This window comes from Rhizobium sp. BK289 (assembly GCF_014193575.1).
GTDB lineage: Bacteria > Pseudomonadota > Alphaproteobacteria > Rhizobiales > Rhizobiaceae > Rhizobium > Rhizobium tropici_C.
The window spans coordinates 1-41,974 of the sequence record NZ_JACHZO010000027.1; the positions used below are offsets into that span (position 1 = coordinate 1).

39 protein-coding genes are annotated in these 41,974 nt (G+C 59.5%); 23 read left to right on the plus strand and 16 right to left on the minus strand.

From position 1 onward, the window contains the following. Positions 1–192: 192 nt before the first annotated feature. Entirely contained in the window at positions 193–2,577 is a 2,385-nt protein-coding gene (locus tag FHT84_RS30215) for an EAL domain-containing protein (protein ID WP_112344423.1), read from the minus strand. 127 nt (positions 2,578–2,704) lie between these two features. Between FHT84_RS30215 and FHT84_RS30220 the strand changes: the two genes are divergently transcribed. Then, positions 2,705–3,511 (plus strand): transporter substrate-binding domain-containing protein, encoded by an 807-nt coding sequence (locus FHT84_RS30220; protein WP_112344424.1) that lies wholly within the window; start codon positions 2,705–2,707, stop codon positions 3,509–3,511. A 354-nt stretch (positions 3,512–3,865) separates the two neighbouring features. Further along, positions 3,866–4,900, plus strand: coding sequence for a LacI family DNA-binding transcriptional regulator (locus FHT84_RS30225; protein WP_112344425.1), 1,035 nt, complete (start codon positions 3,866–3,868; stop codon positions 4,898–4,900). A 21-nt stretch (positions 4,901–4,921) separates the two neighbouring features. Here FHT84_RS30225 and FHT84_RS30230 read toward each other — a convergent pair whose 3' ends face one another. Beyond that, positions 4,922–5,872 carry an alpha/beta hydrolase gene (locus FHT84_RS30230; RefSeq protein WP_145646664.1) on the minus strand — a complete coding sequence of 317 codons (951 nt, stop codon included), beginning with the start codon at positions 5,870–5,872 and terminating at the stop codon, positions 4,922–4,924. 23 nt (positions 5,873–5,895) lie between these two features. Further along, positions 5,896–7,044 carry a Gfo/Idh/MocA family oxidoreductase gene (locus FHT84_RS30235; protein WP_112344427.1) on the minus strand — a complete coding sequence of 383 codons (1,149 nt, stop codon included), beginning with the start codon at positions 7,042–7,044 and terminating at the stop codon, positions 5,896–5,898. A gap of 176 nt (positions 7,045–7,220) precedes the next feature. Here FHT84_RS30235 and FHT84_RS30240 point away from each other — a divergent pair, with 176 nt between their 5' ends. The 11 genes from FHT84_RS30240 to FHT84_RS30290 all read left to right on the plus strand — a co-directional run bounded on the left by FHT84_RS30240 (position 7,221) and on the right by FHT84_RS30290 (position 18,026). Further along, positions 7,221–8,567, plus strand: a complete 1,347-nt coding sequence (locus FHT84_RS30240) for an ABC transporter substrate-binding protein (protein WP_112344428.1) — start codon at positions 7,221–7,223, stop codon at positions 8,565–8,567. A gap of 13 nt (positions 8,568–8,580) precedes the next feature. Continuing rightward, the gene (locus FHT84_RS30245) at positions 8,581–9,501 is read left to right on the plus strand and encodes a sugar ABC transporter permease (protein WP_245430453.1); all 921 of its coding nucleotides are present in this window, start codon (positions 8,581–8,583) and stop codon (positions 9,499–9,501) included. After that, positions 9,498–10,334: a carbohydrate ABC transporter permease gene (locus tag FHT84_RS30250; RefSeq protein ID WP_112344430.1), complete on the plus strand. Its 837-nt coding sequence runs from the start codon at positions 9,498–9,500 to the stop codon at positions 10,332–10,334. The genes FHT84_RS30245 and FHT84_RS30250 overlap by 4 nt, the downstream gene beginning before the upstream one ends. Positions 10,335–10,339: 5 nt before the next feature. Beyond that, positions 10,340–11,158 (plus strand): sugar phosphate isomerase/epimerase, encoded by an 819-nt coding sequence (locus FHT84_RS30255; RefSeq protein WP_112344431.1) that lies wholly within the window; start codon positions 10,340–10,342, stop codon positions 11,156–11,158. 11 nt (positions 11,159–11,169) lie between these two features. Then, positions 11,170–12,246, plus strand: a complete 1,077-nt coding sequence (locus tag FHT84_RS30260; RefSeq protein WP_112344432.1) for a Gfo/Idh/MocA family oxidoreductase — start codon at positions 11,170–11,172, stop codon at positions 12,244–12,246. Beyond that, positions 12,246–13,064 carry a sugar phosphate isomerase/epimerase family protein gene (locus tag FHT84_RS30265; protein ID WP_112344433.1) on the plus strand — a complete coding sequence of 273 codons (819 nt, stop codon included), beginning with the start codon at positions 12,246–12,248 and terminating at the stop codon, positions 13,062–13,064. The genes FHT84_RS30260 and FHT84_RS30265 overlap by 1 nt, the downstream gene beginning before the upstream one ends. Next, positions 13,064–13,888 carry an alpha/beta hydrolase gene (locus FHT84_RS30270; protein ID WP_112344460.1) on the plus strand — a complete coding sequence of 275 codons (825 nt, stop codon included), beginning with the start codon at positions 13,064–13,066 and terminating at the stop codon, positions 13,886–13,888. The genes FHT84_RS30265 and FHT84_RS30270 overlap by 1 nt, the downstream gene beginning before the upstream one ends. Then, positions 13,885–14,610 (plus strand): ribulose-phosphate 3-epimerase, encoded by a 726-nt coding sequence (locus tag FHT84_RS30275; protein ID WP_112344434.1) that lies wholly within the window; start codon positions 13,885–13,887, stop codon positions 14,608–14,610. The genes FHT84_RS30270 and FHT84_RS30275 overlap by 4 nt, the downstream gene beginning before the upstream one ends. Continuing rightward, on the plus strand, positions 14,607–15,599 hold the full coding sequence (locus tag FHT84_RS30280; RefSeq protein WP_183765726.1) for an ROK family protein: 993 nt from the start codon (positions 14,607–14,609) through the stop codon (positions 15,597–15,599). The genes FHT84_RS30275 and FHT84_RS30280 overlap by 4 nt, the downstream gene beginning before the upstream one ends. 39 nt (positions 15,600–15,638) lie before the next feature. Then, positions 15,639–16,616, plus strand: coding sequence for a L,D-transpeptidase (locus tag FHT84_RS30285; RefSeq protein WP_112344436.1), 978 nt, complete (start codon positions 15,639–15,641; stop codon positions 16,614–16,616). Between the two features lie 402 nt (positions 16,617–17,018). After that, complete coding sequence (locus FHT84_RS30290) at positions 17,019–18,026, plus strand: hypothetical protein (RefSeq protein ID WP_112344437.1); 1,008 nt, start codon at positions 17,019–17,021, stop codon at positions 18,024–18,026. A gap of 481 nt (positions 18,027–18,507) precedes the next feature. Here the strand turns inward: FHT84_RS30290 and repC are convergent, their stop codons facing one another. The 5 genes from repC to FHT84_RS30315 all read right to left on the minus strand — a co-directional run bounded on the left by repC (position 18,508) and on the right by FHT84_RS30315 (position 24,579). Continuing rightward, positions 18,508–19,809, minus strand: a complete 1,302-nt coding sequence (repC, locus tag FHT84_RS30295) for a plasmid replication protein RepC (protein WP_112344438.1) — start codon at positions 19,807–19,809, stop codon at positions 18,508–18,510. A gap of 155 nt (positions 19,810–19,964) precedes the next feature. Then, positions 19,965–20,966, minus strand: a complete 1,002-nt coding sequence (gene repB, locus FHT84_RS30300) for a plasmid partitioning protein RepB (RefSeq protein WP_112344439.1) — start codon at positions 20,964–20,966, stop codon at positions 19,965–19,967. Positions 20,967–20,970: 4 nt separating this feature from the next. After that, complete coding sequence (repA, locus tag FHT84_RS30305; protein ID WP_112344440.1) at positions 20,971–22,164, minus strand: plasmid partitioning protein RepA; 1,194 nt, start codon at positions 22,162–22,164, stop codon at positions 20,971–20,973. A 468-nt stretch (positions 22,165–22,632) separates the two neighbouring features. Next, the gene (locus FHT84_RS30310; protein WP_112344441.1) at positions 22,633–23,112 is read right to left on the minus strand and encodes a ProQ/FINO family protein; all 480 of its coding nucleotides are present in this window, start codon (positions 23,110–23,112) and stop codon (positions 22,633–22,635) included. A 969-nt stretch (positions 23,113–24,081) separates the two neighbouring features. Further along, positions 24,082–24,579 carry a GNAT family N-acetyltransferase gene (locus FHT84_RS30315; protein ID WP_210278993.1) on the minus strand — a complete coding sequence of 166 codons (498 nt, stop codon included), beginning with the start codon at positions 24,577–24,579 and terminating at the stop codon, positions 24,082–24,084. A 324-nt stretch (positions 24,580–24,903) separates the two neighbouring features. On the opposite strand from FHT84_RS30315, the gene FHT84_RS30320 reads away from it, so the two are divergent. Together FHT84_RS30320 and FHT84_RS30325 are read left to right on the plus strand one after the other, a co-directional pair. Continuing rightward, positions 24,904–25,605, plus strand: a complete 702-nt coding sequence (locus FHT84_RS30320; RefSeq protein WP_112344443.1) for a GntR family transcriptional regulator — start codon at positions 24,904–24,906, stop codon at positions 25,603–25,605. A gap of 123 nt (positions 25,606–25,728) precedes the next feature. Next, positions 25,729–26,691 carry a dihydrodipicolinate synthase family protein gene (locus FHT84_RS30325; protein WP_112344444.1) on the plus strand — a complete coding sequence of 321 codons (963 nt, stop codon included), beginning with the start codon at positions 25,729–25,731 and terminating at the stop codon, positions 26,689–26,691. A gap of 89 nt (positions 26,692–26,780) precedes the next feature. On the opposite strand, the gene FHT84_RS30330 is transcribed toward FHT84_RS30325, so the two are convergent. Beyond that, on the minus strand, positions 26,781–27,818 hold the full coding sequence (locus tag FHT84_RS30330; protein WP_112344445.1) for an Ldh family oxidoreductase: 1,038 nt from the start codon (positions 27,816–27,818) through the stop codon (positions 26,781–26,783). Positions 27,819–27,985: 167 nt separating this feature from the next. Between FHT84_RS30330 and FHT84_RS30335 the strand changes: the two genes are divergently transcribed. The 3 genes from FHT84_RS30335 (at position 27,986) to FHT84_RS30345 (ending at position 31,281) form a co-directional block, all read left to right on the plus strand. Continuing rightward, on the plus strand, positions 27,986–28,279 hold the full coding sequence (locus FHT84_RS30335; protein WP_112344446.1) for a hypothetical protein: 294 nt from the start codon (positions 27,986–27,988) through the stop codon (positions 28,277–28,279). Further along, positions 28,279–29,520 (plus strand): FAD-binding oxidoreductase, encoded by a 1,242-nt coding sequence (locus tag FHT84_RS30340; RefSeq protein ID WP_145646667.1) that lies wholly within the window; start codon positions 28,279–28,281, stop codon positions 29,518–29,520. The genes FHT84_RS30335 and FHT84_RS30340 overlap by 1 nt, the downstream gene beginning before the upstream one ends. Before the next feature lie 72 nt (positions 29,521–29,592). Continuing rightward, positions 29,593–31,281 carry an aconitase X gene (locus FHT84_RS30345; RefSeq protein ID WP_112344448.1) on the plus strand — a complete coding sequence of 563 codons (1,689 nt, stop codon included), beginning with the start codon at positions 29,593–29,595 and terminating at the stop codon, positions 31,279–31,281. Positions 31,282–31,404: 123 nt separating this feature from the next. On the opposite strand, the gene FHT84_RS30350 is transcribed toward FHT84_RS30345, so the two are convergent. The 5 genes from FHT84_RS30350 to FHT84_RS30370 form a co-directional block, all read right to left on the minus strand. Continuing rightward, positions 31,405–32,166, minus strand: coding sequence for an SDR family oxidoreductase (locus FHT84_RS30350; RefSeq protein WP_145646668.1), 762 nt, complete (start codon positions 32,164–32,166; stop codon positions 31,405–31,407). Positions 32,167–32,179: 13 nt separating this feature from the next. After that, positions 32,180–32,992 carry an ABC transporter permease gene (locus tag FHT84_RS30355; protein ID WP_145646670.1) on the minus strand — a complete coding sequence of 271 codons (813 nt, stop codon included), beginning with the start codon at positions 32,990–32,992 and terminating at the stop codon, positions 32,180–32,182. Then, the gene (locus tag FHT84_RS30360; RefSeq protein WP_112344451.1) at positions 32,992–33,858 is read right to left on the minus strand and encodes an ABC transporter permease; all 867 of its coding nucleotides are present in this window, start codon (positions 33,856–33,858) and stop codon (positions 32,992–32,994) included. The genes FHT84_RS30355 and FHT84_RS30360 overlap by 1 nt, the downstream gene beginning before the upstream one ends. Before the next feature lie 87 nt (positions 33,859–33,945). Next, positions 33,946–35,109 carry a spermidine/putrescine ABC transporter substrate-binding protein gene (locus FHT84_RS30365; RefSeq protein WP_112344452.1) on the minus strand — a complete coding sequence of 388 codons (1,164 nt, stop codon included), beginning with the start codon at positions 35,107–35,109 and terminating at the stop codon, positions 33,946–33,948. A 22-nt stretch (positions 35,110–35,131) separates the two neighbouring features. Next, positions 35,132–36,223: an ABC transporter ATP-binding protein gene (locus FHT84_RS30370; protein WP_112344453.1), complete on the minus strand. Its 1,092-nt coding sequence runs from the start codon at positions 36,221–36,223 to the stop codon at positions 35,132–35,134. Positions 36,224–36,408: 185 nt separating this feature from the next. Between FHT84_RS30370 and FHT84_RS30375 the strand changes: the two genes are divergently transcribed. Then, positions 36,409–37,221: a helix-turn-helix transcriptional regulator gene (locus FHT84_RS30375; protein ID WP_112344454.1), complete on the plus strand. Its 813-nt coding sequence runs from the start codon at positions 36,409–36,411 to the stop codon at positions 37,219–37,221. A 7-nt stretch (positions 37,222–37,228) separates the two neighbouring features. Here the strand turns inward: FHT84_RS30375 and FHT84_RS30380 are convergent, their stop codons facing one another. Continuing rightward, positions 37,229–37,513, minus strand: a complete 285-nt coding sequence (locus FHT84_RS30380) for a hypothetical protein (protein ID WP_112344455.1) — start codon at positions 37,511–37,513, stop codon at positions 37,229–37,231. Beyond that, positions 37,513–38,310 carry a thioredoxin family protein gene (locus FHT84_RS30385; protein ID WP_112344456.1) on the minus strand — a complete coding sequence of 266 codons (798 nt, stop codon included), beginning with the start codon at positions 38,308–38,310 and terminating at the stop codon, positions 37,513–37,515. Before FHT84_RS30385 ends, FHT84_RS30380 begins: the two co-directional genes overlap by 1 nt. 119 nt (positions 38,311–38,429) lie before the next feature. Between FHT84_RS30385 and FHT84_RS30390 the strand changes: the two genes are divergently transcribed. The 4 genes from FHT84_RS30390 to FHT84_RS30405 all read left to right on the plus strand — a co-directional run bounded on the left by FHT84_RS30390 (position 38,430) and on the right by FHT84_RS30405 (position 41,864). Next, positions 38,430–39,650 carry a helix-turn-helix domain-containing protein gene (locus FHT84_RS30390; RefSeq protein WP_112344457.1) on the plus strand — a complete coding sequence of 407 codons (1,221 nt, stop codon included), beginning with the start codon at positions 38,430–38,432 and terminating at the stop codon, positions 39,648–39,650. A gap of 47 nt (positions 39,651–39,697) precedes the next feature. Then, positions 39,698–40,330, plus strand: a complete 633-nt coding sequence (locus FHT84_RS30395; RefSeq protein WP_112344458.1) for a PQQ-binding-like beta-propeller repeat protein — start codon at positions 39,698–39,700, stop codon at positions 40,328–40,330. Positions 40,331–40,716: 386 nt separating this feature from the next. Continuing rightward, entirely contained in the window at positions 40,717–40,998 is a 282-nt protein-coding gene (locus FHT84_RS30400; protein ID WP_112344459.1) for a hypothetical protein, read from the plus strand. A 111-nt stretch (positions 40,999–41,109) separates the two neighbouring features. After that, positions 41,110–41,864, plus strand: a protein-coding gene (locus FHT84_RS30405) for an IS5 family transposase (protein ID WP_112343075.1) whose coding sequence is annotated in 2 segments (ribosomal slippage) — positions 41,110–41,443 and positions 41,443–41,864 — 756 coding nt in all. Because the reading frame shifts where the segments join, the coding sequence is not laid out codon by codon here. Positions 41,865–41,974 lie beyond the last annotated feature (110 nt).

The window sequence follows — 41,974 nt, forward strand, 5'->3', positions numbered from 1 at the left end:
AGTTGGCGCCCTGCTACCCCGCTTCACTCCTGCAGAATGCGCGAATTACTTCAAGGCTGCTGGATATGACCCGGATTGAACAGGATCTGCTCTAGGGAAAGATCGGGATCATCGACGGCGCCGTCCGGCTCGGCGGAACGATCGCCGGTTCCTTGATCAAGGCGTCGCGGTTTGCGAAAGCCATCTGATTTCTCAATTGGTCGCGAGTAATTTTTCGTGACTCCGAGGGTTCTCGAAGCAATCGAGCTCTTGAAGCGGAAGCGGCTTGGAGAACAGATAGCCTTGGAGATCCGTACAGCCCAATGCCGCCAAAAAATCACGCTGATATTCTGTTTCGACCCCTTCCGCCGTTGTCGAAATACCGAGACTGTTGCTCAGCGAGATGATGGCGCCGACAATGGCTGCCCCATTGGCTTTTGTGCCGAGGAGCGAGACGAACGAGCGATCAATCTTGATCCGATCGATGTCAAAACGCGTCAAATGGCTGAGACAGGAATAGCCGGTTCCGAAATCATCGAGGGAAATTTGAACACCCTGGCTGCGTAGGGATTTCAGCACCGCATAGATGTCCGCATAATCCTCGATGAGCGAGGTTTCGGTAAGCTCGAGCTCAAGTCGCGACGGCAGTAATCCAGTCTCTTGAAGAACGGCGCTTACTTCCTCGACGAAATTGGGCCTCCTTAGCTGAGATGGAGACACGTTGACGGCGACAAACGTGTTCTCGGGCCAGTTGCAGGCGGCCGTGCAGGCTTCGCGCAAGACCCAGAATCCAAGTGCGTCGATAAGCCCGCCTTCTTCGGCTGCGGGGATGAAGCTTGCAGGCGTCAAAAGCCCACGCTGGCTATGATTCCAGCGCACGAGCGCCTCGGCGCCCGACACGGCATATCCTTTGCCCGCCTGATAAACCGGTTGGTAATAAACTTCCAGCGACCCGAAGTCGGCTCGGTCAGCCGGCAGCTCGCGCGCCTCACCAACGCCGGACAAGACGCGAACTTTGGCCAAAACCTCACGCAATTCGTTTTTAAGAATGTCGCGGGCGTTTCTGCCGCCGTCCATGGAGGGCGAATAAACCAGCCACCGCCCCCTGCCGCTTATCTTTGCCTCGTACAGCGCGGCATCGGCATAACGCATGATGTCATCCGCATTGCGCCCGGCGTCGGGCACGATCGCCACGCCGATCGAGCAGCCAACCCGGGCAACCGCCTCACCCTTCAAGAGGGGAAACGGCTTGCTAAGTTCCGCAACGATCGCTTCGCAAATTCCCGGCAGCGTTTGATCGTGGTCTTTGACATCGCGCAGAAGCAGGGCAAATTCATCTCCTCCGAGCCGGGCTAAAGTATCTCGTGAGCGAAGGAGCGAACGGATCCGCTCCGCCGCCATCCTGATGAGTTCGTCGCCCGCGGCGTGACCGAATGTGTCGTTCACGGTTTTGAACCGGTCCAGGTCAAGAAGCGCGATTGCCGATCGCTCTGAAGAGTTTTCCAATTCGGCCAGGCACTCGTCGAACCTGATCGCAAACATCGCACGATTGGGCAGATCGGTAAGCACATCGTGGAGGGCAAGCTGTCTTGCGTGGAACTCGCTTTTCTTCAATTCACCGAGACTGCTTCGCAGGCGGAGAAGCAAGACCGTGAAGAGAAGCGCCATCATCAACGCTGCTATCGAAAGGGCCGGCATCAATCTGCCGATCACCCTTGATCCCGGAAGGTCGGGCCGCCATACGATAAAGCCAATCGGTTCGCCGTTTGTCGTATCGTCGATCTGAAACGCAACTTCGTCACCGTCTGCATCGGCGGTGCGTGCGAAGCGCGCGCCATTCAGCCCTTGTTCACGGCTCAATTCGTCCAGCGCAGCTCCATCAAGGAACCGCACGACGATCAGGAATTGCCACAACGACTGCCCTTGTCTCTCGTGTGGTTCCTTGATGGCTGCAATGCCGACGATCGTTGGCCGACCTTCCAGGCGGAGCAAACTGGCCAATCCGCGGTGAACCGGCACCGAACTCCCGGCGGGATTGTCCGATGACCCAGGCAAATGTCCGGTGAATGTCATGTCTTGGTGTGCGGCGGCGCCAGCCTCGCGAAGAAGTGGCAAAAGAAGAGGCTTCATCCACCGATAGCGCTTTTCCGTTTTGCCATCCGCCATCATGACCAGTTCGCCATGTTCATCCACGACGAAAGCCTGGTCGTAGCCGAAGACGGATGTTGCCGTCTGGCTGACCGCACTCCCGGCCGCCGTCGTCAAGACAGTATTGAAGGCAGACGAGACCGTGGAAGTGCCGGAGGCCGAATAAGCGCGGTTTGCGGCAATATAACCGTTGCCGACTTGTCCGATGACCCGTGCTACCTGATCGACCTGCTCTCGCAGGCGCGCATTGACGAGCAGCCGCTGTCGATCGAGAGCGGCAGCGTCGCTTTCAGTTCCCGCCCACAGCGCCGAAAGCACGACAAGCCCAATCGCTCCCAGGCCACTGGCGGCGATCAGAAACAGAATCCTCCCAGAAGTCATCCAGGACTGTTGAAACGACTTCGGGTTGGAGGAACGGACAATGTGCAAGCGCAGATCCCCAAACACCACTGGACTAGGGCGTCATCATCAAATCAAAACCACGGCCAGAATAGATCTAACAAAGAAGCGTTCACGTAGAATTAAAAACAACTGCGTATTATCTGCGCGATCAACCACTTATTGAGGGTTCTCTACTATGTCGCGCCCATCGGTTAAGACTATATTGCGCAGAAGGTTAGTAGCAGGCGGCATAGGTCTCCTTTTGACCGCAACCTTGCCTTTTCAAGTGGGTGCGCAAGAGCGCATGCCGATGCGAATAGCCGTCGAAGGCGCGTTTCCACCTTTTAATTATCTCGATGCAAATAATAAGCTCCAAGGCTTTGACATCGATATTGCCAATGCCGTCTGCGAGATTGGCAAATTCGAATGCCAATTTATCATCGAGAAGTGGGATGACATGATCCCCGATCTCGTTGCCGGGAAATACGACGCGATTATCTCGTCCATGTCGATGAGCGCCGAACGGCGCCAGAAGGTTGCCTTCACGGAAAGATACTACAGCAGCCCGTCGGTGTTCATCGTGCGAAAAGATTCGCCGATCAAAGACGTAAGCCCCGCCGCGCTTGGCGGCAAAAACCTTGGTGTAACATCGTCAACAGCCCAGGAATCCTTTGCCAACAATCTTTATCCGCAAATGCGCAAGACGGTTTTTCGGTCGTCACCCGAATTGTACAAGGGACTGGCGGATGGAAGCGTCGACGTTATTCTGGAAGATAAACTTGCCATTTACGACTGGATTGCGAACACAAAGGCGGGAAGCTGCTGCGAGTTCAGGGGACCTGATCTGGTCGACGTGACATATTTCGGCGACGGTTCCGGGATCGCAGTACGGTTGGATGATAGCGAGCGGCTTGCACGCCTGAATGCGGCGCTGAAGTCCATCAAGGCGGACGGAACCTATGACATGATCAACGCCAAATATTTTCCCTTCAGCATTCAATAGCAGCGCAAGCGAATTGCGGAATTGCGGAATTGCGATCGGGTCGGCTAACGGTCGAAGGCGACGTGCCGGACGCGCGATTTTCGCCGCTTAGCCTTAACACGGTAATTAATAAATTTCCGCACGTCATTTTTTATTGTGACATGAAGGCGAAAAGAAATTACCTGGAATTTGCGCCTACGGTTGCGCTTCTTTCCTTGGAGACGCATAACGATCACCGGAGCAATTCCAGGAAAAGTGCTGCGCGATTTTCCGTCCGGAATTGCGAGACGACAAAAGATGGAGCGGTTCAGAGATTCCGTGAAAAGCTGAACCGCTCTGCTGGATCGAGATGATTGGAAAAACGGTCGGCTTTTGATGGAAAAATTGACGCATAGGACGATGGAGGATTTCGCAAAGTCCTGCGGCGTCTCTCGCCCGACCCTTTCCAAGTATTTTGATGACCCGACCAGCGTGAAACCGACGACACGGGCGCTGATCGAGGCGGCGCTTCGCTCGTCGGATTACCAGCCGAATCTGTATGCACGGAATCTCAATCGCAAGCGGACCCGCAATGTCGGCATTCTGGTGCCCGCCCTCACCGACCCCTTTTATGCCGAGATGGTCAATCGACTGGAATTGCGGCTGCGCAATGAAGGCTATTGGCCGATCGTGTTCTCGTCGCACGGATTGCCGGAGCTGGAAGCAGAAGCGGTCAACACAATGTTGTCGCTGAAGGTGGCAGGGGCGCTTGTCGCACCGCTGGGGCGGAAATCCGATCCGCGCACCTTTGAAAAACTCGCGCAGAACCTGCCCATCGTTTACTTCGACACTTACATCGAAGGGAACACGCCGTTCATCGGCAACGACAACTACCAGAGCGTGGCGACGATCGTGGAATATCTCTGCCGATCCGGTGAGGCGCCGGCCTATTTCGACATTCCGCATGTCAATCATAACTCACCGGAGAGGCTGGCAGGTTATATCGCCACGATGGAGGCCGCAGGCTACGAGCCGCTGGTGATAGAGACCAACGCCGCCTACACGTGGGAATTCGAACGCATCGGATACGAGCAGATGGACAGCCTGCTCCAGGCAAGGGCTCTGCCACGCAAGACCATCCTGTGTGCGAACGATCGTCTCGCCTTCGGGGTCATGTCGGCAGCCTTCGCGCATCGATTGAAGGTTGGGCGGAAAAAGGGAGACGATCTGCGTGTCGCCGCCCATGACGATCATCCCTTGAGCCGCTATACCTGCCCGCCATTGACGACCATGGCACAGGATTTCGCCGCGATGACCGCAAACAGTGTCGATGCGTTGCTGACGCTGCTGGGTGACATGGATGTCCCGGTGCGGACAATCACGCACAAGGTCACGCTGGCCGGCACATTGGTCATGCGGCAATCGGCCTGAAGCCTACTGTCACCGTTTAATCTAGTTCGCGCGTCCCTCGAAGGAACGCCAAGTCGTCACGGCCTCTTCTATGGCCTGCCGAGCCTCGACCGCATATTTTCCCATCGAGACGAAGCCGTGGATCTGTCCCTGCCAGTGCCGATGCACAATTCGCGTCCCATCTTGCCGCAGCCGCTCGGCATAGGCGATGCCTTCGTCGGCCAGGATGTCGTGTCCGGCGGTGATGACGAAGGCCGGAGCCACCCCCGCGAGGATCTCGGCCTTTAATGGCGACACCCGCCAGTCGGCAATATCGGCCGCCGTGCGGACATAGTGATCGCGAAACCATCTCATCGTCGAGGTGGTCAAGCCGAAACCTTCGGCATAGCGGCGATAACTGTCGGCCGTCTGCGCGGCGTCGGTGTTGGGATAGATGAGCAGCTGCGCCGCAAGTGGCGGAGCGTCGCCGATGCGCGACATCAATGCGAGCACCGCGGCAAGATTGCCGCCGGCGCTGTCGCCGGCCACGGCAATTCGTTCGGGATCGATGCCGAGATCAGCGGCGGATTGTGCCGCGAACGCCAATGTCGCAACGCAATCAGTCAATCCCGCGGGAAACTTGTGTTCCGGCGCCAGCCGGTAGTCCGGGCAGATCACGGTACATTCGGCAAGATTGGCGAACCATCGGCAAATTTCGTCATGAGATTCGAGATTGCCGATCACCCAGCCGCCGCCATGCAAGTAGACAAGACCACGACCATCCTTTGAAGGCGCGCCGATGCCACGATAGATGCGCAGCGTGATCGGGCCATTCGGACCGACGATCTGGCGATCCTGCACCGAGGCCACCTCCTCCCTTGTGCCTTGGAGCGTCGGGCAATTGGCATCATAGTCGATGCGGGCCTGTTGAACCGTACCGGTTTCAAAAGGCCGGCCGCTTGACGGATCGGTTATGGCGAGAATGCGTCGGGCGCTCTCATCCAGCTGTTCCATTGGATTGCTCCCCTCTGCGGCAATCAGGCGAGAAGGCTGCGTGCTTCATCCTCGCCAAGACGCCGTGGCGGGACCAGCTTTGTGTCGATGCTGACAGACTGCCTGCTTTCGCCGGATAAGAGAATAGCCTCCATGATTTCAAGGACGTGAAGCGCCAGCTCCCCCGAGGCTCGCGGCTGCCTGCCCTCCTCGAGCGCCCGCGCCAGGTCGGCGACACCGAGCATGCGGTAGTTGGCGCGGTCCGGTGCATCGAATGGCCAGTTCCTCGCGCCGTAAAGCTCGCCGTCGCTTTCGAAATCACGCCAATCGTCGCCACGCTCGGACAGCGACACGGTTCCGCCGAACGTGTCCGGGTCGGGCAAGCGCAACGAGCCTTCGGTACCGTGCAGCTCGATCGGATGATTGGAGTGGCGAAAGACGTCCCAGGAGGCGCCGAAATTCACGGTCGCGCCGGATTGGAATTCCAGAAGCGACAGGATGTTTGTGGGAGTGCCGACCTTGAAGCGCGTATTCTTGAATGGGCCGTCGGCGGTGATCAGGCGCTCTTCCTGGCCCTTCGTCGCCATTGCCATGACCCGCACGACCGGACCGAGCAGGTTCACCATCATCGTCAGATAATAGGGACCCATGTCGAAGACCGGGCCGCCGCCCGGCTGATAGTAGAATTGCGGATTGGGGTGCCAGTGCTCCATGCCGCGCCCCATCATGAAGGCAGTGCCGCTGACCGGGCGGCCGATCGCGCCTTCATCCATCAGGTGCCGCGCCCGACGACCGGCCGCGCCCAGAAACGTATCGGGCGCAGACCCCAGCTGCAATCCGCGCCGCCTGGCCTCCGCCACGAGAATCCGTCCATCGGCCGCCGATGTTGCCAGCGGCTTTTCCGTGAAGACGTGCTTGCCGGCCGATAAGGCCGACATGGTGACGTCGAAATGGACGGCTGGAACGGTGAGGTTCAGTACGAGATCGACTTCGGGATCGGCCAGCAATTGGTCGACGCTGAGCGCGCGAATGCCATATTCGCGCGCACGCAACACGGCCGCATCCGCGGATATATCGGCGCAGGCGCGCAATTCCACACCGGCAAACAGCGCTGCATTGCGCAGATAGGTCATCGAGATGTTACCGCAGCCGATGACGCCTATGCCGAGCTTAGCTTTTGAATTACCAGCCATATTACCCAATCCTCCCTGATCTGCCACATCTGTTCGCCGCGCCTCGGCGCATCCGAACGATGACTCCCGGAATGATTTAAAGCATCTTATTTCTTGACGCGCGACAAATTTTTATAAAACATATGCGAATACTGGCGCGGAGGTTTGGAGATCGCCAGTCTTCCTGGGAGGGAAACATGACAGATATCAAGAAGACGCCGGCTCACTCCACGAGTGCCGGACAATCGATAATGCTTGATCGTCGTCAGCTGCTGCTGGGTGCCGCTAGCGCCGCGATCGGCACGGCAACGCTTGGAGTTGCCTCAGGTCTCGGCATCCGCCCGGCCCGCGCTGCGGATCGAACGGAAATCAGCTTTGCCAGCGCCAGCTTCTTCGGCAAGGAAGGGCTTGGCGATCTCGTCAAGGCTTTCAACGAGTCGCAAAGCCGCATCACCGTCAAGTTCATCGAACTGCCGCCGCCGAGTTCGTCGACGGAAGTCTATCAGGGCCTCGTCCAGCAGCTCGCCCGCCGCAACGGAACACCCGATGTTTTCAGCCAGGACGTGATCTGGATCGCGGGTTTTGCCTCCGCCGGCTGGGCTCTGCCGCTTGATGAATATTTCCCGAAAGACAAGCGCGCCGATTATTTCCCCGGCACGGTGGCTGCCTGCACCTATGGCGGCAAGCTGACCGCGCTGCCATGGTTCGTCGATTCCGGCATGTTCTACTATCGCAAGGATCTGGTGGAAAAACACGGCGGCAAGGTGCCGGAAACCTGGGCCGACATGGCGACGATGGCGGCAGAGGCGCAGAAGGCCGGCGACGCCAAATTCGGTTATCTCTGGCAGGGCAAGCAGGCCGAGGTTCTGGTCTGTGACGCGGTGGAGATCATTGCATCTAATGGCGGTTCCATCCTGTCCGCCGATGGAAAGTCTTCCGTCATCGGCGACGATGCCGCCGTTGCCGCGATCCAGTTCCTGTACGACACCATCAACAAGACGAAGATCAGCCCTCAGAACGTGCTCTCCTGGGACGAAGAGCCCTCCCGCCAGCCGTTTACATCTGGCGAGGCGATGTTCATGCGCAACTGGTCCTATGTCTATCCGATCGCGCAGGATCCGAAGGCCTCGCATGTCGTGGACAAGGTCGCGGTTGCGCCATTGCCGCATTTTGCCGGCGGCAAGAGCTCGGCCTGCCTTGGCGGCTACCAGCTGGGCGTCAACGCCAACTCCAAGAAGCGGGAAGCGGCGATCGAATTCCTGACCTGGATGTCTTCACCCGAAACCCAGACCCGGCTTGCCCTTAATTTCGGCCTTGCGCCCTCACGGCCAGCGATCTTCCAGGATGCGAAGCTCAAGGCAGAGCAGCCGTTCATGGCAAGCCTTCAGAGCGTCTTCACCGGCGCCACGCCGCGGCCGATCACGCCGCAATATGCCAAGGTGACGCTGGCATTGCAGTCCAGCATCTCGAAGGCACTCGTCAGCGGCAACGTCAAGGTGGAGCTGCAGGCCGCCGCGGCCCAGATCAACAAGATCGTCGGCTGACATGGCGGTAACGATGACGGCCGCCGTTTCGGAGCAAACCCCAGGCAAGTCGAGGGCGCTGTCAAGCGCCCTCTGGCCCTGGCTGTTGCTGCTGCCGGCATTTCTCTCATTGGCATCAGTGTCCTTCTATCCGATCGTCAACGGCGTCTATCTGTCCTTCACCAACCGTTCGCTGATCACACAGGACAATGATTTCGTCGGCATCGCCAATTATGTGCAGCTGCTGGCCGATCCGCCGTTCTGGAATGCCTGGTGGCACACGATCTGGTTTACCTTGATCTCGACCTTGCTCGAGACCTTCATCGGCCTGGCGATGGCTTTGATCCTTTGCGAGACCTTCACCGGCCGGGGTATGGTCCGCGCCGCCATGCTCGTGCCCTGGGCCATGCCGACCGTCGTGACATCGAAAATGTTCGGCTGGCTCTTCGATGGTCAGCACGGCATCATCAATTTCATCCTTCTGCATGCAGGTTTGATCGATCAGAACGTCAACTGGTACGGCTCTCCCGATACCGCCCTGACGACGATTATCCTCGCCGATGTTTGGAAGACCACGCCGTTCATGGCGCTTCTGTTGCTGACCGGGCTGCAGACCGTTCCAAAATCGCTCATAGAGGCGGCACGCATTGATGGGGCGGGAGCCTGGACAATCTTCTGGCATATTCGCCTGCCGCTCCTGATGCCGACGCTGCTGATTGCCGGCCTCTTCCGTGCGCTCGATGCATTCCGCGTCTTCGACCTCGTCTATGTGCTGACGGGCGGCGGTCCAGCCGATTCCACCGAGACGCTTTCGACACTGTCCTACAAAGTACTCTTTTCGACGCTTCAGTTCGGCTACGGCTCGGCAGTCTCGACCGCCATGTTCATCACGGAGGGGCTGATCGCGATCGGCTTCTGCCTCTTCCTCGTGCACCAGATCAGGAGGACGACATGAACGCAGAGCGCTCCGTCTTCCAAAACATCCTGATCTATCTCGGCGCCCTGTTCATCCTCATCTGGTCCGCCGGCCCGTTCATCTGGCAGTTTTCGACATCGCTCCAGCTCGACAAGGCGCTGACCGAGGGAACGCCCTCGCTCATACCGAACCCGTTCACGCTGGAGCATTACTACAACGCCTTCGTCGAAAAAGGCCTGCATCATTATGTGCTGAATTCGCTCGTCGTTTCGCTGGCGACCACCGCTCTTTGCCTGATCGTTGGCTCGCTGGCTGCCTTTTCGCTGTCGCGCCTCGATGTAAAGGGACGCTTCGGCATCCTGACGGTCATCCTTTCGGTATCGATGTTTCCGCAGATCGCACTCGTCGGGCCTCTCTATCTCATCGCCTCCGATCTCGGGCTGCTCGATACCTATACCGCGCTGATCATCACCTATCTCGCCCTCGGACTGCCGCTCGTAACGTGGGTGTTGTTCGGCTATTTCGAAACGCTGCCGCGCGAGATCGACGAGGCGGCCCGCATAGACGGCGTCGGGCCGGTCGGCCTGCTCTGGCATATCATCCTGCCGATGTCATTGCCGAGCCTTGTCACGACGGGCCTGCTTGCCTTCATCACCGCCTGGAACGAATTCCTGTTCGCGCTGGCCTTCACTTCGGACAGCGGCAGCCAGACTATCCCGGTCGGCATCGCCAACTTCACCAACCAATATTATGTGCCCTGGGGAGACATCGCCGCCGCATCGGCTGTCGTCACCGTGCCACTCATCATTTTGGTGCTCTTCTTCCAACGACACATCATCGAAGGCCTGACCCAAGGCGGAATCAAGGAATAGCGGGAATGCGCAAGGACATAAAAGTCGGCTGCCAGACATTCACATGGGAAATGCTCGGCAATGCCTGGACAGGAACGGCAGACGATCTGCTCTCGGCGATTTCCGCAGGCGGTTATTCCGGCATCGAAATCACCGATACGATGATCGGCCGCTATGGCGCGAACCCGCATGCCTTCGCGAATGCATTGAGGGATTGCGGCCTGACGCTCGTCTCCTTCGCCTTCGGTTCCAAGAGCGGCTTTACCGTCGCCGACGCGATGAAAGATGATCTTGCGACGGCCAAGTGCTGGATCGATTATGCCGCGCATTTCCCCGACGCACTCGTTTCCATCGGCTCGGCAACCGTCGTTTCCGATGGCCCGCGAGACGACAAGTTCGCCATTGCCGGCGAGTTCTACAATCGCGCCGGCGAACTGGGCAAGGCCGCCGGGGTCGAGGTCGCCGTGCATCCGAGCTCCCATCACAATACGCTGTTGTTTAACCGGGCCGATTACGACCGCATCTTCGCTCTGCTCGACCCGAGCCTGGTCGGCTGGGTGCCGGATACCGGTCATATCCTGCGGGGGCATGCCGACATGCTTGACACGATGCACACCTATCAGGACCGTATCCGCTACCTGCATCTGAAGGATGTTGATGCGCAGGGCCGATGGGCGATGCTCGGCAAGGGCGTCCTCGATACGCCAGCCGTGATCGACCTCGTCTCAGCGGCCCCACGCTTCAACGGCTGGCTGGTGCTGGAGGAGGAATCCGAAACGGCCGGTACCGATCCTGCCGCTGCGGTCAAAGCCAATCGCCAAACCATGCGCGGCTACGGGGCATAAGGAAGAGAACCATGATCGAAAAGGAAAGTCGCCGTCTTCGCGTGGGAGTACTCGGCTGCGGCCCGATCGCGCAATTTGCGCATCTGGAATCCTGCGTTAAGGCTCGGAATGCCGATCTTTATGCGATCTGCGACGCAGCCCCCGATCTTCTGGCCCGCATGGGCGCGACCTACGAGCCGCAGAAGATGTATGACGATTATGATGCCATGCTGGCCGATCCCGAGCTGGAGGCCGTAATCGTCGCGACGTCCGACGCCTATCACGTGCCGATGTCGATCAAGGCGCTGGAAGCCGGAAAGCATGTGCTCTGCGAAAAACCGATCGGCGTGTCGGTCGAGGAAGGGCAGCAGCTTGCCGAGGCTGTGCGCCGGTCCGGCAAAATCCTGCAGGTCGGGCACATGAAACGCTTCGATCCGGCGCTTGAGGCAGCGCGCGATTTTGTGCGCGACGATATAGGCCAGATCTTTGCGATGAAGGCGTGGTATTGCGATTCCACCCACCGCTATACCAATACCGATGCGGTCCAGCCGCTGCCCGTCACCAGCAAGCTTGCGCGCAAGCCATCGGGCAATCCCAAGGCCGATCTCCGGCAATATTTCATGCTCGCGCATGGCTCGCATCTGGTCGATACCGCCCGCTTCTTCTGCGGCGAGATCGTCTCGGTTCGTGCCCGGCTTCTGGAACGCGCCGGTGCCTATTGCTGGTTCGTGGAGACCGAGTTTGCCAACGGTGCTCTCGGTCATCTGGACCTGACGGTTGCCGTGCGCATGGATTGGCATGAAGGTTTCCAGCTTTATGGCGAAAACGGCTCGATTCTCGCAAAGACTTTCAATCCCTGGTACTTCCGCTCCAGCGAAGTGGAAATCTTCCACGAGAAGGATGCGACGAGCCGGAAGCCGCTCGGCGCCGACGGCCATTTCTTCCGCCGGCAGTTGGAGGGGCTCGCCGATAGCGCGCTGAAGGGCGCGCCGATGCGCGGCGCCAATGTCGAGGATGGCCTGGCCTCCATCCGCGCGATGGTGGCGATCGCCCGATCGGTGGAGCGAGGCGAGCGCGTCGAGCTTGCATCGGTCACGGGAGCGGTCTGATGCAGATCGGCATCTTCGCCAAGACCTTTCCCGGAACCGAACCGCTCGGCGTTCTCTCGGCTGTGCGTGACAGCGGTTATGCTTGCGCGCAGTTCAATCTCGCCTGCTGCGGCCTCCCATCCATGCCCGATGCCGTTTCCGAAGAAACGATCGCGGCGATCCGGGCGGCCGTCGAGGCGACGGGCATCTCGCTTGCCGCACTGTCCGGCACCTACAATATGGCTCACCCCGATATCGCCATTCGCCGGATCGGTCTCGCCCAATTCGCCGTCGTCATCGAAACGGCAGCGGCACTCTCGATTCCGCTGGTAACGCTTTGCACCGGAACTCGCGACCCGAACGACCAATGGGCCTATCATCGTGACAATGGCGATCCCTCCGCCTGGACCGACCTGGCGGCTGAAATATCGAAGGCTCTGGAGTTGGCGGAACGGCATGGCGTCGACCTCGGCATCGAGCCGGAGCAGGCCAATATCGTCACGTCGGCACGCGACGCCCGGCGACTGATCGACGAGATGGGATCGCGGCGGCTGCGCATCGTGCTCGATCCGGCCAATCTCTTCGAACAGGCAACACCGGCCGAGGCGCGGGTGATCGTCGAAGAGGCAGTCGAAATCTCAGCCGGTCACATCGCTCTGGCGCATGCCAAGGATCGTTACAGCGATGGTCGCTTTGCAACCGCCGGACAGGGCGTTGTGGATTTTGCCGATTTCATGGCGCGGCTGCGCTCGGTGAATTTCGACGGACCGCTCGTAACCCATGGCCTTTCGGCTTCGGAGGCACTCGGCGTTGCCGGCTTTCTCAAGGCACTGATATGATGAGACAGAAATCGTTCAAGCGCGATGATACAGAACTTGCCGTCTACGAGACTGGGCAAGGACTCCCCGTCGTCTTCCAGCACGGTCTCGGCGGCGACGCGGCGCAGGTGGCGCAGAATATCTCAGCGGCGGCTATTCACCGGCTGACACTGGAATGCCGCGGGCACGGCGCATCCTCACTCGGCAATACACAACCCTATTCGATCCCAATGTTTGCAGAGGATGTTCTGGCCGCGGCCACCGAATACGGGTTCGACCGCTTCATCATCGGCGGCATTTCGATGGGAGCGGCCATTGCGCTGCACCTTGCCCATCATCACGCCCAACGGATCGCCGGACTCGTTCTCGTGCGCCCCGCCTGGACCTTCGAGGCATCACCGGGCAATCTCGCGCCGATCCGCGCCGTTGCCGCTCTGATCCATTCCCATCCGATCGAGGAGGCCAAAAGGCGCTTTATCGCCTCTGAAACCGGACGATGGATCGCCTCGGAGGCACCGGACAATTTCTCTTCCCTGCTTGGTTATTTCGACAGACCGGACGCCGTCGCTTTTGCGTCGGTACTGGCTGACATAGCGGCCGACGGGCCGGATGTGCCGCAGGCAGTCGCCGCTGCTCTTGCTATACCCACCCTGGTTATCGGCAACCGTCGGGATGCGATCCATCCGCTCTCCTGCGCGCAGACGCTCGCCAATGTCATTCCAGGCGCAAGCTTTGTCGAAGTCACCGCCAAGGCTGTCGACAAAAACAGGCATTTTGCCGAGGTCCAAGACGCCATCGCACATTTTTTCGCATCCAAAACACTCCGGAGCTTCGTTCCATCATGACGTCCAGACCCCTTTCCGGCCCGGCGGCCATCGCAGCGCTTCCCCGCAACAGGCTTCTCGGCGAATTCTCGCTCTGGTCGGCCGATCTTGCCAATATGGAAACCGACCTCAGGCGCATAGAGCCTTATGTGGACCTGCATCATATCGATGTCGCCGATGCGCGCTTTACGCCGGGCTTTCTGTTCTTTCCGGATTTTGTCGCGCGCATCGCCAAGTCGACCGCCAAACCGATCCACGTGCATCTCATGGTCGAGGCTGAAATCGTCGAAGAGCAGACGCGCCAGTTCATCGAGGCGGGCGCCGATTTGATTAGCGTCCACGCTGAAAACGGCAATGCCGGCTTGCGTGCCATTGCACTTGCCAAGGAGCTGGGTGCCGAAGCCGGTGTGGTGCTGCGACTGGAAACACCCATTTCGGCGATCGAGCCCTTCATCGATCACGTCGCCTTCGTGACGCTGCTCGGAACGTCGATCGGCGTCAAGGGACAAAGCCTTTCCGAAAAGGCATGCGACCGGCTGCTCGAGGCACGATTCCTCCTAAGGAAAGCAGGCCGCGAGGAGCGGGTAATCCTAGCCGCCGATGGCGGCATTCGCGAACAAACCGTCCCGCTTCTGCGCCAGGCCGGAGCGCAGACCGTCGTTCTTGGATCGCTGGCATTCGGCGACAAGAACCTCGGCGACCGGATCGCCTGGCTGCACGGATTGGAGAGCCGGGTTTCGTGAAAAAGGTCGCTCTTGCATTCGATCTCGGTGGAACGGAGCTTCGCGCCGCACTTGTCGATGATGCGGGATGCCCTCTGTCGTTCTCGTCCCTGTCGACGGATGCGGTCGGCGGCCCCGCCGCAGTCATCCGCCAGATCGAGCAGCTGGCTGAAACGGTGTTGGCACAAACGCCCGATCTTTCGCCGATCGGGATCGGGATCGGCGCGCCCGGTCCGCTCGATCCGGACGCCGGCGTCGTCATTGCCGCCCCGACCCTGGTCGGATGGCATGAGGTCCCGCTGGCGGAGATTCTCCAAAACCATTTCAAGCTGCCCGTAAGGCTCGAAAACGATGCGAATGCGGCAGCGCTTGGCGAGTGGCGATATGGCGCCGGCCGAGGGGCGGGATCGATGGTCTTCGTCACAGTGTCGACCGGTATCGGCGGTGGCGTGATTGCCGATGGCCGGATCCTGCATGGCAGACGGGGCCTGGCTGCCGAGATCGGCCACATGACGATCACAAACGAGGGCGAACGTTGCTTTTGCGGGGCAGTCGGCTGCTTTGAGGCCGTCGCCTCCGGCACGGCACTCGGCAGACGGGCAACGGCCCGCACCAGGCCGTCCGACGGATCGGTGCTGCGCAAGGTCGCCGCCGATGCCGACGTGACCGGACGACATGTCGTCGAAGCCGCGCGAAAGGGCGACGCCGATGCATTGGCGCTGCTGATCGACGAGGCACGGTGGCTGGGGATCGGCTTCACAAACCTGCTTCATCTCTATTCACCCGACTTGCTTGTCATGGGTGGAGGAATTTCGCATGGCTTTGATCTTCTGCACGATCAAATGGCGGCGACGGTTCGCGAGCGCGCCATGCCCGCCTATCGCACCGTGCCGATCGTTGCCGCTCAGCTCGGACGGCATGCCGGTCTGATCGGCGCGGCCAGCCTTATCTTCGACAGCTGCGAAAAATCAGACCCCTCGCCGGGATCAGCCATTCGGGTCCACCCATAAGCCGGCGGAACAACTTGCGCGGATAATGATTTTCAAGACATGATTCATATACGCTGTCTTGCGATCTCTATCGCTTTGATATTTTCAAGTCCGGCTGTCGCCGCTCCCATAGCCGCTCAGGATGTCAATGGCGCTGCCATCACGTCCATACAGACCGAAGCGCCGGGCAAGAAGCCGAGCAAGCCTGACGCAGCGATCATCAAACTTCAGGTGCTGCTGGATCGAGCCGGCTCCTCTCCTGGTGCTGTCGATGGCTATGCCGGAGAGAATCTCAGTAAAGCAATTGCAGGATTTGAAGCTTTGCAACGGCTTCCCATCGATGGAAAACTCGATCCAGAGGTACTCCGACGGATTGAGGATCAGCTTCCCGTCATTCAGCCATATGTCATAACGTCGGATGACGGGAAGGATCTGGTGAAGAGCATTCCCAAGGACTATGGCGAGCAAGCCAAGATGGATCGCCTCGGCTATACGAGCATCGGCGAAAAATTAGCCGAACGTTTCCATATGAGCATCGCTCTCCTGAAAGCGCTCAATCCGACCGCGTCTTTTACCTCGGGTGAAACAATCATGGTTGCGATGCCTGGCGAGGCAAAGACCGGCGTGGTGAAGCGGATCGAGGTTCACAGAAAGTTGGGCCAGGTATTCGCCTTTGCGGAAGACGGGTCGCTGTTGACGATCTACCCGGCCACGATCGGCAGCGAGGAATCGCCCTCCCCCTCAGGCTCACACAAGGTCAAGGGCGTCGCTCGATTGCCGACATATACCTACAATCCGAAGATCAATTTTCAACAGGGTCGCAATAAGAGGATCCTGAAGCTGCCAAGCGGGCCGAACAATCCGGTCGGCACGGTCTGGATCGATTTGACCGAACCCACTTATGGCATCCACGGGACACCGGATCCAGAGCTCATCGGCAAAGTCGGCTCTCATGGATGTGTCCGCCTGACAAATTGGGATGTGGAGGAGCTGGCAAGGATGGTAAAACCGGGCGTGATCGTTGAATTTGTCGATTGATCATCGGCCAGAATCCGCATCGGGCAATTGCCGGTGGATCTCGCTATTCGCGAGGTAGAAAATCAGATTGTTCATCCTCCGGGATTGACCCTAGGACGGCCGGCAAAAGCCCATGTCAGCAAATGCAACTCATCCGATACAACACGGCCATATTTGCGCCGCGATCCGTGAAGAATGCTGACGCGAAGCGGATGAGGAAATTAAGGGCGGGCAAATAATCTTTCCGCGACCGCCGAGGTTCCCGCCTCCGTTAGGTCGTCATTCAGCAAAGCAGCGCACAATTATGATGTCTGGATCTGAGCGCATGGCAGCCGGACTTGTGTGGCGGGCGGACTGCCAAGATCGTGGTTGTCTGCTACGGCGCATGTGGATCCAGAAAATTTTGACAGGAGATTTATTTTCGTGCGGTTGAGATATGCCATTCGAAGCGTCGCCCAGATGCTCAGCCTTTGCTCTCTTACCATCATCATCCCTTCAACATCGCAATCTCTTGCCGCGGAGCGCCAATCGGATATTCCGGCATGGCTGAATGCCTATGTCGGCGAAGGCGACGGTCAGATTGCCCGACCGATTCTGCAAAGGGCGCGCGCGCTTTACATGCAGAAGATGAGCGAAGGCAAGGTCAGGAATCCCTGTTATTTCGCTATGGATGCAACCCGGCCGAACAATCCGGCTGACGGCAAATCGGCAGGGCGTTTCTATATCGTCTGCGAGGCGACGCAGACATTCCGGGTGGTTTCATCGGGCCACGGCAGCGGCCGCGATCTCAAGGGCGTCGTCGACTTCGGCAATGGCCGGATGTGCGCGAGGAACTTCGGCAACGCGATGGATTCGAACCTGACGGCCGGCGGGTCTTATGTGACGGAAGAAACGAAAACCACCTTCAAGGGTTATTATCGGATTTCGCAGACGAAGGATGCTGCTTTCCTTCGCACATTCGTGCAGTTCGACGGTGTTGGCGAAACCGCCAATGCACGCGCCAGGGCGATTGGCGGCCATGCGGCTGCAAAGGTTGCCGGTATCTGCATGAAGAAGGATCCGCAGAGCCCCTATGCCAATCGCGACGGATACGTTCCGCTCGGGAAGCTGGTGGAATATGCGGGAGGCCGCAGCGATGGCTGCACGAGCTGGTCGACATCGGATGCCAATCAGATCATCTCCATGGTGAAGGACAATCCAACGACCCTCTACATCTATCCTGAATCCTCGGACATCAACGCAGTCGCCAAGGCCGTTGCAGCCGGGCGCTCTCCAGCACAGTCCGGATTGTATTGGAACGAGTCCTGCCTGAAGGAAATCGGCACTCCGAAATTTTGGCCGAAGGAAACCTTGGAGCCGATCATCGCGCAATACAAGAACGACCATCCGGCACCGCCGCCGCGGCCGATACCGATTTGCGACCAGCAATGACGTCGGTCTAGTCACAATGACTGAAAATTAAGGCAGGAGGATCAGTGGCAACAGGTATGGGCCGCTGTCTCCTGTTTCTGAGGCGAGTTAGTATGCGGACGAACAGCCTGTCTTCGTCACGCAATTTACACAGATGCGACGGTATGAAAGTTCGATATAGCTTCCGATAGCGAATTTACTTCAATGAAATCAATCTGCTAGCGAGCGATGAAATTCAGTCGAAAACGATCGAATTTGCAAACCAGGACTATCCCTACTGCCAGCACATCTCTGTACTTTTATGCCTTTTTTGCCAGCAAATGTCTACCCTTCCGGCTGTTCATAACTCCAAGCGCCCTCCCCTAAAAGATCCGATGCAGGGTAGTTATCATTCGCTGCGGAGGCAGCGAAATATCTTGAGCTGTACGCAATGCCAGAGTTATTTCGTCGTGGTGCCAACTGAAACCGACCATCAGATCCTCAATGCTGTTAACGGGACATGCTAAGCGATCTTGCGCACGGCTGGGGCCATATTCGCCCGAAGAAGGCTCATGAGCATAGGACCGATGGCAAACGCTCCTTTCTCCGCTCGCCGTGTCAAATCGCGAAGATAGGCACCGGCGGAATTGATACGGGAGCCACGTTGGAGGATGCAGGCGATGACGGTCGCAGCGTTTTCCACTCCCATGGCAGCGCAGGCCCCTCCATAGGTTCCCGGACTGACATCGAGCATCGATTTGACGACGAGTGAAGCAGAGAGCAGATCGCGCCAGCTCTTGATCTGTCCGGTCGGGCCGTAAGCGGTGATCTCTGGGCATGCTCGCAAAATGAGATCGAGCGGGAAGGACTTCAACTCTGTTCCGGTGCCAATCTCCGGGTGACTACCGTCGGGCGTACAAGGCATCGGCGGCAGAGTTTCGGAAGCTGGGGGGATGTTCACGAGAACTGGAGTTGTCCGCGGAGCGAAGCTTCGTGGAGAGGCATTTTTTGTGGACGTGGCTTCAGATTCAATTTGGGATTCGGAGTCTGAATTCTGTATGTGCCGCTCATTTTGATAGGGATTGGCGCTTAGTTTCGCAGTTTCTGCATGTGTTTCCAATCGGTTGACGATTTCGTCACGCAGACGGCCGAGTTTCCCCAACAGCGTCTCCAACTGTGCCACGTTCGGCGAACGCGGAAGGTCATCAATGAGCGCGCGAAAGCCTGAATGGACGGCTTCCCAAGGGCCTTCAATATCCTCGGCAATGGCGGTTTCGATGAGCTTGGCGATATCGCGCCGGTGGAGGCTGATGTGCTCGCGTAGACCCTGCATGTGCAATCGCTCGGCAACGACCTCGGCGGCGAGATGCTCGATCTCGTCGGCGCGGGACAGAAGAGGCGCCAAGGAGAAACCATAAGCCTCATTGAGATCCCCTGCCCTGTTCCGGCGAGCGTAGCGCTTGCCGTTGGGGCTATCCCGGCGGACAAGAAGCCCGGCAGCGATCAGGACAGCGAGGTGACGGCGGATTGTCTGTTCCGCCATGCCATGCGCGCGCAACGACAATTGTGCGTTTGAAGGAAATACGATCAGGTTGGCGTCATCCGAGAGTTCGCTCTTCGGATAGAAACTCAAGAGCGCATTCAACACGGCCAGCGCTCGATCCGTCACGCCCAGCAAGGGCTTGGCTTCACAGAGCGCACGATAAATCTTCCACTTGTCGACGGACCTGACGGATTTCCCATGATCGGCTCTTCTTTGAGCTATCAACATGGCAAGCGTCATCGGCCGCCGCCCAAAAGGCGTCGTCACATGTTCGGCTTCCATTTTCTTTCACCTACGTTGTGGCAAAAGAAGTCTGCTCATCAAAACGATGCCAAAGACTCTTGACTGTGATTCGGGGAAATGCGATTCTCGATTTGCTTAAGATCAGAGAAGGGCTTCCACGACGGCGTCGTTTGGGGGCCTTTTTCTTTTGCGGGTTACGTATCCTTTCCTTCTTGGAACTCGTTGAAGAGAGATTGCAACCTCTCCTGTACGAACTGATCGAAGCCGGGGGCGGCCTTGCTGTCGAAAACAAAGGTCGCGCGCGCCGGCGTTCGCTTAAACGTCACCGGAACACCGGCTATCGATGATGGCGTAACAGCTGCCTTGGCGGATGCTGGTTTACCGATTGCAAGAACCAGCGCCCGCTGAAAGCGCGCATCACTGGACAGCTGACGCTGGTTGTCCGCGGACAACTCAGCCACGATTGGTTCCGAGGGGACGCTCTCGAGACGTTCTCCGAGCTCTAGCCAGCGCCTGCGGCCAATTTCGGGGGCGGGGCCGATCGCGCTGATGAGAGCGAGAGGCACTTGTCTGGTAACGATGAGCATCTTCGAAAGCGCTGCCTTGTCCACGCCGAGTGCGGCCATGATGACATCGCGACCGAAACCGCGCTGCTCAAGGCGCAACGCGAACAATGCGCGCTCGATATAGGATAGGTTCGTGCGGGCACTGTTTTCCTGGCCTTGACTGACCACCAGCTGATCGTCGGTGAGCTGACGCACGACTGCACGCACCTTGATGCTGAGCTCTTTTGCCGCCGCCAGTCGACGATGGCCGTAGGCGACCTGAAAACGCCCGCGGGATTCCGGATGCGGGCGTACGAGGATTGGCACCTGCTGGCCGTGTTCGCGTATCTGCTCGACCAGCTGACCAAGCTCGACGGGATCGATTTCCAGACGATCGGTAACGAATGATCCATCGACAAGCTCGGGATCGATATCGACGACCGTCTGACCTTCCGCCAGTTGCCGTTCGAGATCGCTGGCTCGTTCCATCTTCTCCGTGATATTTCCGAGCGTCCTGGTGATGCCGCCCACCGGAGCGGAGCCTCTTGCCTGCGGCAGGAAGCCAGCGATCGGACGATGGTCCTTTGGCGCCGGTGCCTCCGTGCGGCTCGTATTCGGCGCCGAGATTTCGAGAAGGTTTTTGCGCGCCATCTATTTATTTCCTTCCCCAGGTTAGGCGAATATGCGTCTCGATCTCGCTGTTGACGAGATTGAGCGAATCCAGAGCGCGGTCATAGGTACCCCTGGTGAACTGGGCACGCTCGACCTCGTAGAGGGTCTGTTTGGTGACGCCGGCATCGGCAACGGCCGTCGACTTGACCATTGCGTTATGGAGCATGCGGTTGCCGAAGATTGCCTTCATGAAACCGGTCATCTGGCTTTGTGGTCCGTCGTTTGGCTCGAAGCGCGTCACGAGGTAACGCATCCAGTCATAACTGGTGCGCCCCCCTGCTCTCTCGACGACGGACATGAGCTCGCTCGTCATCGTCAGAAACTGCGACATGGACATAACGTCGAGCATCTGCGGATGCACGGTGATGAGGATCGATGTCGCGGCACAGAGTGCCGACATCGTCAGAAAGCCGAGTTGCGGCGGGCAATCGATGACCACCACATCGTAGAAACTTTCGATCTCGGTCAGGACTTCGCCTATGCGGGCAAAGAACATCGTCTCGGCCTTGCCGGCAGCCATTGCACGCGGCGTCTCGTGCTCGAATTCCATGAGTTCGAGATTTCCGGGGATCAGATGCAGATTTGGCGTGTAGGTCGAACGAACGATATCGGCTATTGGGCGAGGGCCCTCATAACGAATGGCCCCATAAAGCGTTTCGTTTTCGCCGACGTCGATCTCGGGCTGGTGCCCGAACAGAGCTGATAGGGATGCCTGCGGATCGAGGTCGACCGCAAGTACGCGGTAGCCTCTCAACGCCAGATATTGCGCGAAATGGGCTGCAGTGGTCGTCTTGCCGGAACCGCCCTTGAAATTCATCACCGAGATGATCTGCAGTTTTTCGGTTCCGCGGCGCCAAGGCACGTATTTAGGCGTTCCGTTTCGTTCGTCGAGAACCTTACGGATCCGATCCATGTCTTCGGCCGTATAGAGCCGCCGTCCATTGGCAAGCGGATCCGGCCCATGGCCTTCGGCTGCGATCTGGCGGAGGTAACCTTCCCCGATGCCGATAAATGCGGCGGCCTCAGCCGGCGAAAACATCCGCATAGTTTTCTGTGACTGAGGCGGAAAGAGCTTTGCCTGATGCTGCTGGAGCTGATAAGACAGCTCTTGCGCATCTGTTGCCAGAAGCGTTGGTAGATGCTCTTGATCGTCTTGGAGCACGAGACTCGGCTGCATGGTTATTTTCCCAATTAACTGCGCAATTGTGACGGATTGCCGCTGAACTACGCAGTTATAATATGCTCCGATTCGTGGCCGTTTTACAAATGCTTAAACAAAAGGCAGTTTTTGGCTGCTTTTTGCGCATGCATAGGCTGCCGTTCGCTCCGAGCGGCGGGTTTCGCTCCCTTGATATCCTTGCTGTGTGTGCTTGTGTCGGTATGCGCGGCTGGCGCGCAGCCTTCGATGAGAGGTAGTCCGCGGACTACTTGCGCCATTCCTTCCATGGCGCCACGACGGCAACAGGATTGAGGTGAGGGGATTAGGAGATCGGTAGTCCGCGGACTACACCGGTCGGCCGGGTAATGGATAAGTTCCGGCGCTCATCGGCATCCAGGCCGACGCCATTCGAGGCGGGCAGCGCCATGAAGCGGTATGATGAGTTCACTCGATGGGCTGCCGGGATGCGGTGGCCCGCCTGGCGTATCAACGCGCAACGCGGTCCGTACGCCTGTTGCCGAGAAGAGATGCCCGAATGAGCTCTGCTTTGCTCAACACCGGCGGCGGGCTTGGTTCGTCGTGATGAGGGGCCGTCTTGGTCTGCGTCTGGCGGAGTGCGATCAGACGCTGCTGTGCCGCAAGCCTGTCTTCGGCCGAGAGCTGCTCGACCGGATTGCCGGCGAGATCGTGACGCATTGAATTCGGCTGCGCGCAGGCCTGGTAATATCGCTTGGAATGAAGAAATGCGCTGGTCGCGCGACGGAGCGACATGACCGGCACGTCGGGCTTCAGCAGCGGGCGGATCTCATTCCAGAGGCCGAGCGCGAAAGGACGGATGAGGTCGCCGGCCTTGATAGGCAGGATGTCGATAGGGCGAAGCAGGAGCGCATTGATCGCAGCCGCCTTTTTGACATCGAGCTCGGTCGCAGTGACCGGCTGGCGATCGGTCGTCCAGGGTTCTTCCATGAAATCGTTCCTCTGAGTGCAATTCCATTACGAATTGATTGTGAAGTGATTTTGACGAGACGGCAAAGAAATCCGCCTGCGTCTTCTCGCCTCATGCCAAACTGTCGACCATATACGGGGTGGCGTCTCTCACAGCAAGTTTTGGTTAACGGGATTTTCATGACTGGGAAGATAGCTTGCATCGTGCCGCGAGAAGTACCGGGTACGCGGCGCACCTTTCTCTTGAATCGGCAAGCCAAGGGACGCGCACTTCGCTCGTTAGATGTGCAACGATCCTTATGTTTCGTTCCTCTTTATATGGCGCCTTGTCTGGCGGCGGGCACTATTCGGGCGATCTGCACGGAGCAGCAATGCGCCGATCCGTAGGGCAGGGCTTGACGGCGTCTCCTGCTACACCGTGTCCGGGAGGCGAAAACAAGCCAGTACGAAGTCATGCGCGACGGACATGCAGGATCGGCCGCTTCTGTGCGAGGCGCAGTCGCTATATACATCGAAAAATCTGGAGATAACGACACAGATACCTTGAGATACCTTGCCGGCGAGCCAGCGTCACGATACGCATAGGAGTGCTGTCGCGCAAAAGTCCATGTGCGATATCCGTGAGAGCTGCAGCTGGTCATGCTGCAATGGCGGAAGCAAAGCCCGCAATAGCTTCAATTAAATGAAGCATTAACCATAATCTCAAACTGTTGATCTTGCCCAGCCTTGAGCAGGGTTCTGGCTACCGATCGCCCATAAGGTCACCGGAAATCACCAAACAATCGGGCTTCAGCTCAGTGAGCCAGGCAACGCTCTTCTCAAGCGCGCAAGATTATCATTGTCGATCTGTGCATGAATATCAGTTGCATGTGCGACAATCCCATGCGCAGCCCCTTCGGCGTGTTCTTATCGATTAAGATATCGTCCCGCTCGGTGTTCGTAGCAAGTCGCGCGGTTTCGCCAGGAAAGACCTTGAGAACTCAGATCATCTCATCGACGAGGTCTGGAGAAGAGAAGGCGATTCAAAAAGCGATCGACCTTGAAACCAGCCGACTCCAGAACCTTCCGCGAGCCAGCATTCTCCGGATGCGCAAATGCACGGACCGCAGGAAGCTTCAGTTGGTTGTCGGCCAAATTTAATGCGGCAGAGATCAGTTCCGAGGCATATCCTTGTCTCCAGACATCGGGATGGAAGAAGTATCCGATCTCGCAACCCCACCCAGGATCAGAGGGATCGTTGTACAAACCACCCCAGCCGATGATTTTTCCATCATCCTTCCTGATAACGGTCCAAGGCGCATATCCATCATGCCGCCGCCGCCTTTCATGAACAGCAATCCTTCTACGACAAGCAGTTTGTGTTTCGTCTACGTGCGTATGTTTCATCGCCTCCCTGTCTCCGAGAAATTGGAATAGGGCAGGGGTGTCCGACAGCCTGGAAGGTCGAAGCAGTAGGCGGATAGTTTCTATCTGCAATCCAATCTCCAAATGCGGCGCTAAGCATGCGAAGGAGATTGAAGGTAAAAGCTCTCCCCGGACGGCGCAACGATTACCAGGCTTAAGTAAGCTAAGGTCGTCGCTATCTCATTTACCTCGCTTGCCATTCCGCGGATCCGTAGCGCAAAGAGGCGACAGAGCCTACCTGCGAAGTGCGCCATCTTTGGTTCTTCCCACGGTTGGAATGGGCAGGTCCGGTCCATAATCATCGACGCGACGATGATGATAGGAACGAAGCAGCCTTTCCGGGCCGCGCCGTTGATTTACCTGGCATGCCCCTTTATTTCTCACGCAGAAAGAAGGGGTCAGCTAGCCATGGATAATGAAACAAGCCTTCGAAACGAGCGTAAGCGCGGCTCCGGCGTGAAGGTGGTCTACGATATCCTGCGGGACGAGATTCTGGATCTCGAACTACCCCCTGGCAGCCCCATCGACGAGGTGCAGCTTTCCGAACGTTTCGGCATGTCGCGCACGCCGATCCGCGAAGCGTTGGTGCGGCTTGCGGGCGAGGGGCTGATCGATACGCTGCCCAACCGCTCGACCATGGTGTCGCAGATCGATTTCCTCAACATGCACAACTATTTCGATGCGCTGGTGCTCATGTACCGGGTCACCACGCAACTTGCGGCGAAGTATCATCGCCCGGAGGATCTTGAGGCCGTGCGCGCGCTTCAGGCGGATTTCGCTGCCGCCGTCGAGGCCCAGGATGCGCTCGCCATGATCTCCACCAACGCCGCGCTGCATCTGGCTATTGCCGAAGCTGGCCGCAATCCCTATTTCACGAGCCTTTTCTCGCGTCTGCTGAATGAGGGACGGCGCATCCTTCGCCTCTACTATCAATCCTATAATGACCGCTTGCCGCGCCGTTTCGTCGAGGAGCATGATGAAATCATCGACGCCGTCGCGGGGCGCGATATCGAGCTTGCCGAGCGTCTGGCGCGTGAACATGCGGAACAGATCGTCGCGCAGATCCAGAAATTGCTGGTGCGCGGAGATCGCCTCGACGTGCGGCTCTAGTTGCATATTTCTTGTCGACAAAATAAATACAAAGATATATCAATGCTGCAAAGACGGTAAGGCGCGGCGGCGGATGCGGCTGGGCTGGTTGCCGATCCACCCTAAAGCCAAAAGGATAGACAGATGAAATCCAGCGTTTTCTCCGGCGTGATCCCGGCGCTCATGACCCCGTGCAAGCCCGACCGCAGCCCCGATTTCGATGCGCTCGTGCGCAAGGCCAAGCAGCTCATCGCCGAAGGCATGTCGGCGGTCGTCTATTGCGGCTCGATGGGCGATTGGCCGCTTCTGACCGATGCGCAACGCATGGAGGGCGTCGAGCGGCTGGCCAAGGCGGGCGTGCCGGTCATCGTCGGCACCGGCGCCGTCAATACGGCATCGGCCGTTGCCCATGCCGCTCATGCGCAGAAGGTCGGCGCCAAGGGGCTGATGGTGATCCCGCGCGTGCTGTCGCGCGGCTCGGTGATCGCTGCCCAGAAGGCGCATTTCAAGGCGATCCTGTCGGCCGCTCCCGATCTTCCGGCCGTGATTTATAACAGCCCTTATTATGGCTTTGCCACGCGTGCCGATCTGTTCTTTGCGCTGCGTGCCGAGCATCCAAATCTCGTCGGCTTCAAGGAGTTCGGCGGCCCTGCCGATATGCGCTATGCCGCCGAGAACATCACGAGCCGCGACGATGACGTGTCGCTGATGATCGGCGTCGACACGGCCGTCTTCCATGGCTTCGTCAACTGCGGCGCGACGGGTGCCATCACCGGCATCGGCAACGTCCTGCCGAGGGAAGTCGTTCATCTCTGCAACCTCGCCCAGGCCGCAGCCAAGGGCGACGTCGATGCACGCCAGCGCGCGCTTGAACTCGAGCAGGCGCTCGCCGTCCTGTCATCCTTCGATGAAGGTCCGGACCTGGTTCTCTTCTTCAAGCACATGATGGTGCTGAAGGGAGACAAGGAATATGAGCTGCACTTCAACGAAAGCGACGTCTTGAACGACAGCCAGCGCGGCTATGTCGAGGCGCAGTTCAAGCTGTTCAATACTTGGTACGCCGAGTGGAGCAAGCTTCCGGGCGCCGTGGAAAAGTACAAGGCCTAAGTGGTCGCAAGCTCAAGCCCAAACGTGAGAGGCCCGAATGGGCCTCTTTTGTTATCTTATGTTAGCTTTCAGTTACGTTTTGACGTTGCTCAGGCCACGGCGTCGAGGCCGAGTTCTTCAAGGCGATCGAGTTGGCGGATTTCCTCTGCTGTCAGCGGGATACCATCCTTTTCCGCACGAGCGCGAGCGGTGAAGCGACGTTGTGAGGGCAGGCGCGCGCCTTGGCCGACAATCGCTTCGAACAGCACTTCGGCACGGGCGAGCGGATTTCCAGGTCGACCAGCCGCAAAAGCCTCCGGCGAGAAGGCAACGATGAGTTCGCCGTGCCGCGGCGCAAAGGCCGTGGAGCCGAGATAATCGAGCGCCTCACGGCTGGTGAAGTCGCCGATCATGATGCCGGCCAGAAGCTCGATCATCGTGCCGATGGCCGAGCCTTTGTGGCCTCCGAACGGCAGCATCGCGCCGGCAAGTGCTGCCTCCGGATCCGTGGTCGGTTGGCCGTCGGAATCGATCGCCCAGCCCTCTGGAAGAGGCTTGCCGGCGCGGCGATGCAGCTCGATCTCGCCGCGGGCGGCAACCGACGTCGCGAAGTCGAAGACGTAAGGCGGATTGTCGATGCGCGGCCAGCCGAAGGCGAAGGGGTTGGTTCCGAGGAGCGGCGCTGTACCTCCGGCGGGCGCGACGGTGGAATAGCTCGGGCACATGGCGAAGGCGGCAAGGCCTCGATCCGTCAGGGCTTCCACCTCCGGCCAGAGCGCTGCGAAATGCGTGCAGTCGTTGATGGCGAGTGCGGCAATGCCGAAGCGGCGAGCCCGTTCGGCAAGCACAGGCATGCCGAGCTCGAAGGCAGCATTGGAAAAGCCGCTCTTGGCATCGACGCGAACGATGGCGGAGCCATCATTTTGTTCGAGAACCGGCACCGCATCGGGCCGTGCCTTGCCGGCCTTGACCGCACGCAACACACCTTCGATGCGGTAGATGCCGTGCGACTTGCAAGCGTCACGTTCGCCGGCGACGATCACCCGCGCGATTGCACCGGCTTGCTGCGCATTGACGCCGGCTTTTAAAAGGATCGCTTCGACACGGCCTCGCAGCGCATCCGGTGTCAGGGTGGTCACGTCACTCAATTTCGGTTCTCCCATATTATGTTCGCTTGCATCATAGACTTGAAAATTATAAATACAAAAAGAATACAAGAAATCGACATGCGATCCTTTCGTGCTTTTCGGCTTCAGTTGAGGAAGACCAGTGAATTACCGTCATCCGCAAATATCATGCTGCTGCAGCCGAAGAAATGACGGTAAAACAGGCCCATACCGACGTTGCCGAGACGTTCTCGATCCTTCCGACAAGAACGCTTGCCATGCCGCCGGAACATATGTTGTTTGATGACGTAATATCTGCGCTTGATCCCGCACCGGGAGGAGAGATGACCATGATCTGCCTGACGCTTGGACCAACACCTGCTCGCGGTGTCTCCGATCGCGTTGCCTATTTCCACCGGAGCGCCATGACCGAGATCGGCAAGTCCAAACAGATTTTCGGCGCGCCGCAGTATCAGCAGAAATCTCTTTCGAGTGCGTGTTGATGGCAAGACCGGACGTTATCGTCATTGGGGCCGGTGTTGTTGGCCTTTCCACCGCGATCGCGGCGCAGGCGCGGGGCTTGAGCGTCATGGTCGTCGACCGCGAGGGACCGGCCGCCGGCGCTTCGGCGGGCAACGCCGGTGCCTTTGCCTTCACGGATATCCTGCCGCTGGCGTCCCCCGGCATCTTGAAAAAGGCGCCGAAATGGCTCCTCGATCCGCTCGGGCCGCTGTCGGTGCCGCCCGCCTATGCGCTCAAGATCGCGCCCTGGATGTTTCGGTTCTGGCGTGCCTGCCAGCCCTCGCGCGTTGCCCACGCCACGGCGGCCCAGACAAGCCTGATGGATCTTTCCAAGGCCGAGCTTGAGCCGTTTCTCGCCGCGACGGAGACGCTCTCCATGTTGCGCAAGGAGGGCAATCTCCAAGTCTATGAAAGCGAGGCGGAATTCCGCGCTTCGCTGCCAGGCTGGGAGGTTCGCCGCAATCACGGCATCGAATTCCAGCATCTGAAAGCCGACGAGATGGCAGCGATCCAGCCGGGGCTGGCATCGCGTTTCATCCTCGGCACTTTCACGCCCGGCTGGTATTCCATCGCCGATCCTAAGCTCTACACGCTGGCGCTGGCCGCGCATTTTCGCAGCCACGGCGGCGTCATCGAGACATCGGAGATTTCGTCGCTTCGGGCGCTCCCGGTTGGGGTCGAGGTGGTGGCTGCGGATGGAAAGCTGCGCCAGGCTGGCAAGGTTGTTCTGGCTGCCGGCGCCTTCTCGCATCGGATCGCCAAGACGCTCGGCGAGCACATTCCGCTCGAAACCGAACGCGGCTACAACACGACGCTTCCGGCCGATGCCTTCGACCTGCGCACGCAGATCACCTTCGGCGGCCATGGCTTCGTCGTCAGCAAACTTTCGACCGGCATTCGTGTCGGTGGTGCGGTGGAGCTGGGCGGATTGGCCTTGCCGCCGAATTTTCGCCGTTCCGAAGCCATGCTGCAGAAGGCGCGTAGTTTCTTGACCAGCCTCAAGCCGGAAGGTGGCGTGCAATGGATGGGCTTCCGCCCATCGCTGCCCGACAGTCTACCTGCGATCGGCAGCGCCAAGGCGACGCCGGACGTGATCTATGCCTTCGGCCATGGCCATCTCGGTTTGACCCAATCCGCCGGCACGGCGCGTATTGTCGCCGACCTTTTGACACGGCAGGCGCCGGCGATCGATCTGACGCCCTTCTCGCCGCAACGCTTCTAATGCAAACAGGCATGACGATGTGGATTTCCACATCGGTGCTTACAATCCTCTCGCATATGGACCCACGATGAAATGAACGACACGGCATCGGCTCGCAGCATCATGGGTGGCACGGCGGAGGGCCGCGTCGTCGCCACGCAGGAGGCCCTCAGCTTCTGGGGTGGGGTCGATCCGGCCACCGGCAAGGTCATCGATATCCATCATCCTCTGCATGGCGAATGTCTCACTGGCGCAATCCTGATGATGCCTTCGAGCCGCGGCTCCTGCAGTGGTTCCGGTGTGCTGCTCGATCTCGCGCTGACAGGCCGCGCGCCGGCTGCCCTGATCTTCTGCGAAGCCGAGGATGTGCTGACGCTCGGCGCACTTGTCGCCGCCGAAATGTTCGGCCGGCAGCTGCCCGTCGTGCGGCTCCATCCGGATGTCTTTGCCCGTCTGGCGCATGCAAAGACGGTCAGGATCGAAACCGCTGCCATCGTCGCGGATGGCGAGACCATGCCTCTTTTGCCACCTGCTATCGCCGGGCTTTCCTTGACGGAGGCCGACAGGTTCATGCTTGCGGGCGGCGAAGGCGTTGCGGTTGCTCAGGCCACGCGCATATTGACCGCCATGGCGGCTCAGCAGGGCGCCACTTCGCTTATCGACGTGACGCAGGGTCATATCGATGGATGCATCTATGCAAGCCCAGCCAACCTGACCTTTGCGGAAAAGATGGCTGAGTTCGGCGGACGTGTGCGCATACCTACCACCATGAACGCCATTTCCGTCGATCGCGCCAATTGGAGATCGCAGGGCGTGCCGGAGGATTTTGGCGATCCCGCCGCGCGGCTGGCGGATGCCTATGTGCGCATGGGCTGCCGCCCGACTTTCACCTGCTCTCCCTATCTGCTCGACAGCGCACCGGGCGCCGGCGAGGCCATTGGCTGGGCGGAGTCCAATGCCGTGATCTTCGCCAACAGCGTGCTTGGTGCGCGCACCGCCAAGCATCCCGATTTCCTCGATCTCTGTATTGCATTGACAGGTCGCGCGCCGCTTTCGGGCGTATATCTGGATGAAAATCGCAAGGCGACGCGTATCCTCGATGTCGAACTTCCCGAAGGTCGCGACGATGCTTTCTGGCCGCTCATCGGCTATCTCGCCGGAAAGGCGTCTCCCGATCGCATTCCGTTGCTGCGTGGTCTTGCCGCCGGACATCCGGCGCGCGACGACCTGAAGGCGCTCTGTGCTGCCTTTGGCACAACATCTGCTGCTCCCATGCTGCATGTCGAAGGCGTGACGCCGGAGGCTGTCGATGCTCTCGATCCGAATGCCGATCGCCTTACCATCACACGCGCCGACATGGCTGCCGCCTGGAGGATGTTAAACGAGGGGCCGGAAGCCGTCGAGCTCGTCGCCATCGGCAGCCCGCACGCCTCGCTTGCCGAATGCCATGCGCTCGCCCACGCCTTTGCCGGCCGGCGCCGCCTGCCTGAGGTGATGGTCATCGTCACGGCGGGGCGCGATGTCATCGCGACTGCCGAGGCTGACGGGACGCTGGCGCGGCTGCGTGACAGCGGCGTGCAGGTTTTGCCCGACCTTTGCTGGTGCTCGATCTCCGAGCCGGTCTTTCCGCCCGGCACGCGTGCGGTCATGACCAATTCGGGCAAGTATGCGCATTACGGGCCGGGGCTCAGCGGACGCGCCGTGCGCTTTGGCAGCCTTGCCGATTGCGTCGAGGCAGCTGTCGCCGGGCGCGTGGCGGCGGGGCTGCCGGACTGGCTTTGAGAGGAACGACGGCGCACGGATTTCACGCATCGGTGAGACGTCTACGTCCGCAAGCCTAGAGCAGCAATTCCAGGAAAAGTGCGGAGCGGTTTTCCGTCCGGAAATGCGTCAATACAAACGGCTCTAGACGACCGTTTCGCCGCCATCGACGACGAGGATCTGACCTGTCATGTAGGAGGAGCGGTCGGAAACGAGGAACAGGATCGGTTCGGCGATTTCCGACACATCGGCCCATCGTCCAAGCGGCACTTTCTCGGCGATGTAATCTTCGATGGCGCTGCGTCCGCCCATCTGCGTGATGAACGGCGCGTTGAACGGCGTGTCGACCCAGCCGGGGCAGAGCGCGTTGACGCGGATGCCGAAGCGGGCATAGTCGCCGGCCATCTGGCGGGTCATGGCGATGACCGCGTGTTTGGAGGTGGTATAGGCGATCATCTCGCGATCATAGAGCACGCCCGATGACGACGAGGTGTTGAGGATGACGCCCTTGCCAGCCTTCTTCATGATCGGCATGACGAAACGCGAAGCCATGAAATGCGCCCGAACATTCAGGTTCCAGGACCTATCGAAACCGGAAACCGGGACCTCTTCCAGATTACCGGCGACCTGAGCGCCGGCGTGATTGTGCAGAATATCAATGCGTCCGTGCCGGGCGGCGATCTTTGCGACACCGGCCTCAAGCGCCTGATCGTCTATGACGTCGACAACAAGGCTTTCGGCGCTGCCACCCGCCTCGGCAATCTGGCTCACAGTTTCCTCGGCATTTGCCAAGTCGATATCGGCGACGACCACATGCGCGCCTTCGCGCGCCATGATCAGCGCGCCGGCGCGGCCGATGCCGGAGCCGGCTCCGGTGACGATTGCGACCCGATTCTTGAGTATCATGATGTTTCCCTGGTCAGTTTGTCGTTGTCTTTTCGCGCATCAGGAAACGCGCGATGAGAATGAGGAAGAGCGATGCGATCAGCACCATGGTCGCGATCGCGTTGATCTCCGGCGTGACGCCGCGGCGGATCGAGGCGAAGACATAGATCGGCAGCGTCGTATTCGATCCCGCGACGAAGAAGGCGATGATGAAATCGTCGAAGGAGAAGGTGAAGGCGAGCAGGAAGCCGGCGAGGATCGATGGCATGATCTGCGGCAACACGATCTGCCGGAACGTGGTCAGCGGCGTGGCGTAGAGGTCGCTGGAGGCTTCGACGATGTCACGGCCAAGGCTTGCAATGCGCGCCTTCACGATCATCGTCACCAGCGCCATGGTGAAGAGGCCGTGCGCGGCGATGATCGAGCCATACCCGAGTGCGAATTTCGGTGGCTGATCGCTAGGCCAGACGGCTGCGATCAACGGGTTGATGATGCCGAAGACCTCGACGAGCGCCACCAGCGTCGCAATGCCGATGACGACACCAGGCACGACGATCGCGGCGGCAAAGAGCCCGTCGAAGACGGCGCGGGCGCGAGGACCGAGCCGTTCCAAGCCGATTGCCGCCATGGTGCCGAAGATTGCGGCGAGCGCGGCACTGGTAAAGGCGATGATGAGGCTGTTGCGCAGCGCTTCCATCAGAAAAGTGTTGGATAGCGCCCGTCCGTACCACTGCGTCGAAAAGCCGGTGAATTCGCTGGCATTGCGGCCGGCGTTGAAGGAGAACAGGACGACGAGCGCGATCGGCGTATAGAGGAACAGATAGACGAAGGTAACGAGCGCGCGCATCAGACGAGATCCACCTGACGGGTGCCGGCGACGCGCCAGGCAATGCGCATGGCAACCAGGAGCACGATGACGACGACAGCAACGAGGGTCACGGCGATCGCCGATCCGAATGGCCAGTTGCGCGATTGCAGGAAGAGGTCGACGAGCGCATTGCCGATGAAGAACACCTTGCCGCCGCCAAGCAACTGCGGGATCAGATATTCGCCAAGCAACAGGATCGTCACCAGGGCAACGCCGGTCATGACGCCGGGCAAGGAGAGCGGCAGCGTGATGCCAAAGAAGGTCGAGACGGGCCTGGCGCCGAGATCGGCAGAAGCCTCAAGGAGGCGGCGGTCGAGCTTTTCGAGGCTGACATAGATCGGCATGATCATCAGCGGCAGATAGCCATAGACGATACCAAGCAGCACGGCACCGGGCGTGTTGATAAGTCTGGTGTTCTCTATGCCGAAGAATTCCAGCAGATGCGGAATGCCGCGTGCGCCGAGCAGGTACATCCAGGCGTATGTGCGCACGAGCAGGCTCGTCCAGAAGGGCACGACGACGAGGGAGACGAGCAGCAGGCGGCGTTGGGGGCTCGCTTTGACGGCCAGATAATAGGCGACCGGATAAGCAACGAGCAGACAGACAGCCGCACCGATCGGCGCAAGGATCAACGTATTGATGAAAGCGGCCGACCGCGAGCCGAGATTGGCGAATTGCGCGAAGGTGAAAGCTGCCTGATAGCCGCCTTCGGGCGCACGCTCACCAAAGGCAAAGACGATGATGGCAATGAAGGGCAGCACCAGGAAGACGAACAGCCAGATGCTTGCCGGCCCGACAAGGGCAGCGGTGACGAGGCGCCGTTTGGTGGCAGGGTTAAGGGGCATCGAGAGGTTCTTTGTCCGCCGGTGCTGAGAAGGAAGCCGATCCCTTACCGCCGTCATGGTGCAAGGGATCGGGTCGAAGAAAAACGATCACGCCGACTTGAAGCGCGCCATCAGTTCGGCACGGCTCGGATCGGTGAGCGTGACGGCGGCACCGAATTCGAGCGGCGTCAGCGAGGCTTCATCCGGATAGACGATCTTGTTCGAGGTGATTTCCTTCGGCAGGAGCTCGATCACACGGCTGTCGGTGGTCGGTGCGCCATTGGCGATGTGCTCCTTCACCGCATTCTTCGGGTCCATCAGATAGTTGAGCAGGGCATAGCCGGCGGCCTTGTTCGGCGCATCCTTCGGGATCGCGTAATAGTCGGTCCAGATCTCGCCGCCGTCCTTGCCGAGCACATAGTCAAGCTCGGGCATGTCGCGATTGAGCTGCGCGCCGTCATTGGTCCAGCACATGGTCAGCCAGGCGTCGGTCGAACGCATCGACGGCTGATAGTCGGAGTTGATGGCAAAGAGATGCGGCTTGACCTTGATCAATAGTTCCTCGGCCTTGGCGAGCTCTTCCGGCTTGATCGAGTTGAAATCGTAGCCGAGGGAAACGAGCGCACTGCCGATGGTGGTCAGCTGATAATCGTGCACCATGGCGCGGCCGTCGGCCTCCGTCTGCGCAATCTCGAAGAAGTCCTTCCAGCTCGAAAGCTTGGTCTTGATCTTTTTGGTGTTGACGGAAAAGCCGGTCGTGCCCCAGTTCTTCGGCACGGCATAGGTCTTGCCGTCGATCTGCCCTTCCTTGGTGAAGCGCGGGCTTTCCGTTGCCTGGCTGAAATTCGGAATCTTGGAGAGATCGAGTTCCTCGATGAGGCCGAGCTTGTGATGGGTCGAGATCGTGTAGTTGGTCGGTACGAAGAGCGACCAGCCGGAGGCGCCGGCCTGGAGCTTTGCGAGCATTTCCTCATTCGAGCCGAAGACGTTGACTTCGACGGCGACGCCGGTTGCTGCCTTGAAGTTCTCGAAGGTCGCGGGGTCGTGATAGTTCGGCCAGGTCGCGATCGACATCTGCGTGCCGAGTTCGCCGGCGGCATAGGCGGGCGTCGACAGCGCGCCCGGGAAGCGCGACAGAACCGCCGTTGCAAGGCCGAGGCCTGTGATATTCAGAAAGTGACGACGGCTGATCGAGCCACGCTTCAGGCGCATGAATTCGTCCATGAAGCCTTCGGCTGAAATCGGAAGATTGTCCTTATAATCCTTGCTCATGATGCTGTTCCCTTGTTTTGGCTTATGCATTCGATGCTGGAAAGACATGGAGGGCTGTGGGGTCGAAGCCGAGGAAGACCTCTTCGCCCGGACCCACGAGATCGCTTTCGTTCATGCTGCGGCGATCCGAGGTGATCAGGAAATCGCCGAGACCGGGGACGGTGACCGCATATTCGGCTGACGAGCCCAGGAAGATGCGATGCGTCACCGTGCCCTTGAAGGACATACCGGCTGCCGCCATGCCGCGGCTGAGATGGATCGCTTCCGGACGCAGGGCGGCAATTGCCGCTCCCGGTGCGAGCCGCTTGCCGGTTGACAGTGCCGAACCGTCCGCCAGGCGAAGCGTTTTGCCGTCGGCTTCCATCGTCGCCTCGATGCGGTTGGTCTTGCCGACGAAATCGGCGACGAAGAGATCGGCAGGGCGATCATAGACTTCCTGCGGCGTGCCGAGCTGGCGAATGCGCCCTGCGCTCATGACGCAGACGATATCGGCCATCGACAGTGCTTCTTCCTGGTCGTGGGTGACGAGAACGAAGGTAATGCCGAGCTCGCGCTGCAGCGTCTGAAGCTCGATCTGCATGGCCGAGCGCAGTTTCTTGTCAAGGGCCGCCAGCGGCTCGTCGAGCAGGAGCACGGAGGGACGGTTGACGATGGCGCGCGCCAGGGCCACGCGCTGCTGCTGCCCGCCGGACATTTCATGGATGCGGCGCTTGGCGAAACCGCCGAGGCGAACCATCTCGAGCGCTTCGGCAACGCGCCGGTCGATTTCGGTACCGCCGATCTTCGGGCGCATCTGCTTCAGCCCGTAGGCGACGTTCTGCGCGACGTTGAAATGCGGAAACAGCGCATAGTGCTGGAACACCATGTTGACCGGGCGTCGGTAGGCCGGAACACCGTTCATCTCCCGCCCGTCGATCAGCACTGTGCCTTCGCTCGGCTGTTCGAAGCCGCCGATCATGCGCAAGCACGTCGTCTTGCCGCAGCCGGAAGGCCCCAGAAGCGCCAGGAATGCGCCCTTGGGCACATTGAGATTGATGTCCATCACGGCGGTCACGGCGCCATAGTTCTTCGTGACCGAACGGAATTCGATATCGTTCGTTGAAGCGGATGCCACGTCTGTTCCCTGCGGTTGGTCGGCAGTCTTGATCTGCCTTATTGCCACCGTCGTTAAGGAAAGAGTAAGCCTGAGCTTCTCGCGAGGTATATACCCCGAAAGAGGTATTTTCGTGCAGAATGCTTCGTGGGAGGTGTATATAGGGGCTGCGCTGAATGCGCAGGGCGGCAGAGGGGATCCGTCACATGAGCACCGACCTTGAAGGGCTGTTTGCCGCCTTCAACGCCACGATCGGCCGATCGACGATGACGGATGCCGAGTTCGGAGAGACGTTCCGCCAGATGATGGCGTCGCTGGTACGGTTCGATTACGTGGTCGTTTTCGCCTATCGCGGCAAGGAACGGCCGATCGATCTCTACAGCACTTTCGATCCCCAAGAGCATGTCGTTTTCGTCACGCTCTACCAGGCTGGCCCCTATCTGCTGGATCCCTTCTATCACACGGCGCGCAGCCGCCGCGAAGGCGTGCTCAGGATGCGGGAGCTGGCGCCGGATCGCTTCTTTTCCAGCGAGTACTACCGAACCTATTATGTGCAGACCGGACTTGCCGAGGAGATCGGCTTCTTCGTCAATGCCGACGAGGACGTCACCATCGTCCTTTCATTGATGCGGCGCGAGAGGACCGGGGTTTTTCCGCCTGCTGAATTTGCGACGCTGAAGAAGGTCGAACCGCTCGTCGCAAACATGGTGCGACACTATTGGGCCGGCCTCGCCTCGCGCTTCGATGCGCAACTGGTGGCCGGCAGCAGGAGCCGGCGCAGGAAGGGCGAGAACGAGATTGTCCCGCCAGCGGAAGCTGTCTGGCGGGATCTCAATCTGACGAGCCGGGAGACTGCCATCGTCGAACTCGTCTTACAGGGGCATTCGTCGGAATCGATCGGTCTGAAGCTCAATATCTCGACGGGGACGGTGAAGGTTCACCGCCGCAACGTCTATCGCAAGCTCGGCATCTCATCCCAGACCCAGCTGCTTTCGCTCTATCTCAAGAACCTCGCCTAGTCGGCATCTAGGCTGATATGCGGGCGCCTGGTTCTTCTCTCGCGAGAAGCTTCAGCCAGGGACCGCAATGAAAGAGGCTCATGAGCAGATACATCGGCACCATGCCGCCGAGCATCGAACTATCATGCGCCGAACAGATCATGTCGCCGGTCGCGCCATAGGCAGACAGCACCGTCATGAGGGCGAAACTTGGCGCAGCGGCCATTGCCAGCCAGCGACCGGCAATGGCTGGCAGGGCAGGGGCGGCGGCATGTCTGCCGACCCTTTCATTGTTTTCGGATGAGCCAGACATCAGTTTGCTCCGTATCGATCGTGGTGTCTCCACCACACACCGGTCTCGTTGCGGCCGAGCGGGGCGCGATCGAGCCACTGATACATGCCCCAGAGACCGTCAAGGCCGCGGGCATAGGACGAATAGGTGTGGTAGATGTCGCCATCCTGGATCGAGAAAGCGCTGACGCCGGGCCGGTCGCGTGTGTAGGTTGGGACATTCGTCCCTGTCATTGACGCCATCAATTGCACCGGGCCTTCGCTGCCGCGCAGCTCCCATTGCTGCATCGTCTTGCCCGCCTGAGCGTCGGGCATCGGCGGTTCGCGACGGTAATTATATTCGATGCCACCGTCGCGCTGTTCTTCCGGCGTGAACCAGACGTTGAAATCGTGGTTGAAATCGCTATTGGCCGATGAGGCCCAGTCGAAGGTCCAGCCCATGCGCCGCTTGAATTCCAACAGTTTGGCAAGCGGCGCCCTGGATACTGCGGAAAAAGCGACATCGTGGTTCTCAAGATGCACTGCGATGCCGTTGAAGCCATCGGCGATCGACGAACAGGATGGGCAGCCGGCCGTGTAGTCCGGTCCGAACATGAAATGATAGACCAGAAGCTGCGAGCGGCCCTTGAAGAGGCCTGAGAGCGGAACGACGCCCTTCTCGGTCTCGAGCCGGTAGTCCTTCTCCAGCTTCACCCAGGGCAATTCCTGGCGGCGGGCGGCGATCTCGTCGCTGCGTCGCGTCAGTTCCTTTTCCTGCTCCAGTAGCGAAAGCCGTGCCGAAAGCCATTCCTGGCGCGTTCCAGTTCTATGCATCGTCATGGTTCATCTCCTCTTGTCGGTCAGCTCGTCCGTGTCGGCGCTACATCTTGCCTGCCGATATGCGATAACTTACCCCTGGAGACCGAAGGGGTGGGAGTTACAAGTGTGACGGGATTTCGATGGACTCGCTGATCGTCGCTGCAGCTCAGGCGCTTGCATCAGGCGATGTGCTGGGCGCTTTGAAGCGTGTGTCGCTGCGCGAGGATGCGCCGGCGCTGGCGCTGCGCGGCATTGCCATGGCGCAGCTCGGAGATCTTGTCCGCGCCAAGACACTTCTGAAGAGCGCCGCGCGCGCCTTTGGTCCCCGCGAGGCTGTCGCCCGTGCCCGGTGCACCGTGGCCGAAGCCGAGATTGCCCTTGTGTCGCGTGACCTTGGCTGGCCGGAAAAAACGCTGGAGACGGCAAGGGCGGCCCTCGAAAGACATGGCGACCACGTCAATGCCGCCCATGCCCGCAACCTGCAGATACGCCGTCTGTTGCTTGTCGGCCATCTGGACGAGGCCGAACGCCTATTGGCGAAGCTCGATCCATCGCCGCTGCCACCAGCCGCAAGGGCGAGCCATGAACTGGCGGTCGCCGGCATCGCCATCCGCCGCCTGCGGATCGCGCCGGCCCGCGCCGCCCTTGCGCGCGCCGCGGAAGCGGCCGGCAAGGCAGGGATCCCCGCACTTATGATCGAAGTGCGCGATGCGACACGTGCTCTGGATGCCCCGGCTGCGCGGCTGGTAGCCCAGGGCGAGGAGAAATTGCTGTCGCTCGACGAGGTCGAGGCCCTGTTGGCGTCTGGAATATTGGTGGTCGATGCCTGCCGCAATATCGTGCGCAGCGGCGGCGAGATCGTGCCGCTTGCGAGCCGGCCGGTGCTCTTTGCCCTGGCGCGCGCGCTTGCCGAGGCCGCTCCCGCCGATGTACCGCGTTCTACCCTGCTTTCCCGCGCCTTCCATGCTCGCCATGCCGACGAATCCCACAGGGCGCGGCTGAGGGTCGAGATCGGGAGGCTTCGCGCCGCCCTGGAGCCATTGGCCGATATCAGCGCGACGCCGCGCGGTTTTGCGCTGACGCCGCGTGGAGAACGCGGTGTCGTGGTACTGGCGCCACCGGTGGAAGTCGAGAATGGCTCGCTGCTCGCTCTGCTTTCGGATGGAGAATCCTGGTCGAGTTCAGCATTGTCGATTGCACTGGCGACAAGCCCGCGCACGGTGCAGCGTGCTCTCGACGCGCTTGCAGCGGCTGGAATGGTGCAAAGTGTCGGCAATGGGAGAGCCTGCCGCTGGATGATGCCGCCGGTTGTCGGCTTCCCGACAACATTGTTACTCCCTGGGCCGCTGCCGAGCGACTAAGGTCTCTCATATCGACACTCGACCAATTCCGACCGGAGGATGGAAGCATGAAAAAGTCCCGAGCAGAAATCATTCGCGAATACGGTCCCTTCGAGAACGCGCCGAGGGTGAATGGAGTTACCTTCGATGGCCAGCACGTCTGGTTCGCCTCCGGCGAAAAGCTGCATGCTCTGAACCCGGAGAGCGGCGAACAGGTGCGCACGATCGACGTTGCGTCCCATGCAGGCACCGCTTTCGACGGGCGTTACCTCTATCAGATCGCCGAGGACAAGATTCACAAGGTCGATCCCGCGACAGGAAATATCATTTCCACCATTCCCGCGCCCGGCAACGGCGGCGATTCAGGCCTCGCCTGGAGTGACGGCAGCCTGTGGGTCGGGCAGCATCGCGGCCGCAGGATCTACGAAATCGACCCCGAAACCGGTGCCATCAAGCGCACCATCGAATCCAACCGTATCGTCACCGGCGTCACATGGGTCGACGGAGAATTGTGGCATGGCACCTGGGAGGGCGACGAAAGCGATGTGCGCCGCGTCGATCCGGCGACGGGCGAAGTGCTGGAGCGGCTCGAAATGCCCGAAGGGACCGGCGTCTCCGGCCTCGAATCCGATGGCAAGGACCGGTTCTATGCCGGCGGCGGCAGCAGCGGCAAACTGCGGGCGATCCGCCGTCCGCGCTGAACGGCATTGATAGAGATATCCCGCATCGGAGGTCGATCGGTCTTCGATGCGTTCCGGCAGGCGGCTTTATTTTTCAGATTCGGAAAGTATTGGCTTACGGATGCCACTTGAAAGGCTCCATTCGGATCACCACTGGATACCACACCTTTAGAACGTCCCCGGGGACAACGGCGCCTTAGGATCGATCCCCGCGATGGGTCGATTCCGCCAAACGCACCTCGGGTGCCGGCCGCAGTGCCATGCGCTCTTGGCATGGAAGCCATGCCTTGCTGTTTGACGCCGTCGTCGCCATATCTGACTTACCAATCGCATTTCTATCATGTCCAGTTGCAAGCTGCGCCGGCCCGGTCGATGCCGGAGATATTCGCGTGCGCGGAGGAGGCGTCATGAATGGCATCACGAAAAGTCTCGATGAAATGAACCTGCAGGAGCGCGCCGACCTTATGACGGCCGTTGCGGATGTACTGCAGGCTGCCGCCGAAGAGGCGGAGGAGGATGGCGATGCGCTCGCCGCCACCAATTCCTTCTTTCTCGCATGCAATCTTCGCAGCTGTTCGTCGGATCTCGGCCCGAAGGACCTGAAGGCTGCCGAGCTTCTGCTGGAGCAGGGCATCACGTTCATTCATCTGCTGAATGGACGAAGAAAGAATGGCATTTCGGTTCACTGAAGCGCATCGCGATCTTTCAGGTTCGCCTCTTGCGCTTCAGGTCTTGATCTAGGCTCAGGACCTATTAATTTTGCTTGAGATGTGATTCACGGTTTCCGATAGGAGGCCGCGATGAGTGATTTGTTTTTGTTGAGCGAGCGCCAAATGGCGCTGATCGAACCGTACTTCCCTTTGGCGCATGGCATTCCGCGGGTGGACGACCGCCGGGTGATCAGTGGCATCGTCTACGTCATCAAGCATGGCATGCAGTGGAAGGATGCGCCGAAGGACTACGGTCCGCACAAGACGCTCTACAATCGCTTCATTCGCTGGAGCCGCCTTGGTGTCTTTGACCGCATCTTCGCGGCCCTGGCGGTCGATGGCGCGAAGTCCGAGCGGATCATGATCGATGCCACGCATCTCAAGGCACATCGCACGGCCGCAAGCCTGCTAAAAAAGGGGATGTTCCCCGTCGTATCGGGCGAACCAAAGGTGGACTGAACTCCAAGCTGCACACGGTCTGCGATGACGAAGGCCGCCCAATCGTCATGCTGCTCAGTGAAGGCCAGATGAGCGATCACAAAGGCGCACGGCTCGTTCTCGACGCTTTGCCGCCCGCCAAAGTCCTCATTGCCGATCGCGGCTACGACAGCACGCCATTCCGTGAGGCATTGCAGGCAAAAGGTATCGAACCCTGCATTCCATCGAGCCGCAGCCGGAAAGTGCCATACCCCTATGACAAGACGCTTTATCGCAAGCGCCACAAGGTCGAGAACCTCTTCGCAAAACTCAAGGACTGGCGCCGCATCGCAACTCGCTACGATCGATGCGCCCACACCTTCTTCTCGGCAATATGTATCGCCGCAACCGTCATCTTCTGGCTCTGAGCAATGAGTCCTGAGCCTAGCACTACTTTGGCAGATTAACCGGTCATTTACGATGATGGGCCATCTTGGGCACTTTCACAGGGGTGCGCGAGATGTCGGAACTGGATGTT

Bases quoted from the DNA above. Each gene is read 5' to 3' on its own strand.
- FHT84_RS30395 (WP_112344458.1), top strand. From the start codon at position 39,698: ATGAAAAAGTCCCGAGCAGAAATCATTCGCGAATACGGTCCCTTCGAG.
- FHT84_RS30325 (WP_112344444.1), top strand. From the start codon at position 25,729: ATGAAATCCAGCGTTTTCTCCGGCGTGATCCCGGCGCTCATGACCCCG.
- FHT84_RS30285 (WP_112344436.1), top strand. From the start codon at position 15,639: ATGATTCATATACGCTGTCTTGCGATCTCTATCGCTTTGATATTTTCA.
- FHT84_RS30340 (WP_145646667.1), top strand. From the start codon at position 28,279: ATGGCAAGACCGGACGTTATCGTCATTGGGGCCGGTGTTGTTGGCCTT.
- FHT84_RS30385 (WP_112344456.1), bottom strand. From the start codon at position 38,310: ATGACGATGCATAGAACTGGAACGCGCCAGGAATGGCTTTCGGCACGG.
- FHT84_RS30400 (WP_112344459.1), top strand. From the start codon at position 40,717: ATGAATGGCATCACGAAAAGTCTCGATGAAATGAACCTGCAGGAGCGC.
- FHT84_RS30375 (WP_112344454.1), top strand. From the start codon at position 36,409: ATGAGCACCGACCTTGAAGGGCTGTTTGCCGCCTTCAACGCCACGATC.
- repC (WP_112344438.1), bottom strand. From the start codon at position 19,809: ATGGAAGCCGAACATGTGACGACGCCTTTTGGGCGGCGGCCGATGACG.
- repB (WP_112344439.1), bottom strand. From the start codon at position 20,966: ATGGCGCGCAAAAACCTTCTCGAAATCTCGGCGCCGAATACGAGCCGC.
- FHT84_RS30260 (WP_112344432.1), top strand. From the start codon at position 11,170: ATGATCGAAAAGGAAAGTCGCCGTCTTCGCGTGGGAGTACTCGGCTGC.
- FHT84_RS30275 (WP_112344434.1), top strand. From the start codon at position 13,885: ATGACGTCCAGACCCCTTTCCGGCCCGGCGGCCATCGCAGCGCTTCCC.
- FHT84_RS30245 (WP_245430453.1), top strand. From the start codon at position 8,581: ATGACGGCCGCCGTTTCGGAGCAAACCCCAGGCAAGTCGAGGGCGCTG.
- FHT84_RS30355 (WP_145646670.1), bottom strand. From the start codon at position 32,992: ATGCGCGCGCTCGTTACCTTCGTCTATCTGTTCCTCTATACGCCGATC.
- FHT84_RS30345 (WP_112344448.1), top strand. From the start codon at position 29,593: ATGAACGACACGGCATCGGCTCGCAGCATCATGGGTGGCACGGCGGAG.
- FHT84_RS30365 (WP_112344452.1), bottom strand. From the start codon at position 35,109: ATGAGCAAGGATTATAAGGACAATCTTCCGATTTCAGCCGAAGGCTTC.
- FHT84_RS30320 (WP_112344443.1), top strand. From the start codon at position 24,904: ATGGATAATGAAACAAGCCTTCGAAACGAGCGTAAGCGCGGCTCCGGC.
- FHT84_RS30235 (WP_112344427.1), bottom strand. From the start codon at position 7,044: ATGGCTGGTAATTCAAAAGCTAAGCTCGGCATAGGCGTCATCGGCTGC.
- FHT84_RS30270 (WP_112344460.1), top strand. From the start codon at position 13,064: ATGAGACAGAAATCGTTCAAGCGCGATGATACAGAACTTGCCGTCTAC.
- FHT84_RS30335 (WP_112344446.1), top strand. From the start codon at position 27,986: ATGACGGTAAAACAGGCCCATACCGACGTTGCCGAGACGTTCTCGATC.
- FHT84_RS30255 (WP_112344431.1), top strand. From the start codon at position 10,340: ATGCGCAAGGACATAAAAGTCGGCTGCCAGACATTCACATGGGAAATG.
- FHT84_RS30250 (WP_112344430.1), top strand. From the start codon at position 9,498: ATGAACGCAGAGCGCTCCGTCTTCCAAAACATCCTGATCTATCTCGGC.
- FHT84_RS30230 (WP_145646664.1), bottom strand. From the start codon at position 5,872: ATGGAACAGCTGGATGAGAGCGCCCGACGCATTCTCGCCATAACCGAT.
- FHT84_RS30360 (WP_112344451.1), bottom strand. From the start codon at position 33,858: ATGCCCCTTAACCCTGCCACCAAACGGCGCCTCGTCACCGCTGCCCTT.
- FHT84_RS30350 (WP_145646668.1), bottom strand. From the start codon at position 32,166: ATGATACTCAAGAATCGGGTCGCAATCGTCACCGGAGCCGGCTCCGGC.
- FHT84_RS30390 (WP_112344457.1), top strand. From the start codon at position 38,430: ATGGACTCGCTGATCGTCGCTGCAGCTCAGGCGCTTGCATCAGGCGAT.
- FHT84_RS30380 (WP_112344455.1), bottom strand. From the start codon at position 37,513: ATGTCTGGCTCATCCGAAAACAATGAAAGGGTCGGCAGACATGCCGCC.
- FHT84_RS30240 (WP_112344428.1), top strand. From the start codon at position 7,221: ATGACAGATATCAAGAAGACGCCGGCTCACTCCACGAGTGCCGGACAA.
- FHT84_RS30225 (WP_112344425.1), top strand. From the start codon at position 3,866: ATGGAAAAATTGACGCATAGGACGATGGAGGATTTCGCAAAGTCCTGC.
- FHT84_RS30265 (WP_112344433.1), top strand. From the start codon at position 12,246: ATGCAGATCGGCATCTTCGCCAAGACCTTTCCCGGAACCGAACCGCTC.
- FHT84_RS30310 (WP_112344441.1), bottom strand. From the start codon at position 23,112: ATGGAAGAACCCTGGACGACCGATCGCCAGCCGGTCACTGCGACCGAG.
- repA (WP_112344440.1), bottom strand. From the start codon at position 22,164: ATGCAGCCGAGTCTCGTGCTCCAAGACGATCAAGAGCATCTACCAACG.
- FHT84_RS30220 (WP_112344424.1), top strand. From the start codon at position 2,705: ATGTCGCGCCCATCGGTTAAGACTATATTGCGCAGAAGGTTAGTAGCA.